Here is a 57,490-nt window from a genome sequence, read left to right as displayed (position 1 = left end):
GAGGCGCCGCGCTCGGAGATCTCGTCGAGCAGGCTCTTCTCCAGCACGTCGTTCTCGGCGACGAACCCCCACTTGCCGCGCTTGGCGCGGTAGTCGTCCATCCGGTGCTGCATCACCGGCCAGAGCTCGACCGGCATGAACGCCTGGACATGGGCCCAGTACTCCACGATCCGCCGTGGTCGGCGCTCGGCGGCCCGGCGCAGCAGTTCGACGTCGTAGGGACCCATCCGGGAGTAGAGCGGCATGTAGTGGGCCCGCTGGAGCACGTTGACCGAGTCGACCTGGAGCACGCCGGTGCGCTCCAGGGTGCGCTGGAGGGTGCGCATGGTCGGCGCCGCGTGCGGCCGGTCGAGGAAGCCCTGGGCGGCCAGCGCGATCCGGCGCGCCTGGGCGACGCTCAGCGAGTCCATGCCGTGAGGCTAGAGGAGCGCGCCGACAGTGGTGGCCGGTGCTTCTCGGCTCACCGGGTTTCGAGGCTCAGGCCTGGCGGCCTTCGCACCTCAACCAGCGACACGGTGGTTGAGGTGCGAGGCGCCCCAGCGCCGAGCCTCGAAACCACCACACCCGACAGCAGTGACGGCTGCTTCTCGGCTCACCGCGTTTCGAGGCTCAGGCCTGGCGGCCTTCGCACCTCAACCAGCGACACGGTGGTTGAGGTGCGAGGCGCCCCAGCGCCGAGCCTCGAAACCACCTGCAGGGTTGGATCGCCCGCGAGATCGACTGGGTTTCGAGACGTGTCACGCCGCCCCGAGCAAGCTCGGGTCCGCGTCGACACCCTCAACCTGATTCACTTTCGTAGAGCCAGCTCGTTCCTCGCTGCCTCTACGGCAAATCAAGCAGCTTCTCCTTGACGGCGTACATGACCGCCTCCATCCGCGAGTGGAGCTGGAGCTTCTCGAGGATGTTGCGCACGTGGTTCTTCACCGTGTTGTCGCTGATGTAGAGCTCCTTGGCGATCTCACGGTTGTTCATCCCGCGCGCCACGAGGCGGAGCACCTCGAGCTCGCGGTCGGTGAGCCGCAGCCCGGCGGTGTGATCGCGCTCGGGGCGCGACATCTGCTTGAACTCGTCGATGAGCTTGACCGCCATCGAGGGGCTGATCAGCGACTGCCCGTCGGCCACGACCCGGACGGCCTGGGCGACCTCCTCGATCGAGGAGTCCTTCAGCAGGTAGCCGGCGGCACCGCTCTTGACCGCCTCGTAGAGGTCGGCCTCCTCGTCGGAGACCGTCAGCATCACGATCTTGGCCGACGGCACCGCCTCCTTGATCGCCAGGCATGCCTCGATGCCGGACCGCTTGGGCATCCGGATGTCGAGGAGCACCACGTCGGGCGCGGTGCGCTCGGCGAGGGTCGTCCCCTCGACGCCGTCGCCGGCCTCACCGACCACCTCGACCCCCGGCTCCGCGCCGAGCAGCATCGTCAGGCCGCGCCGGAAGAGCTCCTGGTCGTCGACCACGAGCACCCGGATCGGCTCGCGCTCGCGCTCCTTCGTCAGCTCTGCCACGCGGGCATCATGGCACGCCTGGGCCGTGGGCGCCCCACATCGGGGTGATCCGACGCGCCGACGCCGGTGGCCCGTCCGGGCCACCGGCGTCTTCCGATCGGACCCCGAGTCGTCTCAGACGGTCCCGCCGATGTCGAGCGAGATCACGCCGTAGTCGTAGCCGCGGCGGCGGTAGACGACCGCCGGACGCTCACTCTCCTTGTCGACGTAGAGGTAGAAGTCGTGTCCGACCAGCTCCATCTCGTAGAGCGCCTGGTCGAGCGTCATCGGGGCGGCGGCGTGGGTCTTCTCACGGACGACCAGCGGCCCGTCCCCGGTCACGGCGATCGGCCCGACCTGACGCTCCTGGGTGACGACGTCGTCCGGCGTCATCTCCGTGGGCGGCGCGCCGTTGGCGAGCGCCTGCCCGACGGAAACCGGGGTCTTCCCGCCCCGATGGACACGTCGACGGTCGGACGCACGCCGCATCTGGGCGGCCATCTTGTCCAGGGCGAGGTCGAGCGCCGCCATCTTGTCGGCGGCTCCGGCCTCGGCCCTGATCACCGGGCCCTTGGAGAGCGCCGTCAACTGGACTCGTACGGCGCGATCCGCTTGCCGCGGGTTGCGTTCGCATTCCACCTCGACCTTCACCCGGATGATCCGGTGATCGTGCTTCTCGAGCTTGGACAGCTTCTCCTCTACGTGACTGCGAAACCGCTCAGACAGCTCGCAGTGCCGACCCGTGACCACAACTTCCATGTGAACCTCCCGATTGCACACTTGCTTCTCGGCGTTTCGGCGGCCAGCTCCGGTCGCACCCTCGTGGGGGGGTACGCCGAAGCACCGGTACCCGCATGGGCCCGGCGTCGGGGAGGAGTCCGTCCGGCCGACCTGGTCTTCGACCCCACAACCGCCTGCTGAGGTGCTCGCAGCTTCTCTGCCACTACTGACCTTCTCCCGGTCACCGCCGCATCTGGCGACGGTGCCGAGGCAGGACTTACCACTAAGCCGCACCGTGATCGACGGTCCGCCCCGCATCGCGGCGCTGACCGTCTTACGTGGACCGTTTCGCCTGCGACTGGCATCGGCTAGCCGACCCTGCGCCCGGCTCGGCCGAGGCACCTGGACGACGCAACCACGGACCCGGACGGACTCCATGCAGAGACGTTAGTCCGAAGGTCAAGGAGACGAAAGGGCCCAAGGTCCCCCGCCTCGACCCCGTCGGCGTGTCGCGGCCACCGCAGCCACGGCGACCACCTCGAGACCCACCGCCTCGAGGGCTCGCTGGGCCTCGCGAAGCGTCGATCCGGTCGTGACCACGTCGTCGCAGACGACCACCCGAGCCTGGGTACGCCGCGCCGCCAGCGCCCGGAGCCGGTCGGAGGGGCAGTGCATGGAGCCGGCCAGGTTCACCGCCCGATCGTCGGCCCCGAGGCCCGCCTGGTCCACGACCCCCGGACGACTGCGCAGCAGGGACGCCGCCACCACGTCGGCGCCGGACCCGCGCAGCAGGCGCGCCGCCCTGGTGGTGATGCGCAGGGTCGGGTCGTGGCCGCGCGTCCGTGCGGTGCCCGGGCGCGACGGCACCGGCACCAGCACCACCGGGCCGGCCGGATGGTCGGCGAGCGCCGCACGGACCGCGTCCGCGAGCAGCCGGGCCAACGGATCGCGCAGCCCGAGCATCCGGCGCTCCTTGTGGCCCAGCAGCAGCGCCCGGACCACCCCGGCGTACTCCCCCGCCGCGAAGGGCGGCGCCAGCCCGGGCGGCACCGGGTCGGGCCGGGCCGGTGCCGCCCCGTCGGGCAGCCCGTCCGCGCAGTCCCCGCAGAGCACCCGCCCGGCACGGCCGCAGCCCGCGCAGCGTCGCCCCAGGAGCAGGTCGGCGGCCGCGTCGGCGAGCTCGGCCCAGGTCTCGCGGGGCATGTGCCGATGCCACCACCCTGCGGGGACCCGCTCAAGGCCACGGTCCGCGGCTGTGGACAAGGCTCAGCCGACGTAGGTCACGCCGGTGGTGCCGCTCGCGAGCGGCACGGTCGGCCGGTCGGCGGCCGACAGGTTGACCATGGAGCGGCGACCCACGCCGAAGAGCGGGTCGCCCGCCGCCGGGGAGCCGGCCAGCGACCGCAGCGGTCCCGGCACGGTGGTCGAGGTGCCGTCGGCCGCCGGCGCGCCGTCGACCGAGGCCAGGTAGAGCTGGACCAGCTTGTTCGTCGCGGCGAACGGGCTGAGGATCGCCAGGCTCGTGGGTGTCCGCCAGGCGATCGCACGCATCGGCAGGTCGCTGTCCGGCTCGCCGGAGATCGGTCGGGCCGGCGTCGCCCAGAGGATCCGGCCGCTGCGGTCGCGGGCGATCCGGCTGAGGACCAGCTCGTCGCCGGCGGGCCGGCGTACGACGGCGACCAGGCGGGTGCCGTCGCGCGAGACCACGAAGCTGCGCACCTGCCGCCCGGTGATGCCGGGCACCTCGAGCTCGTGCCGGCCCCGCTCGCCGACGTACGACACCGCGGCGCCGCCCGCGGTGCGGTCGACCAGCCACATCCGGTCGGAGAAGTCCCAGGCGGGCTCGAGCAGATCGGTGCCGCCGGTGACCACGGTGCGGGCCTGGCCGGCATCCCGACCGCTGACCGGGGCGGCCACCACCGAGCGGCCGTCCTCGGTCACGCCGGCCGCCCGGGTCGCGGTCAGGCTCACGCCCACGCTCCGCACGCCCAGCGCGTCGGCGCCCATCGGGCCGCTGACCGGCTCCAGGGTGCCGCCGGCACCGGAGGCGAGCCGTCCCTCACGCAGGCCGTAGAGCAGCGGGCTGGCCTGCCAGCCGGCCGGGTCGTACTCGCTGCCGCCGTCGACGCGGTAGGCGCTCACCCCGCCCGGCAGCGGGACCGACTGGCCGTTGATCGAGACGCGCAGCGCCTCGATCTCGTCCTCCTGGCGCAGCGTCCAGGCGAGCTGGGCCATCATCAGCTCGATCGACTGCGGCGTCAGGTCGCCGCCGTCGCCCTTGAGCCCGATGTCGGCGATGCCCTCGTCGGAGATCGGCACCGACAGGTTCACGGTCAGTCCCGGCGGGATGAAGCTGCGCACCACCCGGTCGAGGCCCGCGCTCGGACCGAGCAGCAGCGCCTGGGTCAGCGTGCTCGCGAGCTGCTTGCCCTTCGGCACGAAGACCGGCTCCGGCGCCAGGATCGAGGCGGTGGGATCGAAGTAGTAGAGCGACACCTGGCGGTAGCGGCGGGCGAACCACGACTCCGGCACGATCAGCGCGTCCGGCGCCCGGTCGATGCGCCACTCGCCCTCCTCGAAGGCCATCGGCAGCTGCACGATCCGCCGGGCCCGGGGCAGCGGGCCCTGCCAGGCGCCCTGGGCGTCGAGATGGTCCGGATCACGCAGGGTGACCGAGACCCCGACGCCGCTCTCGGCGATGCGGGGGTTGCCGGCGTAGGTGATCGTCTCGTCCTCGGGCGTCCACGACGCGGCGGCGTCCTGGGTGAGGAACTCGCGGGCGGTGTTGGTCTGGATCGGCGTCGCCGTCATCGCGGCCAGGAAGCCCTGGACGATCTCGGCCCGGGTCGCGCCCTCCTGGGGCGGCCGCGGGTCGATGTAGACGCCGGGCTGACCGGCGACGCCGCCTCCGGACTGCGTCTCGACGACCGGGCCGCTCTCCGGCATGCCCACGCAGCCGCTCAGCACCAGCGCCGCGGCGACGGCGGCCACGACGACGAGGAGGGTACGGCGGCGGGTCATGTCACCGGCTCCGTCACGTCGGAGGGCACCAGCGCGAGCGGGCTGTGGCGCAGCACCGCGCCCGCGCGACGGGGCAGCGTCAGCCGGAACTGGGCGCCCTCCCCCGGCCGGCCCCAGGCCTGCAGCCAGCCGCCGTGGAGGTGGGTGTCCTCGAGCGAGATCGACAGGCCGAGGCCGGTGCCGCCACTGGTGCGGGCCCGGGCCGGGTCGGCGCGCCAGAACCGGTTGAACACCATGGCCGCCTCGCCCGGCGCCAGGCCGACGCCGTAGTCGCGCACCGTGATCGCGGCCGCGTGGTCGTCGCCGGCCACGGCCACCACGATGTCGCCTCCGGCGCGGTCGGTGCCGGTGTGGTCGATCGCATTGGTGACCAGGTTGCGCACGACGCGCTCGATGCGGCGTACGTCGGCCTCCGCCAGACACGGGTGGTCCGGTGCCTCGACCACGATCTCGACCCCCCGCTGGGCGGCCAGCGGCCGGGTCGCGTCGACCACCCGGTGGGCGACGTCGACGAGGTTGAGGTCGTCGAGCTCGAGCACGGCGGCGCCGGCGTCGAACCGGCTGATCTCGAGCAGGTCCGCGAGCAGGGTCTCGAAGCGGTCGAGCTCGGTCTGCAGCAGCTCGGCGGCGCGGGCGGTGGCCGGGTCGAAGTCGCGCCGGGCGTCGTGCAGGACGTCGCCGGCCATCCGGACCGTCGTGAGCGGCGTACGAAGCTCATGGGACACGTCGGAGACGAAGCGGCGTTGGACCCGGCTGAGCTCCTCGAGCTGGCGGATCTGCCGCTGCAGGTTGCTGGCCATCTGGTTGAACGACGTGGCCAGCCGGGCCAGGTCGTCCTCGCCCGAGACCCGCAGCCGCTCCTGGAGCTGGCCGGCCGCCAGCCGCTCCGCGACCTGGCGCGCCATCCGGATCGGCGTGACGACCTGCCGGGTCACCAGCCAGGTCATGCCGGCCACCAGCACGACGAGGAGGACCGCGGCGGTCAGCAGCGCCCGGGTCACCAGCGCCATGGTCTCCTCCTGCTCGTCGAGCGGGAAGAGGTAGTAGAGCGTGTAGGTCTGGGCGTCGGCGGGCAGCAGCACCTGCGAGCCGACGACGATGCCCGGACGCTCGGTCGTCACGCCGGCCGCGTCGGTGCTCCGGATCGTGGTGTAGGTCCAGGCGGTCGGCGCCTCCCGGTCGAAGTGCTTCTCGAGGTCGAGCGGGACGCTGCTGGTGTCGAGGCCCTGGGTGAAGTTCGCGCCCCCGTCGGAGATCCGGCCGCCCCCGCCGGTCGGGCCGGCCAGGACCACCGCGAAGCCGCGGGTGTCACCGGCCTGGATGATCGGCTCGACCAGGTCGCGCTGCTGGCTGGCGACGTCGGCGTCGGTGCCGGGAGCGGCCTCGAGGCGGACCCGCGCCTCGGCGGTCTCGTCGTTCGCCTCGGCCACGACCGCGTCGACCCGGTGGTCGAGCAGGCCGTCACGGGTCTGCTGGAGCAGGTACCAGCCGACGATGCCGATCACCGCCATCGACAGCAGGACGGTGCTGGCGACCACCCGCGCCTGGATGGAGCGACGCCAGAAGGTCAGCGCACGGCGTACCGGATCAGGGAGCCAGTGCGACCCGCGGGGGCGCAGGTGCAGCATGTCGGTGCCTCACACAGTTCCGGCCTTGTAGCCGACGCCCCGGACCGTCACCACGATCTCGGGGTTCTCGGGGTCGTGCTCGACCTTGGAGCGCAGCCGCTGCACGTGCACGTTGACCAGCCGCGTGTCGGCGGCGTGCCGATAGCCCCAGACCTGCTCGAGCAGCACCTCACGGGTGAACACCTGCCAGGGCTTGCGGGCCAGGCAGACCAGCAGGTCGAACTCCAGCGGGGTCAGGTTGATCGGCGAGCCCGCCCGGGCGACCGCATGGCCGGCGACGTCGATGGTGAGGTCGCCGATCGACAGCGCCTCCGACGTCGGGGCGTCGAAGCGGCGCATCCGGGCGCGGATCCGGGCGACCAGCTCCTTGGGCTTGAAGGGCTTGACGACGTAGTCGTCGGCGCCGGACTCCAGGCCGACGACGACGTCGATGGTGTCGCCCTTCGCGGTGAGCATCACGATCGGGACGCCGGACTCCGCCCGGATCTCCTTGCACACGTCGATGCCGTCCTTGCCGGGCAGCATCAGGTCGAGCAGCACCAGGTCGGGCCGGTAGGCGCGGAACGCCTCCAGCGCCTCGTCGCCGCGGGCGACCATCCGGCTCCCGAAGCCCTCCTGCCGGAGCACGATCGTGAGCATCTCCGCCAGCGACGCGTCGTCGTCGACCACGAGGATCCGCCCCTTGGTGTGGGGGTCGGACGGGGCGCCCGATGGCGCCGCGGCGGGCTCGCTCATGGCATCCATCATGACAGTTGCTCGGTGGTCGCGTTGCCCTCGCGAGGAACGCGCTCGGCTCACCGTGATCTCGAGACGCCGGTCGGCTCCTCGACCTCGTGCGTGTCTCCTGGCCCGCGCAGGGCTCGGGCCAGGCGCTCTAGTACCGGTACTGCTCCGGCTTGAACGGACCCGCGACGTCGATGCCGAGGTACGCCGCCTGCTCGCCGGTGAGGGTCGTCAGCCGCACCCCGAGGGCGTCGAGGTGCAGGCGGGCCACCTCCTCGTCGAGGTGCTTGGGCAGCACGTAGACGCCGGTGGGGTACTCCTCGGTCTTGGTGAAGAGCTCGATCTGGGCCAGCACCTGGTTGGTGAAGGAGTTCGACATCACGAACGACGGGTGACCGGTCGCGTTGCCGAGGTTCATCAGGCGGCCCTCGGAGAGCACGATGATCGAGCGACCGGTCGGGAAGGTCCAGACGTCGACCTGCGGCTTGACGTTCTTGCGCTCCGCGACGCCCGGCGCCTCGAGGCCGGCCATGTCGATCTCGTTGTCGAAGTGGCCGATGTTGCCGACGATCGCCTGGTGCTTCATCGCCCGCATGTGGTCGACGGTGACGACGTCCTTGTTGCCGGTGGCGGTGATGATGATGTCGGCGATCGGGAGCACGTCCTCGAGCGTCGAGACCTGGTAGCCGTCCATGGCCGCCTGGAGGGCGCAGATCGGGTCGATCTCGGTGACGATGACGCGCGCGCCCTGGCCACGCAGCGACTCGGCGCAGCCCTTGCCGACGTCGCCGTACCCGCAGACGACCGCGACCTTGCCGCCGATGAGGACGTCGGTGGCGCGGTTGATGCCGTCGACCAGCGAGTGGCGGCAGCCGTACTTGTTGTCGAACTTCGACTTGGTGACCGAGTCGTTGACGTTGATCGCGGGGAAGAGCAGCGTGCCCTCGCGCATCATCTCGTAGAGGCGGTGGACACCGGTGGTGGTCTCCTCGGTGACGCCCTTGATGGAGTTCGCGATCGGGGTCCAGTGGTTGGGGTTCTCCGCGAGGACCCGGGTGAGGACCTCGAAGATGATCCGCTGCTCGGTGCTGGTCGCCGTGGCCGGGTCGGGCGCCTGGCCGGTCTTCTCGGCCTGGACGCCGAGGTGCACGAGCAGCGTGGCGTCGCCGCCGTCGTCGAGGATCATGTTCGGCAGCTGGCTGCCGGGCCAGTCGAGGATCTGCTGGGTGCACCACCAGTACTCCTCCAGCGTCTCGCCCTTCCAGGCGAAGACCGGCACTCCCTGGGGGTCCTCGACGGTGCCGTTCGGCCCGACCGCGATCGCGGCGGCGGCGTGGTCCTGGGTCGAGAAGATGTTGCAGGAGGCCCACCGGACCTCGGCGCCCAGCGCCACCAGCGTCTCGATGAGCACCGCGGTCTGGATGGTCATGTGCAGCGAGCCGGCGATCCGCGCGCCCCGGAGGGGCTGCTCGGCGGCGTACCGCTCGCGCATGGCCATCAGGCCGGGCATCTCGTGTTCGGCGAGCTGGATCTCGGTACGGCCGAAGTCGGCCAGGCTGAGGTCGGCGACCTTGAAGTCCATCGGTGCTCCCTAGGGACGTGTGGCGGGGCTCTCCCTGCCGACGAGGTTAGAACGGCACCAGGGCATCGGAAGAATCCTCGACGCCTGCGGTCGGGATCGGATCAGGTCGCGCCAGGAGCATGCGGCTTCGTCAAGGCATGCAGGCCGAACCCTTGATGAGGCGCCGCTCGGCCGGCTCAGTGCCCCGCGGTCGACCTGCGCCGCGGGACCAGGTGCAGCACCCCGAGGATGAGCGCGCCGACGATCAGGCCGAAGACCGCGGAGAGCAAGGTGTTCGTGAGCCAGCCCGCGATGCTGCCGAGAGTTCCGTGGAGGGCGTCGTGGACGGCGTGCTCGATGTCGTGGACGAGCTCGTAGGGCGCGTGCCAGCCGAGCTCGTCGAGGCCGACGAGCTCGATGTGGCCGCCGACCCAGAGCATCGCGGCGACGCCGACGACCGAGATGACCGCGAGCAGCCGCGGGGTGCCGACGAGCAGGGCGTGGCCGATCCTGCCGGGCAGGCCGGTGGAGCGCTGGGAGAGCGCCAGGCCGATGTCGTCGAGCTTCACGATGACCGCGACCACGCCGTACACCGCGAGGGTGATGGCGATCGCGACGACGACGAGGATGCCGAGGCGGTTGAGGAAGGGCTCCTCGGCGACCTCGTTGAGCGCGATCACCATGATCTCGGCGGAGAGGATGAGGTCCGTGCGGATCGCGCCCGAGACCATCGCCTTCTCCGCCTCGGCCCCCTCGGCGGCCACCGGCACCGGGTGATGGTCGTGACCGCGCAGTCGCGCCCAGACCTTCTCGGCGCCCTCGTAGCACAGGTACCCGCCGCCGACCATCAGGATCGGCGTGAGCAGACCGGGCAGGAACTGGCTGAGCAGCAGCGCCACCGGCAGGATGACGAGGAGCTTGTTGCGCAGCGAGCCGATCGTGATCCGCTTGATCATCGGGAGCTCGCGGTCGGCGGTCACGCCGTGGACGTACTGCGGGGTGACCGCGGTGTCGTCGACGACCACGCCCGCCGCCTTCGTGGTCGCCCGGCCCGCGGCCGCACCGATGTCGTCGACGGACGCGGCGGCCATCTTGGCGAGGGCGGCCACGTCGTCGAGCAGTGCGAACAGTCCGCCAGCCATGGCGAAATGCTAGTGGACCCCGGGGGGTCGCGGTGCCGGTTCCCGGCCGGCCCGGCGGGCGTCCGCTCGGGATAGTCCGTCACGTTCCGGTTGTCGTTCGTGCGATCGGGCAGCCAGTTCGTGACGGACTATCCGCTGGGGGCACCCCTCGCGGGGCCGACCCGACCCGGACGACCGAACTCACACCTGAACGACGTAGCTCCCGGACCGTCGCCGAGCCCGGGAGATCGCTAGCGGACCGTCTGGTGGGCGCGGCCCGCGTCGACGCCGGCCTCGATCTCGGCCTGCACCTCGGGCTGTACCTGGTCCTTGGCCGCGGTCAGCGCGACGGCGCGCGTCAGGTGCCGCTCGGCGTAGCCGAGCGGGTCGACCAGCTCGGTCAGCCGGGCGGAGATCGGGCGCCAGGCGAGTAGGAGCGAGAGCAACACGGCACCGACGGTGGTGACCCCGAACGCGATCACCGGGTGCTGGTCGGCCCAGCCGCCGAAGCCCGCGTAGCCGGCACCCTTCACGAAGAACCCGTGGAAGAGGTAGACGACCAGCGTCGCCGCGCCCATCCGGGCGAACCAGCCGTCGATCCGCGGCACCAGGGCGAAGAACGCCCACGCGCCGAGCGTGCCGATCGCGAGCACCAGGGCCCGCGTCAGCAGCGCCTGGACGTCGTCGCCGTACCCCATCTCGTCGTACCGCGAGCGGTAGTAGAGCCACTCCGTGCTCGCCCAGGCGTCGGTCCAGGTGGTCAGCACCCAGATGCCCACGAACACCGCCACGGCGGCGGCCTGGGCGGGCTTCTTGCGCAGCCACTCGAGCCGCTCGGGGGTGGCCTTGAGGCCCATCACGAAGAACGGCAGCAGCCCGAGCACGCGCGCGATGTCGAGGGTGTCGCCCGCGTACATCCCGGCCACCAGGCTGACGCCCACCGCGACCGCGAGCCCGCCCCACATCGGCCGGAGGATCGGGGTGAGGAGTCGCCAGAGGAAGAGGGCCGCGAGGTACCACATCGGCCAGTGCGGATCGCGGAACAGGTCGTCGAGCTCCTCGCCGCCGACGTAGATGCGGAAGATCGCCAGCGCGGTCTCGAAGAGCAGGTACGGCACCACCACGGTGCGGAAGAGCTGCCACATCCGCACCTTGCTGTAGACGAAGCCGCGGGAGAGATAGCCGGTGACGAACACGAACGCCGGCACGTGCCACGCGTAGAGGAAGTCATAGAAGTGCCCGACGACATCGGTGTCGGGCAGCAGCACCCAGGAGTGCCCGACGACGACCAGCGTCACCAGCATCATCTTGGCGTTGTCGAACCACGGGTCGCGGACGGCAGCGGTCGGAGCGGGCATGCTTCCCGCCTACCCGGCAGCGCCGGGGATCAGTCCTCCACGAGGCCGATTCTCAGGTACTCCGCAGCGTAGGTTCCGCTCAGCAGAAGCGAGGCGTACCGGGCCACCTCGGTGGGCGCCTCGGTCGTGACCGTCTCGACCCGGACGCCGCGCTCGGCGGCCGCGGCCCGCAGGCGACCGCGCTGCTCGCGGACCACGGGGTCGTCGACGCCGTCGTCGAGCACGACCAGCACCGGACGCCGGTCGCCGGAGTCCTCGGCGAACGGGTCGTCGAAGACGTCCCGCTGGCGAGCCGCCTCGATGACCGGGAGCAGGTGCTCGGCGTCGCCCGCGAGGGCCGAGCGGCCGGTCGCCCGGCGGATCGACTCCGCGACCCGGCGGGCCGCCCGCGCCGCGAGCACCGAGCCGCCCCACACGATCGGGTTGGCGTCGGCGAGGGCGATCGCGAGCATCTTGGCCGGGTTCACGGCCAGGTCGCGGTGCGGCGAGCAGGCGATCGCGACCGCGTCGAGCGCCTCCGCGACCTGCTCGGCGTCGGCCCGCGGACCGAGCGAGACCCGGTCGAGGTACTCCAGTACGACGACCGCGGTCGCGAGCTGGTCGCGGGTGGCGGTCGGCAGGATCGCGCTCCAGCGACCCGCGGCGTGCTCGGCGACCAGCGAGTCCGGCGGGCAGGCGACGACCAGCTGGCAGCCGCGGCGTACCGCCTCGGCGACCGCCGACGCGGCGCCGGTGTCCGCGCCGTCGGGGGCCAGCACCACCACGAGGTCGAGGCTGCCCGCCCAGCCCGGAAGGCCCGCGGCCGGCCAGGCCACGAAGGGCACCGGGCACCACGGCTCGAGCACCGCGCGCAGCAGCCGCGAGTCGGGGCCGGCGGCCAGGACGGCCCGCGGGCGGGCGAGCTCCACGGCGCGGGCGACCGCCTCGTCGGTGGCCGCCGCCGCCTCACCGGCGGTACGGCGGACCCGGGCGCCCGACTCGGCCAGCGTGCGCAGCACGTGGTCGCCGGCCTCGAGGGCCGCTCCCGCGTCGAGGCGGGACTCGTCGAACCAGGTCGCCATCGCCCCAGCCTCTCGTCGCAGTCCTCAGGACGGCTTGCGCGCCTCGTCGACCAACAGCACCGGTATGTCGTCGCGGACGGGGTAGGCGAGGCCGCAGCCCTGGCAGACCAGCTCCTCCCCCACGACCGCCAGGTCCGCGCGGCAGGCCGGGCAGACGATGATCTCGAGCAGCGCGGGGTCGATGTTGACGGACGAGCTCATCGGTCACTCCTGATCTGGGCGAGCACGGTGTCGCGCACGCGGGACATGGTCTGCTCGTCGCGGCCCTCGGCGTTGAGGCGCAGCAGCGGCTCGGTGTTGGACGGCCGGACGTTGAAGGTCCAGTCGGCGTGGCTGACGGTGAGACCGTCGAGGCGGTCGGTGGTGACGTCGTCCCGCGCGGCGTACGCCGCCTCGATCTCGGCGGTCACCGCCGCCTGGTCGGCGACCGTGGAGTTGATCTCACCGCTGAGCACGTAGCGGTCGTACGCCGCGAGCAGCGCCGAGAGCGGCTGCTCGGCCTCGGCGAGCGCGGCGAGGGTGTGCAGCGCGGCGAGCATGCCGGAGTCGGCACGCCAGAAGTCGCGGAAGTAGAAGTGTCCGCTGTGCTCGCCGCCGAAGATCGCGCCGGTCTCGGCCATGGTGGCCTTGATGAAGGAGTGGCCGACCCGCGTGCGCACGGGGTTGCCGCCCAGCTCGCTCACGATCTCGGGCACCGAGCGGCTGGTGATCAGGTTGTGGATCACCGTCGCTCCGGGCTCCTTGGCGAGCTCGCGCGCCGCGATCAGCGCCGTGAGCGTCGACGGCGAGACCGCCCGCCCGCGCTCGTCGACAATGAAGCAGCGGTCGGCGTCGCCGTCGAAGGCGAGGCCGATGTCGGCCCCCTCGGCGACGACACGCTGCTGCAGGTCGACGAGGTTGGCCGGCTCGATCGGGTTGGCATCGTGGTTCGGGAAGGAGCCGTCGAGCTCGAAGTACATCGGCACCAGCTCGACCTGGTCGCCGAGCCGATCGAAGACCGCCGGTGCGGTGTGCCCGGCCATGCCGTTCCCCGCGTCGACGACCACTCGGAGCCGGCGGCCGACGACCGGCGCGAGCGTGAGCAGGTGAGCCGCGTACGCCGCGAGCACGTCGTGCTCGGAGATCGACCCGGCGGGTCCGACCACGGGCCGGGGCTCGGCGACCAGGTCGCGGATCTCGGCCAGGCCCGTCTCCATGCCGATCGGCACGGCGTGGGCGCGGCACATCTTGATGCCGTTGTACTGCGCCGGATTGTGGCTCGCGGTGAACATCGCACCCGGGTGCCCGAGGTGGCCGGAGGCGAAGTAGAGCTGGTCGGTCGACGCGAGCCCGATCAGGACGACGTCGGCACCGGCTTCGCTGGCGCCCTGGGCGAACGCGCCGGCCATGCCGGGCGAGCTGGGACGCATGTCGTGGCCCACCACGACCGTCGCCGCCCCGACGACCTGTGCGAACGCGCGGCCGGCGGCCAGCGCGAGCCGCTCGTCGATCTGGTCGGGCACGGTGCCGCGGACGTCGTACGCCTTGAAGACCGCGGCGAGGTTCGTCGGGTCGAGGGTGTCGGCCATGCCTCGGAGCCTATCGAGGACGCGCCAGCGGACTCGATGAAGGTGGTCGAGCGAGCGACCGGCGCGGATCCAGGGACCCGTCAGTCGTTGGTCAGCACCCGCAGGTGCCCGCGCCGGCCGACCTCGCGCCCGGTCTCCTCGGCCGGCGCCACCCGCCGCGGCGCGATCGGCCGAGCGGCCTCGCGGACCGCGTCGGCCAGCGCGAGCAGGTCGTCACTCGTCGGCCCCCGCGCGGTGAGGTCACCCGCGAGCCGCAGCACCTCCCAGCCGCGCGGTGCCGACAGGCGCTCGCTGTGCGCCTCGCACAGGTCGTAGGCGTGCGGCTCGGCGTAGGTGGACAGGGGGCCGAGGACCGCCGTCTGGTCCGCGTAGACATACGTCAGCGTGGCCACCGCGGGACGACCGCAGGCCGTGCGGGAACAGCGGCGGGCAGGACTCACGTCGCAGACGGTACCCCTCGGCACCGACCGCGCCGATTAGGCTCGCGGCATGGAACGACGCCGGCGCACCCGGGACCGTCGGGGGCGCGGGATGCGCGGCCCTGCGGTGCTCCCGGCCGTGCCCGGCCGGCCCGAGCTGCGCACCGCCCGCGAGCGCTTCGACGACATCGCGCTCGGCATCGTCACCGAGGTCGACCGGCGCTGGCAGGACCGGCTCGGCCTCGTCGAGTACGCCGTGGAGGACACCCCCCACCTCCCCGACGACTGGTCCCCGGGCACGGTCCCGCTCTCCTCGCTGGTCCGGGGCACCGGCGCGACGCCGACCCGGCTGGTGCTCTTCCGGCGCCCGATCGAGCACCGCTGCGACAACCGCGCCGAGCTGGAGGGGCTGGTGCTCACCGTCGTGGTCGAGCAGATCGCCGAGCTGCTCGGCATCGACGCCGAGGACGTCGACCCGCGCTACGAGGGCGGGCTGTAGGCCGGCCGACTCGCGTCGAGATCCGTGGACCGGCTGCCGACACGGGGTCCTGACGGCCATCTCGCGGATCTCGACGCCGATGGGGCAGCCGTCAGGGCAGCCCGGGCCGGACGTCGGGCACCAGCCCGTTGCGTACCGGGACGGTCAGCGGCAGCATCGACGCCCCGTTGGCGGAGCTGGTCAGCACCGCTCCGGTCACCGAGGTCCGCTCGGGCAGCACCGAGATCAGCCGGGCGGTGGGCGGCACCTTGACGACCGTGCCGCGGTCGGGCACCACCTCGGCCGTACGGCGGCGCAGCCGGTCGCCGTTCGCGTCGAGGGCCACCACGGTGACGGTGCCGGCCGTCGTGGCGCCGGCGAGCACGACGCGGCGCCGGGCGGCCCCGCGCCCCTCGGCCGGCTGCTTCGGGACGAGCACGGTCGCCTCGGCGTCGAACGAGCTCCCGGCGGTCGCGAAGGAGAGGTCGTTGCCGACGACGGAGCGCAGGGCCGCGCTCACCGGTCCGGAGGAGGTGACCTGGAGGCCGAGGGCGTCCTGACCGACCGCGGCGTTCACGATCGAGGAGACCCGCACCCGCGCCACGCCCCGCGGCGGGACCCGGATCTCCTCGGCGCCGTCGGGGGCGAACACCGACTCGGAGTCGACGACCTTGACCTCGGCCCGGACCTCGTCGTCGCCCGGGTTGGCGATCGCGAGCGTTCGCTGGCCCGTGCCGGGCGCGAGGCCGAGCAGCAGGTTGCTGGTCGCGGGAGCCGGCTGGGCCGGCAGCCAGTCCTGGGTGAGCGGGGCCCGGCCCGGGCGGTCGAAGCGGTCGAGCAGGGCCACCCCGAGCCGGCCGCGGGCGGTGACGACCTCGAGCGCGAGCTCGTCGGTGCGCGGCACCAGGGTGGCCAGGTCGAGCCGCACGGAGCTGCCGCCGGGGACGGAGACGCCGCGCAGCCGGGGCGCCTCCACCACGCCGTTGCGCCCCAGCACGGTGACGTCGGCGACGGCGGTGCCGCCGTCGGGGTTGGTGAGCTCGAGGACCGATCGATGGCTGGCGCCGGCGCCGACGCCGGTGAACCACTGACCCGCCGCCGGCGGCAGGCAGGCGGTCACGGCCGGCTCGTCGCCGCCGCCCCGGCCGGCCACCAGGCCCGGCGCGCTGTCGTCCTCGCCGGTCACCGCGACGGCGTCCGGGGCGCGGGTCGTCGTCACCCGGCCCGAGACCAGGCCGGCGTCCTTCGCGTCCTTCCCGAGCCCGACCCGCACCGAGCCGTCCACGTCGTCGGAGACGGTCGTCAGCGCGAGCTCGGGCGCCCCCGGCAGCCCGGCCGGGCAGACGAGGGTGGCCGTGGTCAGCGTGGTGCGCTCCGGTGGCCGGGTGGTGGCCGCGGGCTCGGCCGGGCGCACCAGCAGCAGTGCCGCGACGCTGAGCAGCGGCAGCACCACGGCGAGCACCATGGTCAGGTTGAGTCGGCCGCGCCGGGTGGCGGTACGCCGGCGGCCGCCGGTCGTGCGGGGCTGGGTCATCGGTCGGACCGCCTCGGGTTCGTGGTCGGCAGGCACAGCACGACGACCACCACGACGGCGATGCCCTGCACCACCAGGAGCACCACTCGCAGCCAGGACACCGGCCCCTCCAGCAGCGAGCCGTCGAGCGGCCCGTCGACCTGCCACGCCCGGGTCGTGCGCTTCTCGGCGCTCGCCTGGACGAGTCCGGTCGTGGCGTCGAGGACGGCGGCGACGTCACCGTCGGCGGGCTCGGGCAGCACGACGTACTCGATCCCGCTGGCGCCGAGCCGGTCGACGACCTCGGGCGTCGGCCGGGAGACCAGCGCCCGGACCTCGGCCGTGAAGTCGGCGTCCTCGGCGGTCAGGTTGGTCACCTCGTCCTCGCCGAGGGTGACGCCGTCGCCGCGCCGGACCGTGTAGGTCAGGCCCTCGTCGACCCCGCCCCGGATCACGAGGATGCCGTGCTCGGGGCCCTCCTCGGAGCTCTGCACCATGTAGACGGGGATGTCGGTCTCGATGCCCTCGCCGATGGCGGGGTCGGAGCCGAGCCACCACACCACGCCGCCGACCGGCACCGCGGCGGCCACCACGACCAGGACGCCGCTGAGCACCCGCCGCCAGGCGATGGTCTCCACCCCGAGCCCGACGGCGCCGATCGACGCCGCGACGACGAAGGTGCCCTGGAGCACCAGCAGCAGCGCGCCCGGTCCGGCGTCGACGGAGGTGGCGGCGAGGTCGAAGGTGACGGCGCCGAGGAGGGCGGCGAGCACCGCCGTCACCAGTGCCACGACCCAGCAGACGAGCACGGGGATCCGGGTCGCGCGCGGGAGCAGCGCCAGCAGCGCGAGCACGGCGAGCACGAGGCCCAGCCACCAGGGGGCGCCGAGCCCGTCGAGCCGGCCGGCGAGGAGATCGAGGGTGTCGGCCGTCGGCGTCGGCAGGCGGCCGGTGTCGAGCAGCAGGCCCTCGGCCGCCGACCGTTGGATGGCCGGCAGCCACCACGGCGCGAGCAGCACCGGCACCAGGCCGAGCGCCGCCGCGGGCGGACCCCACACCGAGCGGTCGCGCACCGCGCCGCGCACGACGAGCGCTGCGGCCCCGATGACGACCAGGCCGAGGGCGGCGGCCAGGACCCACAGCACGGGTGCGAACGCGGACCCGACGGCGAGCAGCAGGCCCACCCGCCAGGCGGCGCGCCACCGGCGCTCGGCCGCGGGCTCGGCGAAGCCCAGCGCGGCGTGCGCCAGCCAGGGCAGCAGCGCGGCGACCACGACCAGGCCGAGCCGGCCGTCGGACCAGGCCCCGCTCGCGACCGCCACCAGACTCCAGGTGGTCGCACCCCACAGCAGCACCCAGCGCGACGCGCCGGTGAAGACCACCAGGCGGCCGACCACCCGCAGGAAGCGCCACGCGCCCCACAGCCCGACCGGCACCGCGGCGACCAGGACCAGCGACACGGCCGCCGAGGGGCTGCCGCCGAGCAGGGTCGCGAGCAGCGCCATCGGCAGCACGTACGCCGGGGCCGGCACGGCCGTGCCGGTGCCGAGCGGGTGCCAGGTCTCGACCTGGAGCCGCCACCAGTCGCCGACCCCCTGCGGCGCCGGCGACAGGCCCCCGCCGGAGACCGAGCCGAACGCCGTCCGCGCCGCGACGAGGGCGACGATCACGACCAGCGCGACCAGCAGCGCGACGGGGTTGGTGAGGAACCGCGCCACGAGCCCGGTGTCCTCGGCGAGGAGGTCGTCGTCCTCCGGTCCCGGCCGGGGCGCGTAGCTGGCCGGTGCGCGCTCGGCAGCGGCGGCGCGCCGCCGCTCGGCGACGTCCTGGGCCTGGTTGGTCGCGGCGGCGACCAGGTCGCCGAGGAAGTCCAGCCCGTGGCGATAGGGCACCCACCACGGCGAGAGCAGCGGCGCCGCCCGTCGCTCGTCGGCGCCGGGCTGCTCGCGGCGGACCCGGCGGGCCTTGCGCACCTCGCCCGGGTGCGAGTAGAGCGAGAGCAGCGCCGCGAGGTCGTCGAGCGCCTCGCCCACCGATCGCACCAGGACGAAGCCGACCATCCGGAGCAGGGTGCCGAGGGCGAGCCGGACCACCAGCCACGGCAGCCGCCGGCCGGGCGCGTTCGCGAGCAGCGTGTAGAGCGCCGCCCGCCGCTCCTGGTAGTGGGTGTGTCGTCCGGTCAGGGGGGTACGACGTACGCCCCGGTGCGCCGCCTCGGCGTGGAAGACCACCGCGTCCGGGACGATAAGCGTGGTGTGGCCCGCGGCCGCGGCGCGCCAGCCGAAGTCGATGTCGTTGCCGAAGATCGGCAACTGCTCGTCGAATCCGCCGAGCGTCTCGAGGACGGTACGCCGCACCAGCATGCCCGCGGTGTTGACCGCGAGCACCCGGTGCACCTCGTCGTGCTGGCCCTGGTCGTACTCGCCACGCTCCAGGCCGGTCTCGCGCCGCCCGGTGCCGCTGATGGTGACGCCGAGCTCGAGCAGCCGCTTGAGCGAGGGCCACTCCCGCAGCTTCGGGCCGAGGATGTCGGCCTCCGGGTGCTCGGCGGCGGCCGCCAGGAGCGCCGCCAGCGCGCCCGCATCGGGGTTGGCGTCGTCGTGCAGGATCCAGACCCACTCGGGCGTCTCGCCGCGCTCCCGCAGCCGCTCGAGGCCGCGCCCGACGGCGGCCGGGAACGAGGTCGCCCCGCTCACCCGGAGCACGTCGCCGAAGGCCCGCTCCAGCAGGTCGGGGCTGTCGTCCTTGCTGCCGGTGTCGACCGCGACGACGGCCGTGAGCGGCGCCCGCTGCGCCCGGACCCCGTCGATCACGGCGGGTAGCCAGCGGCCGCCGTCATGACTGACGAGCAGGGCCGCGACGGAGGGAACCACGATCGTGAACCCTAACGGCCACGCGGTCGCGCCCCACCCCCGCGTGCGGCGGCGCCCCACGCCAGGCGGTCGAAGGTCAGACGGCTCGCTTCTTCAGCTTGCGGCGCTCCCGCTCGGAGAGGCCGCCCCAGATCCCGAAGCGCTCGTCGTTCATCAGTGCGTACTCGAGACAGTCGTCGCGGACCTCACAGGTCAGGCAGACCTTCTTGGCCTCCCTGGTCGAGCCCCCCTTCTCAGGGAAGAAGGCCTCGGGATCGGTCTGCGCGCACAGCGCTCGCTCCTGCCATCCAGCTTCCTCGGCGTCCCCGTCGAGGAGAAATAGTTCTCTCACGGCTTTCGCCCTTTCGACCCGGTCTTGCTCCCACATCCCCGAATCACGTGCGGCTCCCGGTAGACCACCGGACCCGGATCACCGCGCCGAGACTCGCGAACGACATTGTGGGAATTACATGCCTGTCGTACCCGCAAAGTCAACCCCGCATCTGCTATGGACCAGCCCGGGAGCCCCGACCGTCGGGCCGCGACCGGGCGTGCGGCAAGGTATCCGCATGCAGAACATCACGGTGCTCTCGGGGGGCATGGGCGGCGCCCGCTTCCTCCAGGGGCTGCTCCACGGGATCGCCACCGGGCGGCTGCCGGGCGTCGCTCCCGATGCGACGGTAACGGTGGTCGCCAACACCGCCGACGACCTGTGGGTCCACGGCCTCAAGGTCTGCCCCGACCTCGACACGGTCATGTACACCCTCGGCGACGGCATCGACACCGGGCGCGGATGGGGCCGCCGCGCCGAGACGTGGAGCGTGAAGGAGGAGCTCGCGATCTACGGCGTGGAGCCGACCTGGTTCGGACTCGGCGACCGCGACATCGCGACCCATCTGGTGCGCACCCAGATGCTCGAAGCCGGCTACCCGCTCTCCGAGGTCACCACCGCGCTGTGCCGGCGCTGGCTGGACCCGGTGTACGGCGACCGGGTGCGACTGCTGCCGATGACCGACGACCGGGTCGAGACCCACGTCGCGATCGCCGACCCCGACTCCCCCAGCGGCCGCCGGGTCGTGCACTTCCAGGAGTACTGGGTGCGACTGCGCGCCTCGGTGCCCGCCGAGGTGCTGGTCTTCGTCGGCCTCGACGAGGCCAGCCCAGGACCGGGCGTCGTCGACGCGATCACCGACGCGGACCTGGTCGTGCTGCCGCCCTCCAACCCGGTCGTGTCGGTGGGCACGATCCTCGGCGTCCCGCGGATGCGCGAGGCGCTCGCCGCGACCCGTGCCCCGGTGGTCGGGCTGTCCCCCATCGTCGGGGGCACCCACGTGCGCGGCATGGCCGAGCAGATGCTGACCTCGATCGGCGTCGAGGTCAGCGCCTCCGGTGTCGGCCTCCACTACGGCGCGCGCTCCGCCGGCGGGGTGCTCGACGGCTGGCTCGTCGACGAGGTCGACGCCGACCAGGCGGACCGGGTCGAGGCCGCGGGGCTCCCCTGCCGCGCCGTACCGCTGATGATGACCGACCCGGATGCCACGGCCGCGATGGCCGCGGCCGCGATCGACCTGGTCGCTCGATGAGTGCAGCGACCCGGCTCGAGATCTTCGCCCCCGACGGGGTCCCGGAGGTGGTGGCCGGCGACGACCTGGTCGCCCTTGCGCTCGCGGCCGCCGAGCTCGCGGACGGCGACGTGCTGGTGGTGACCAGCAAGATCGTGAGCAAGGCCGAGGGCCGGCTACGGCGCGGCAGCCGCGAGGAGGCCCTGGCCGGCGAGACCGTGCGGGTCGTGGCCCGTCGCGGCGAGACCGCGATCGTGCGCAACCGCCTCGGCCTCACGATGGCGGCCGCGGGCATCGACAACTCCAACGTGCCGCTCGGCCAGATCGTGCTGCTGCCCGAGGACCCCGACGGCTCGGCCCGCACGATCCGCGAGGGCATCCACGAGCACGGGGGCGCCAACGTCGCGGTCGTCGTCAGCGACACCGCGGGCCGGGCCTGGCGCGAGGGTCAGACCGACATCGCGATCGGCGCCGCCGGGCTGGTCGTGGCCGAGGACTTCGCCGGCCGCACCGACGCGCACGGCAACGAGCTGGCGGTGACCCTGCCCGCCGTCGCCGACGAGCTCGCCGGCGCCGCCGAGCTGGCGACCGGCAAGCTCGGCGGCCGCCCGTTCTCCGTCGTCCGCGGACGCGCCGACCTCGTGCTGCCCGCCGGCGAGCACGGCCCGGGCGCCGCGTCCCTGGTGCGGCCCGACGGCGCAGACCTGTTCGGGTACGGCGCCCGCGAGGCCGTCCTCCGCGCGCTGCGGGCGCACGACGACGACCGCCGGCCCTTCGGCGCCCCGGCTCCGGCCACCGAGCTGGCCGCCGCGATCCGCGAGATCGTCGGGCTGGCGCCGTCGCACACCGGTGCCGCCGACGGCGCCCTCGTGGTGACCTATCCGCGGGGCACGAGCCGCGCGCTGAGGGCGCTGGTGTTCGCGCACGGATGGACGATGAACGCCACCGACCACCCCCATGAGGCGCGATTGCGCCCTGCGGACGTGTGATCCCCCCGTAGACTCTGCCGACGACCGTCCCACGAGCGCCCGAACCGCTCCAGCACGACCGAGGAACACGACGTGGCCAAGCCCGCCAAGACCGACCGCAAGGCGGTCATCGACCAGATGCGCAAGCAGCAGAAGAGTGCCGACCGACGTCGTGGCGCCGTCATCGTCACGGTCTGCATCCTCGTCGCCGTCGGCATCGTCGCCGCGGCCGTCGTGCCGATCCTCGTGGACAAGTGGGACGACCGCGAGCTCGACAACACCGCCCTGGCCGACATCGGCCAGCCCGTCTCGGCGTGCCAGGACATCGAGACCAAGAAGGCCGACGGCAACCAGAACCACGTGCCGGTCGACACCCCCGTCGACTACACGACCGCGCCGCCGGCGTTCGGGCCGCACTGGAACCAGGCGGGCGTCGCGCCGGCGTCCTTCGCCCGCAAGTTCTACACCCCCGACGACCGCCCCGCGCTCGAGGCGCTCGTGCACAACCTCGAGCACGGCTACGCGATCCTCTGGTACGACGAGACCATCGCCGACGACCAGGCCGCGATGGCCGACATCGAGGCGATCTCGCGCAAGTTCGGCGACGACAACTTCCGCGACAAGTTCGTTGCGGCGCCGTGGCTCTCGACCGACGAGAACGGCAAGAAGTTCCCCGACGGCCAGCACATCGCGATCACGCACTGGTCGGCCGGCGGCAACGGCGTCACCGACCCGGCCAAGCAGGTCGGCGTCTTCCAGTACTGCTCCGGCGTCAGCGGCGCGGCGGTCGAGTCGTTCATGAAGAAGTACCCCTACACCGACTCGCCCGAGCCCAACGCGATGTGAGCGCCCGGCGTCCGAGCTTGCTCGGACGCCAGGTTGAGGAGCGTCGGTCCGGACCGCGCGCCAGCGCGGGACGGGCGACGCGTCTCGAAACCCAATCGGCCCGGGCGACCTCACGTGAGTTCGCCGCGCCCCGACTCCTTCAGCGCCGCGACCACCTGCTTGACCTCCTGGGCGCGCGAGCGCGTCGTGACCAGCAGCGCGTCGGGGGTGTCGACGACGACCACGTCCTCGAGGCCGACGACCGCCACCACCCGCTTGCCGCCGGGCACCACCAGGCCGGTGCTGTCCACGGCGAGCACGTCCGAGGCGTCGCCGAGGACGGACGTCGCGGCGCCGGCCCCCTCGAGCAGCGTGGCCAGGGCGTCGAAGTCGCCGATGTCCTCCCAGTGGAAGGACGACGGCACCACCGCGACCCGGCCGGCGTCCGCCGCCGGCTCGGCGACGGCGTGGTCGAGCGCGATCTTCGGCAGGCCCGGCCACAGCTCGGGCAGCCGGTCACGGTCCGCGGCGATCGCGCGCAGGTCTGCGGCGAACTCGGGGTGCCACTTCCCCAGCAGGTCGAGCAGCACCCGCGGACGGACGACGAACATGCCGGCGTTCCAGCGGTAGCGGCCGGTCGCGAGGTAGCCCTCGGCGGTCGCGACCGACGGCTTCTCCACGAACTCCTGCACCACGGCCGCGCCGTCGTGGCCGGCGACCGGGTCACCGACATGGACGTAGCCGAACGCCGAGGACGGGAACGTCGGCTCGATGCCGAGCGTGACCAGCCAGTCGTCGCGGGCGACCTGGACGGCCCGACGTACCGCCTCCGCGAACGCGTCCGGATCGGCGATCACGTGGTCGGCGGCGAACGACCCCATCACCGCGTCGGGGTCGGACCGCTCGAGCAGCGCGGCGGCCAGGCCGATCGCCGCCATCGAGTCGCGCGGCGACGGCTCGGCGATCACCGAGTCGGCCGCCACCTCCGGCAGCTGGGCGGCGACGGCCTCGCGATGGGGCAGGCCGGTGACCACGAGCAGCCGGTCGTCGACCAGCGGCGCGAGTCGGTCGCGGGTCTCCTGGAGCAGCGTCCGGCCCTCACCACGCAGGTCGTGGAGGAACTTGGGCGCCGAGGAGCGCGACAGCGGCCAGAGGCGGGTGCCGGCTCCGCCGGCCGGGATCACCGCCCAGAAGTGGTCGATCGAAGGCATGGTGAGAGCCTAGGGCGGTGACCACCTTCGGCGACGTACTGGCGCGCCAGCTGCGACAGGATCCCGGCCGTCCCCTGGTGACGTTCTACGACGACGCGACCGGCGAACGGGTCGAGCTGTCGGTCACGACGTACGCCAACTGGGTGGCCAAGGCCGCCTCGCTGCTGGCCGAGGAGCACGACCTCGAGCGCGGCCAGCGGCTGTGCCTGGACCTGCCACCCCACTGGCTGGGTCCGGTGTTCCTGGGTGCGGCCTGGACCGTCGGCCTGACGGTCGTCGGCCCGGACGACGTGCCCGAGGACGCCCCTGGAGGCGGCGCCGACGCCGTCGTGTGCGGGCCCGGGTCGCTGGAGCGCTGGGCCGCCCGGGCCGGCGAACTGCCGGTGCTGGCCTGCTCGCTGCTCCCGCTCGGCGTTCGCTTCGCCGACCCGGTGCCGGCGGGCGTGCACGACGTCGGCATCGAGGTCTGGTCGCAACCCGACGCCTTCGCACCCTGGGACCCCCCGACGGGCGACGACCTCGCCACCGCGGGCGGCTACGACGACCGCACCCAGGCCGAGATCTGGGCGGCGGCCGCCGCCGGGAGCATCGTCACCGACGGCGGCCGCCTCCTCTCGGAGGCGAACCCGGCTTCCCCACCGGGACTCGCCACCTTCACCGAGCCGCTCAGCAAGGGCGGCTCGCTGGTGCTGGTCGTCCACTCCGGACCGGAGCGGCTCAGCGCGACGTACGCCGCGGAGCGCGCCACGGCCCGCTTCCCTTGAGGGTCGGGCAGCACCACGTTCGGGGGTTCTGAGAGCCGGTGTCACCCGGCCAGGTCCGGGCCCTTCCCACTCCCCTGGCCCAGCGCTCGGTGCTGGCCCGCCCAGCCCGTGCCGAACCGGTCGACGAGCACCCGGTAGCCGGGGTCGGACCAGCCGCGCGCCTGGACGTGGCGGGCGCGGCCGGCACCCGGCGTCTCGTCGCGCGTCGCGCGCCGGGCGTCCCGGGTGTGGGACCTCAGGTCCACGGCCCGCTCGGGCGTCACGAAGCCCGTCTCCCGACGATCGTGGACGACGTCGAGGCTGATCACGTTCGCCGCGGGGGTGAGCACGGCGAGCACGGCGGCGAGCGCCAGGACCTGCTGGCAGGCCGTGACGAAGCGGATCTTGTTGGGAGGCATGAAAGCGGCTCTCCGGTGCGGGGGAAGTTCACACGGGACAGCAACTTTCACACGCGTCACAGCGGCGACGGAAGGGATCGTGAGTAACTACAGAGTTGTAATTTCCACTCGACACGCCGATGGAATCGAGATTTGTCAAGAAACTTCACGCCTGTAATTCATCCGCGACGCCGAAACCAGCCCTTCTTCCGGAGACCAGGCGCGGGATCGCCGGTGTGGTTGGGCCGCGGCGACGATTCGCCGGGTCGGGTCCCCCCGGGGGGCGCCCGGGGTTTCATCACGGGATGCAGGCGGAGTCACGGTTCCCTGCCTGGGCTCACCCTGGGAAGCGCGGCCTCACCCTCATCCCGTGATGAAACCGCGCACGGCGACGCCGACGCTGCCGACCGGACGCCCGAGCCGCCGGGCGGTGAGCCAGCAACCGGTTCGGCGCCACCGATGGTTGCCAACACACCTCCGGCGCAAGGTAGCCCGCCACCCGGCGCACGGTGACCCGTTCGGGCAGCCGAGACCGCACCCGCTCAACGCCGACGTACGCCGCCGGGCTGCGGGCCGTGGGTGGGCGCCGAGTCGGCGCTACTTCACCCTCCCCGCTTCGCTCCTCCGGATGAACTGGCGCCGACTCGGCTTACATCTAGCTTCGCTAGATGTCGGCGCCGAGGTCGTCGTCCTCCTGCTCGAGCGCGTCCTCGGTCTCGCCGTCGTACTTCACGTACTTGATGCCCGCGTCGACGTCGCCGTCGAAGCCGAGCTTGCCGTGCTCGAGCACGATCACCCGGTCGCACATCTTGCGCACCGAGCCGGCCGCGTGGCTGACGTAGACCAGGGTCCGGCCGCTGTCGCGGACCTCCTGCATGCGCTGGAGGCACTTCTTCTTGAAGGGCTTGTCCCCCACCGCCAGCACCTCGTCGGCCAGGAAGATGTCGGAGTCGACGTGGATGGCCACGGAGAAGCCGAGCCGGGAGTACATGCCGGAGGAGTAGTGGCCGACCTCGGTGTCGAGGAACTTGCCGACATCGGCGAACTCGACGATCTCGTCGAACTTCCGCTTCGTCTCCGCCTCGCTCATGCCGAGGATCGCGGCGTTGAGGAAGATGTTGTCGCGCCCGGTCAGCTGCGGGTGGAAGCCGGCGCCGGTCGCGATCAGGCCCGCGATCCGACCGCGCGTCAGGACCCTGCCGTCGTCGGGCCGCATGATGCCGTTGATCAGCTTGAGCAGCGTGCTCTTGCCGGAGCCGTTGAGGCCCATCAGGCCGATGGACTCCCCCTGCTCGACGGTGAAGGACACGTCGTCGACGGCGGTGAAGGTATTGCTGACCTCCTGCCGCTTGAGCCGCGCCATCGTCATCTGCTTGAAGGTGCGGTGATAGCGCAGCGTGAACGTCTTGGTCGCGTGATCGACGACGATCGACTCGGCCATCAGAGGCGCTCCGGGATCTTGTTCTCGAGCCGGGAGAAGACCAGCTGGCCGAAGCCCAGGACCACCAGGGAGAGCAGCAGCGCCATGACGCCCCGGGTGAACAGGTAGTCGGGCAGGTCGGTGCTGGCGGTCGCCGTGGGCGAGTCCGTGGTGCCCACCCAGAACGCGCGCTGCATGAGCAGCACCGCGTTGGCCAGGGGGTTGGCCAGGAAGAGCTCGGTCTGACCGTGGAAGCGCTCGGCGACCATGGTGTAGGGGTAGATCATCGGCACGCCGAAGCGGACCAGGTTGTTGACGATCTGCACGACGTTGGAGACGTCGCGGAAGAACACGTTCGCCGCGCTGAACATCAGCGCGCCCGCCATGCCGATGGTGACCGTGACGAGCAGGGCCAGCACCATCGCGGCCATGCCGACCGGGTCGGGCGTCCAGCCCATCCAGAAGCAGGCGATCGCCAGGATCACGATCTCGGGCAGCACGTGGTAGGCCGAGACCAGCACCGCCGCCACGGGGAACATCTCCCGGGGCAGCGCCATCTTCTGCACCAGGCCCTTGTTGCGCACCACCGAGCGGGTGCCCGAGCCCAGACACTCGGTGAAGATGCCGGTGATGATGATCCCGCAGAACATGTGGATCGCGAAGTTCTCCACGTTGTCGTGCAGGTTGAAGATGAACCCCATCACGAAGTAGTAGATGAGGAACTGCGACAGCGGGTTGATGTAGGACCAGAGCATGCCCAGCACGGAGCCCTGGTAGCGCGCGGCGATCTCGCGGCTGACCATCAGCCGCAGCAGGTAGCGGCGCCGGAAGACCTCGAACAGCCCCGTCGTGGCCGAGGGAGCCGTGAGCGGAGGCAGCGTGCCGGGGCCGGCGGCCTGACTCACGCGTCGCCCCCGGTCCACGGGCGGAAGGTCTCCTCCCACGCCTCCGGCGAGGTGATCTGCGGCAGCTTGGCGCGGTACTCCGCGGACAGCTCCGGCCAGCGTCGGTAGAGCTCGGCGTGCAGTCGCACGATCCGGCGCAGCTGGTCGCGGAACAGGGCCGGGTCGCGCGTGTAGAGCGCGGCCGCGGTCTGGTCGGGCATCGACACGATGGCGGAGTCGTAGCGCGCCAGGCGGTACCACCGGGCGTCCATCGCGGCGATCTCGGTCTCGGGGAACTCCCGTGAGAGCTGGCGCGGCGGCCGCAGCTGGCGCAGCGGCGCCAGCGCCGCGGTGATGAGCTGGGACCGTCGGGTCGGCACCTCGAGCTCCTGGTGCGACCGGCGCGAGGCCTTGCGGCGTACCGCCGGGAAGGCGTCGGGGTCGGACTCGAGCTGCGCGTCGGCGTACTGCTTGCGGAACGCGTTCACCTCGGCGAGCCGGGTCGGCAGCACCTCGTGCAGCCGGTCCGGGCCGGCGAGCACCTCCTCGAGCGCCTGCTGCCGCAGCTCGACGGTGGAGTACTGCATCGAGACCAGGTGGGCGATCGAGTGGTTGAGGCTCTCGCGGACGACGCGGCCACCGTGCGGGTACGGCGAGTGCAGCAGCGCGGAGATCAGCCGGTTGCGCTGGTGGAAGAACGCCTGCCAGTCGAGCGCGTCGTTCTTGTCGGTCCACGGCACGTGCCAGACCGCGGCGCCGGGGAAGGTCACGGTCGGGAAGCCGGCCGCCTTGGCCCGGACGCCGAACTCGCTGTCGTCCCACTTGATGAAGATCGGCAGCGACAGCCCGACCTCCTCGAGGACGGCCCGCGGGATCAGGCACATGAACCAGCCGTTGAAGTCGACGTCGACGCGCCGGTGCAGCCAGCGGGTCGAGCGCAGGTTGCGCGCCCCGAAGTCCCACTCGGGCAGCACGTGCTCGGGCGACATCCACCACCAGCGCCAGGTCTGGATGATCTCGCCGAAGCTGTGCAGCCGGGAGCGCGAGTAGAGGCTGAACATGTGGCCGCCGACGATCGTCGGCCGGCGGGCCAGGTCGCCGAAGGTCACCGCGCGCAGCAGGCTCTCGGGCTCGCAGACGACGTCGTCGTCCATCATCAGCGCGTACGTCGAGACGCCGGCGCGCACCGTCTCGAGCTGGCCCCGGGCGTAGCCGCCGGAGCCGCCGAGGTTGCCCTGCTCGAGGACCCGCAGCTTGCCGTCCAGCGCCTTCTCGGCCGCCGGGAACCGCGAAGCGTCGACGACCTTCCGGCTGCCCTGCTCCATGACGAGCACCTCGTCGAGGATCGCGAGCACGTCGTCGTCGGAGCCGAGCTGGGCGAGCAGGTCGGCGCAGAAGTCCGGGCGGTTCATCGTGGTGATCGCGACGGTGACCGTGCCCGACGCGGCCCGGTCGGCCGGCACCTCGGCGTCCCAGGTCGCGGTGACCACGGAGTCCTGCTCGCCGGCCGCGACGTCGTACCAGTACCAGCCGCCGTCGGCGAACGGCCCGAGCGGGAGCTCGAAGACGAACGTGCCGGTGTCGCCGTCCTCGACCTGGCGGGCCTCGACCCGCTGCGAGCGGCCGTTGGCCATCGACTTGTAGACGGTGACGCCGGCGCCACGGCCCTCCAGCTCGACGGTCAGCCGCACCGTGTCGACGATCGTCCAGCGCCGCCAGTACGACGCCGGGAACGCGTTGAAGTAGGTGCCGAACGACAGGCGCGCGCCGCGCCGGACGCGCACCGCGTGGCGGTCGACGATCTGGTCGGGGTGGATCGTCTCGCCGGAGCTGACGGCCTGGCGCAGCGAGGCCCAGTTGAGCTCCTTGGCGGCCTTGTTGCCGCCGACGGCGTACTTGTCGGCGTCGAGGACCGCGGGGTCGGGGTCGACGTACAGCGGCAGGACGTCGAGGTCGCGATCGACCGGCATGATCTGGCGCTGCAGGACACGGCGCACGGTCTCCGTCACTCAGTACCCCCTCGTGATCCTGGGGAGATCATTCGTCGACTCCTCCGCTGGTGAGCGGCGCTCCCTCGGCGAAGTGCGGCCGCAGCTTGTTCTCGAACATCGACAGGGCCGAGCCGATCGCCATGTGCATATCAAGGTACTTGTAGGTACCGAGGCGACCGCCGAAGAGGACCATCGGCTCCTGCTGCGCCAGCTCGCGGTACCGCAGCAGCGTCCGCCGGTCCTCGGCGGTGTTGATCGGGTAGTAGGGCTCGTCGCCCTCCTCCGCGAACCGGCTGTACTCGTGGACGATCACGGTCCGGCCCGGCAGGTGGGTCTTCACCCGCTCGGGGTGGAAGTGCTTGAACTCGATGATCCGGGTGTACGGCACGTCGTAATCGTTGTAGTTGACGACGCCGGTGCCCTGGAAGTCGTCGACCTCCTCGACCGACTCCTCCAGGTCGACGGTGCGCCACGACAGGCGGCCCTCGGAGTGCCCGAAGTACTCGTCGACGGGGCCGGTGTAGACGATCGGGACCTTGCCCTTGAACTCCTCGGCGACGTCGAAGAAGTCGGTCTCGAGCCGCACCTCGATCTTGGGGTGGTCGGCCATCCTCGTCAGCCAGGCGGTGTAGCCGTCGACCGGGAGCCCCTCGTAGGTGTCGCTGAACCAGCCGTTCTCGAAGGTGTAGCGGACCGGCAGCCGGGTGATGATGTCCGCGCTGAGCTCGGTGGGGTCGGTCTGCCACTGCTTGGCGGTGTAGCCCTTGATGAACGCCTCGTAGAGCGGCCGCCCGATCAGGCTGATCGCCTTCTCCTCGAGGTTGGTGACGTCCTCGCTCTTGATCTCGCTGGCCTGGCTCGCGATCAGCTCGCGCGCCTCCTGCGGCGTGTGGCTCTTGCCGAAGAACTGGTTGATCAGGCCGAGGTTCATCGGCAGCGAGTAGACCTGGCCCTGGTACTTGCCGAACACCCGGTGCTTGTAGTCGGTGAACGCCGTGAACCGGTTGACGTAGCTCCACACCTTCTCGTTGGAGGTGTGGAACAGGTGGGCGCCGTACTTGTGGACCTCGACGCCGGTCGCCGGGTCAACCTCCGAGTAGGCGTTGCCGCCGAGGTGGTGACGGCGCTCGAGCACCAGCACCTTCAGCCCCAGCTCGGAGGCGCAGCGCTCCGCGACGGTGAGCCCGAAGAATCCGGAGCCGACGACGACCAGGTCCGGACCGGACGCTGCCACCGCTGAGGCCTGTGCTGAGGGGGTCGACACGGTTGGTCAGTCTACGGATCCGGTGGGCACGAACCGCATTCCCCGCGCGTCGCGCATGGCCCGGATCACATTGGCGGCCTCGGCCCGGCCGCCCCGCAGCGGGCTGAGCAGCACCACCGCGGCCGCGATCAGCCACGGCTTGCCCCGGACCAGGGCGTTCTCGCCGTAGCGCAGGTGCACCACGAAGAGGTTGCGGTACATGAAGTAGCCCTTCCAGCCGCTCAGGTCGTGCTGCTGGTCGAAGGAGAGCTGGCGGACCAGCACGGCGTCGCGGACCGCCCAGATCCGGAACCCGGCGCGGCGGGCGCGCAGGGCGTAGTCGACGTCGTCGTAGAAGATGAAGTACGACGGGTCGGGCAGCCCGATCGCGTCGACGACCGCGCGGCGGACCATGAACCCCTCGAAGGCGACGTTCTCGAGCTCCACCCGCTCCGGCATCCGGGCGCGCTCGCCGTACTCGGTCTCGACCATGCCGGTCTTGGGGCGGATCGCGAGGGGGTTGCGCAGGTCGAAGCGGGTGGCGGCCTTCTCGACCAGGTGCCCGGCGGTGTCCTCGCGGACCGCCATCAGGCAGTCCTCGTCCTGCGCGAGGAGCACCGTGAGGCAGTCGGGCGAGGGGACGACGTCGTCGTCCATCAGCCAGATCCGGTCGAAGCCGCGGGCGTAGGCCTCGCGCACGCCGTGATGGAAGCCGCCGGCGCCACCGAGGTTCTCCGCCGGGCGGAGCACCTCCAGGCCGGCCAGCGCCGCCGTCTCCTGGGCCGTCGCGAGCACCTCCGGCGTGTGGTCGGTGCTGGCGTTGTCGACCACGATGACCGCGTCGGGCCGGCGCTCGAGCGCCGCCAGGCCCTCGAGCATCCGGGCCAGCAGGTCGGCGCGGTTGTAGGTCACCACGACGATCGCCACGGTCTCGGGTTTCGAGGCTCGCTCCGCTCGCACCTCAACCACCGAGTCCCAGATAGGCCTCGTGGCCGGTGAAGTCGCCGCGCAGACCGGCGTACATGGCCCGGGCGCTCAGCGCCAGGCGCCGAGCAGAGGGCCGGGTGAAGGCGTAGAACCAGGCCGTCTTGACGACGAACGCGAGCGCGTGCGGCCAGCCCTTGTAGTCGCGCAGGTTGACCAGGTTGTTGCGGGCCATGCAGTAGTGCTTCAGCTCGCTCGGGCTGTGGTTGTACGTCGTGCGGCCGAACATCATCGGCGTCCCGAGATCGCCGACGGCCGGGTGCCGCACCTCGGCGTCGACGACGGTGGCGATGCGCGCCCCGGCCGCCTCGGCGCGCAGGCGGTACTCGTGGTCGTCGCCCCAGATGAAGAACTCCGCGCGCGGCAGCCCGATCCGCTCGACCAGGGCGCGGGTGACCAGCACCCCGTTGAACGGGATCACGATGCCGTCGATGCGGCCGCCCGTCGCGGCCCGGCGTACGTCGTCGAGCCGGTGCACCACCCGGGTGCCGCCCGGCAGCCGGATCGGGAAGACCAACCGGGCGGGGTCCGCCTGGTCCACGACCAGCGGCCCCCAGAAGTCGAGATCGGGCTGTGCCAGCAGTCGGCCGAGGCAGTCCGGATCGGGCAGGCCGTCGTCGTCCATCAGCCAGACCAGGTCGGCGTCGCGCTCGAGCGCCCACGCGAGGCCGTCGTGGAAGCCCCCGGCGCCGCCGCCGTTGCGGGCGAGGGTCCGGCCGAGCAACGGGGTGGTGGGGTGCTCGTCGCCGCCGTCACGGTCACCCAGTCCGGCGAGCCACTCCCCCGTGCCGTCGGTCGAGGCGTTGTCGACGACCAGCACCTCGCTCAGCCCGGGCACCTGGTCGAGCCGCTCGACGAGCGCGCGGAGCAGGTCCAGCCGGTTGAAGGTGACCACCACCGCGACGACGCGGGGCCGCTCGTCGGGCGGCGCAGGCTGGTCGGTCACGGCGACCAGACTAGAGTCGCTCAGTCCAGCAGCCGCTCGGGGGTGATGGACACCGGGTACGGCGCGGCCAGCGTCAGGGTCTCGGCGCCGGTGGCGGTGCCGGCCACGACGTACTCGCCGCCGCGCAGCTCCCACGCGGTGACCGACGGGCCCTCGGGGTCGACCACCCAGTACGCCGGGCAGCGGGCCGCCTCGTACGCCGACCGCTTCAGCCCCAGATCGATGTGGCGGGTGCTCGGCGAGAGCACCTCGACCGCCAGCAGCGGCGCACCCGGCAGGTTCGCCTCCCCGAACGCCGTCCTCGGCGCCACCAGCAGGTCGGGCTGGAGCACGGTCAGCTCGGAGATTCGCACGTCGAACGGCGCGAACAGGACGACCGGCCCGGCCGGACACGTCGAGTCCAGATGGGAGTAGAGGCGCCCGAGCAGGCGCTGGTGCCGGAACCGCGGCGACGGCGTCACGATCAGCGCGCCGTCGACGAGCTCGTAGCGGTTGCCGTCATCGGGCATCGCCGCGAGATCGGCGGCGGTGAACTGCCGGCCGCGCGGCAGAGTGGTCATGCTCGCCATGGTGCCTCCTGTCGGTCATGGGCACCAGCGTGGAGCGGATCCGCACGTCGTGCGGCACCTCTCCACAGGCCCGGCAGGCGGCAGTGCCTCAGCAGGCGGCGGTCAGGTCGTCGGCCTCGTTGGCGGCGTACCCGGTGCTGAGCGAGCCGATCGAGCCACCGGTGACCGAGGTGGGCCGCTTCTTCCGCTTGGCCTCCCCGGTCGGCGCGGCGTCGCCCTCGGCGCGGTCGATCGACTCGGCGACCTTCGCCTTGATCTCCTTGATGTCCGGGTTCGCGGTGTTGATCATCGGCGGCACCAGGGAGAGCGTGGAGACCTTCTGACCGCGCGCCTTGAGCGCGAGCTGGGCGAAGGAGTCGAACTCGCCGGCCGGGATGTTGGTAGAGACCATCGCGGAGCTCGCCGCCGCGATCCGCGCGAAGTTCGTGACCGCGGTCTGGGGGCTGACCTGCTGGAGCATCGCGCCCATCACGCACTTCTGGCGCGCCATCCGCGAGTAGTCGTCGGAGCCGTCGCGGGCCCGGGCGAACCAGAGGGTGTCGTGGCCGTTCAGCTTGCGGGTGCCGGGCTTGATGTAGCCGGTCACGTCGGAGCCCAGGCCGCCGACCGGGATCGGCTGCCGGACGTCGAGCGTCACGCCCCCGACGGCGTCGACGAGGTCCTTGAATCCCTCGAGGTTGACCATCGCCCAGTAGTTGATCCGCAGGCCGGTGATGCCCTCGATCGCCATCACGGTGGCGTCCACCCCCGGGTGCTTGGAGCCCGGGAACAGCTCGGTGTTGTCCCCCGCCCACGTGCTCACGCCGTTGAGGTAGTCGGCGTCGAAGCCGTCGGGGAACTGCTGGTGCATCACCGACCCCTTGACGAAGGGGAAGTTCTTCATGTTGCGCGGCAGCGAGATCAGGACCGTGCGGCCGGTGTCGGCGTCGATGCTCGCGACCGTCATCGAGTCCGGGCGCAGACCCCAGCGTCCGGCTCCCGAGTCGCCGCCGAGCAGCAGCACGTTGTAGCGGCCGTCGTTCGCGCCGGTCACCCCGCCGTCGCCGGACATCGCGAGCACGAAGGAGCGCTGCACCCCGACCAGGTGCGCGCCGAAGAGCAGGGCGGCGGCGATCGAGAGGCACAGCACGCCGTTGACGCCCACCGCGGCGCGGCGCTGGCCCAGGGACAGCGTCAGCGGCTGGCCGAGACGCCAGGCGTCCACGAAGAGATAGGCCCAGCCCACGGCAAGTGCGGTGAGCAGCAGGCGGAGCCACAGCAGCGCCGAGGGGTCGAAGGTCAGCCAGAAGAAGAAGCCGTGCGAGAACGCGCCGACCACGAGGCCGGTGCCCACCGCCAGCACCAGCGCCGCCCAGGTGCGCAGCGCGATCCGGCCCACCCGCTTGTTGCCGTAGACCAGCTGCGCGGACCCCGGGAGCACGAGGGTCATCAGCATCAGCGAGACGGCGCGGCGGAACCGGACGCGCGCGGCCCGCTCGCCCAGGGCGGTGTGCGAGGTGTGCGACCCGGGGGAAGGAACGGGCGGCATCGAGAGACCTCTCTCGGGAGCGACGTACGGGGAAGGGTGCTGCCTCGCAAGTATCACCAGTCACAGCGGCAACAGGGGTCACGACGCGCCGGGTACCGGCCGACGAGGAGCAACCCGGTACGGTCGCCGCATGAAGGAGCGTCCCCGCGGTGACGGCGAGCCCGGCGAGGGCACGCCGGGCTTCCACTGGCTCTACGGCGACGGCGAGCCCGGCCCGAACCCGTCGGCGCCACGCGAGCCGCGGCCCGACGAGACCCGGGTGATGCCCACGATGTCCCGGCCCGCCGGACAGCCGCCCGTCGACCAGCGGCCGGCGGCCCGGTCCGGGCGTCCGGACCGCTCCGGTACACCGCCGACGCCGCCCCCGGTCGCGCCGACCCCCGGCCCCCAGCGGCCGCGGCGCCGCCGCGGCCCGCGGTTCTACCTGCGGATCGTGCTGGTCCTGCTGCTGCTCTGGGCGGTCTACCTGGTGGCCGTGCCGTTCTACGCGTGGACCAAGGTCGACAAGGTCGCGTTCGAGCCGAAGGGCGACCGCCCGGGCGACCAGCCCGGCACGACGTACCTGATGGTCGGCAGCGACTCCCGCGCCGGCCTGACCAAGGAGCAGCGCAAGGAGTACGTCACCGGCGACGTCGCGGGGCAGCGCACCGACACGATCATGCTGCTGCACACCGGGTCCGGCCCGAACGTGCTGATGTCGATCCCCCGCGACTCGCTGGTCGAGGTCCCGGGGCACGGCACCACCAAGATCAACGCCGCCTACGCCTACGGCGGCCCGAAGCTGCTCGTGCAGACGATCGAGCAGAGCACCGGCATCCGCATCGACGAGTACGCCGAGGTCGGACTCGGCGGCGTCGTCGAGATGGTCGATGCGGTGGGCGGCATCGAGATCTGCCCCACCTTCGACATGGTGGACAAGCTCGCCGGGCTGAACATCAAGAAGGGCTGCCAGGAGGCCGACGGCCGCACCGCGCTCGCGTTCGCCCGGTCGCGGCACAGCGACCCGCGCTACGGCGACATCACCCGCGCGAAGCACCAGCGCGAGGTCGTCTCCGCCGTCGGCGACGAGGTGCTGTCGCCGGCGACGTTCATCAACCCCTTCCGCTACTGGGGCGTCTGGATGGCCGTGCCCGCCGCCTTCCAGTTCGGCGACGGCATGTCGCCGATCGGCGCGGCGAAGTGGGCGCTCGCGATGACCCACGTCAACGGCGAGGACGGGATGACCTGCGGCGTCCCGATCTCCGACCTGGCGGTGCACTGGGACCCCGAGCGGTCGCAGCAGCTGTTCGACTACATCAAGGACGACAAGACCGACGACATCCCGAAGGGTCTGTGCACCCCGACCGGGCTGCCCAAGAGCGTGACCGGATGAGCTTCGAGACCCTCCGCTGGGAGGTCGACGACGACGGCGTCGGCACGCTCTTCCTGCACCGGCCCGACCAGCTCAACGCGTTCGACCTGACGATGGCGGGCGAGCTCGAGCGCTTCTTCCGCGAGGACGCGTGGGACGACGCGGTGCGCGCCGTCGTCGTCACCGGGTCCGGCCGGGCCTTCTGCGCGGGCATGGACCTGTCGGCGCAGGGCAACGTGTTCGGGCTCGACGAGTCGCTGCGGCCCACGGTGGCCGACTTCCGGGCGGCGTACGACCGGGCGCCGTACGACCGGGGCGTGCGCGACACCGGCGGCAAGGTGACGCTGGCGATCCATGCGCTCCCCAAGCCGGTGCTCGCCGCGATCAACGGTCCCGCCGTCGGCATCGGCGCGACGATGACCCTGGCGATGGACCTGCGACTGGCGTCGACGAAGGCCCGGATCGGCTTCGTGTTCGGCCGGCTCGGGATCGTGCCGGAGGCGGCGTCGTCGTGGTTCCTGCCACGCATCGTCGGGATCCAGCAGGCGCTCGAGTGGGTCTACTCCGCCGACATCCTCGACGCCGACACCGCGCTCGCGGGCCGGCTCGTGCGCAGCGTGCACGATCCCGACGACCTGCTGCCCGCGGCACAGGAGCTGGCCCGGTCGTTCGTGGTCGACCGCTCCCCCGCGGCGCTCGGCCTCGCGAAGCGACTGCTCTATCGCAACAGCGCGGTCGCCGACCCGCTCGAGGCCCACCTCTCCGACTCGCTCGCGATGTACTGGCAGTCGATCGGCGACGGCAAGGAGGGCGTGGCGGCGTTCCTGGAGAAGCGCACGCCGAACTTCACCGACCGGGCCTCCCAGCTGCCCGAGGTCTTCTAGCGCTCCCCCGCCTGGTGGTTTCGAGGCTCAGGCGCAGAGCGCCTTCGCACCTCAACCACCGACACCGGTGGTTGAGGTGCGAGGGCCGCCAGGCCCGAGCCTCGAAACCACCACCCCGCGGGTCAGCGCGCCCGCTCGTCGCTGATCCGCCTCGCCTTGCCGAGCGAGCGCTCCAGGGCGTACGGCGCCACCACCTCGACCCGCGCGGTCACGCCGATCCGCTGCTTGATGCGGTCCTCGAGCCGGGCGGCCAGCGCGTCGTCGTACGCCTCGGCGACGGCCTCGACGCGCACGGTGAGCTCGTCGAGGCTGCCCGGCCGGGTCAGCACGCACAGGTAGTGGGGCGCGAGCCCGTCGATCGCCAGGATCTGCTCCTCGACCTGGCTGGGGAAGACGTTCACGCCGCGCACGATCATCAGGTCGTCGGTGCGGCCGGTGACCTTCTCCATCCGGCGGAAGGCGGGGTACGCCGTTCCGGGCAGCAGTCGACTCAGGTCGCGGGTGCGGTAGCGCACCACCGGCATCGCCTGCTTGGTCAGCGAGGTGAACACCAGCTCGCCGCGCTCGCCGTCGGGCACCGGCTCCAACGTGACCGGGTCGACGATCTCGGGCAGGAAGTGGTCCTCCCACACGTGCAGGCCGTCCTGGGTCCGGCCCGACTCCTGGGAGATGCCGGGGCCCATCACCTCGGACAGCCCGTAGATGTCGACCGCGCGGATGCCCGAGCGCGCCTCGACCGCACGGCGCATCTCGTCGGTCCACGGCTCGGCGCCGAAGATGCCGACCTCGAGGGCGGTCGAGCGCGGGTCGACGCCCTGGCGCTCCATCTCGTCGAGGATCGCGAGGAAGTACGACGGGGTCACCATGATCACGCGTGGCGCGAAGTCCGCGATCAGCTGCACCTGTCGCTCGGTCATCCCGCCGCTGACCGGCACCACCGTGCAGCCGAGCCGCTCCGCGCCGTAGTGGGCGCCGAGTCCGCCGGTGAACAGGCCGTACCCGTAGGCGACGTGCACGACGTCGCCGGGCCGGCCGCCCGCCGCCCGGATCGAGCGCGCCATCAGCTCGGCCCAGGTGTCGAGGTCGGCCGACGTGTAGCCGACGACCGTCGGCCGGCCGGTCGTGCCGCTGCTGGCGTGCACGCGCGCGACCTGCTCGCGCGGCACCGCGAACATGCCGAACGGGTAGTTGTCCCGCAGGTCGGCCTTCGTCGTGAACGGGAACCGGGCCAGGTCCCCGAGCGTCCCGAGGTCGTCGGGGCGCACCCCGGCCGCGTCGAAGGACCGACGGTAGTGCGGCACCGCGTCGTACGCCGTGCGCAGCGTCGCCCTCAGCCGCTCAAGCTGGAGCGCCTCCAGCTCGGCCCGGTCCAGGGTTGGGATCTCACCGCTCACCAGAACGCACCCCCGATCTCGCGCGACCGACCCACGAACGTCGCGACCACGGTGTCGCCGGCGGTCACCGTCACGTCGTAGGTCCCGTCGCGCTCGTCGCGGTCGCGCTCGACCGCGGCCGCCACCAGCTCGTCGCCGGACCGGGTCGGCGCACGGAAGCGGATCTCGGCACCCGCGGCGACCGTGCGCCGGTTGTAGGAGTTGCAGGCGAAGGCGAACGCCGAGTCGGCCAGCGCGAAGGTGAGCCCGCCGTGCCCGATGCCGTGGCCGTTGACCATGTCGTCGCGGACGGTCATCCGCAGCGTGGCCGTGCCCGGCCCGACCGACTCCAGCCGCATCCCGAGCGCCCGGCTGGCGTGGTCGTCGGACCACATCGCCTCGGCGCTGCGCTCCGCCGTCTGCTGGGCCACCCGCTGGGCGGCCTGCTCGGGACTCACCCGGTCAGGCTAGGCCGCTCCCAGCGTCCGGTCGAGGAGCGCGCGAAGCATCCGGAAGTGCCGCTCGCCGGCCGCCTCGTCGTAGACGGACGTGTCGGCCATCGTGTAGCCGTGCGCCGCGCCCGCGTAGACCTCGTTGACGTGCGGACGGCCGGCGGCGACGAGCGCGGCCTCCAGCGCCTCGACGGCTTCGAGCGGCATCGAGCGGTCCTGGTCGGCGTGGCCGAAGACGTACTCCGCCGTCGAGTCGGCGATGGCCAGGTGCGGGCTGTCGTCGGCGTCGGTCACCAGACCGCCGCCGTGGAAGCCGCCGACCGCGGCGACGGTCCCGGGGAGCTGCCCGGCGGTGCGCACGGCCAGTCGCGCACCCATGCAGTAGCCGGTGACGCCGATCGGGCCAGCGCCGGCGTGCTGCTCGAGCGCCGCGACCCAGGCCGCGGCGTCCGGGCCGGACCGGTCCGGGGTCAGCTCGCGCACCCGGTCCATGACGCCGGTCCCGAAGAACGCCGCGCGCTCACCCGGGTCGCGCAGGTCGGCCTTCGGCGCCAGGTCGGCGGCGCGGCCGTCGCGGTAGAAGACGTTCGGCGCGAGCACGACGTACCCCCACGACGCGATGCGGTCCGCCATCGCCTCGATCTGCGGACGCAGCCCGATCGCGTCCACGTAGAGCAGCACCCCCGGCCGTCCCCGGGTGCCCGACAAGTAGGCCTCGGCGGGCCCCGCGGCGGCCCGCACCTCGATCGTCTGTCCCATGGGGACGACCGTAGGCGCCCGCCCAACCGCCCGGCGGATTCGGGACGGCTGCCCCTTCCGGCCAGGACGGGCGTGACGAGAACGTCGACCTTCGACCGTTCCCTCGAAGGAGATCCATGTCCTTGACGTCCTCGACCACTCCGCGCCGGAGCGCCGGCGCCCTGATCGCCGCGGCGACCGTGCTCGCGCTGTCCGCTGGCCCGGCGGACATCGCCGCCGCGGACTCCCGGGACCGGGCGCGGGCGACCTCGCTGGCCGCGGCGCCCGGGTCCATCGTCTTCATCCGCAACCACAACGTGTGGCTGTCCCGCCCCGACGGCAGCGACCTGCACCAGGTGACGCGCGACGGGGTGGCCGACAAGCCCTACCAGTCACCGTCCCAGTCCGACACCGGCGTGATCGCGGTGAGCTTCGGCAACGAGATCGTGCTGATGCAGCAGAACGGCACCGTCATGAAGCGGCTGGACCCCGGCCCGCTGACGAGCGGCGTGAGCAAGCCCCTCGACGGGCCGCCCGTGTCGGTCTCGATCTCGCCCGACGCCACCAAGGTCGCCTACACCTTCGCCGCCTACCAGTGCGCCCACGGCGCGCCCTGCGGCGACCAGCGCGCCACCGCGATCACGCACACCGACAGCCTCACTGCTCCCAGCGTCTACGGCCAGACCCACTACTGGAACCCGTCGTGGGTCGGCAACGGCCGCACCATCCAGAGCGGCGGCTACCTGCACCAGATCACGCTCAACGACCTCGGGCAGCCGGCTCAGCACTGGTTCGACGACATCGACGTGCCGCAGGTGCCGTACGGCGAGGGCACCGACCTCGACGACGCCGAGCTGTCCCCGGACGGGCGGTGGCTCGGCGCCGTACGCGGCTACGACGCCACGACTCAGATCGTGTGGCACCGGGTGACCGGCAACGCGCAGAGCGGCCCCGCGCCGGCGGTGCCGAACCGGGTGTGCGAGACCAGCAAGATGGCCGGCCTGGCCGGCCCGACCTGGTCGCCGGACAGCAGCACGATGATGTGGACCGAGCCGGACGGCCTGTGGGCCACCACCGGCCTCGACGAGCCCTGCCCCAACCCGATGCTGGTGATCCCCAACGCCTCCCAGCCCGACTGGTCGGCAGCGGCGGTGAACCCCGGTCCACTGCCGGACAAGCCGGACAAGCCGGGGAAGCCGGGGAAGCCGGGCACGACCTTCTCGGTGACCAAGAAGGTGACCGTCAAGGGGGTCGCCAAGGTGGGCAAGAAGCTGCGGGTGACCGGCTCCTGGAAGCCGAAGGCCTCCCAGGTGCGCTACCGCTGGCTGCGCGGCGGCAAGCCGATCAAGCGCGCGAAGGCGGCGGCCTACCGGCTGCGCAAGGCCGACGCCGGGAAGCGGATCTCGGCCCGGGTAACGCTGCGCGCCCCGGGCGTGAAGACGTACACCGTCACCACCAAGCGCACCGCGAAGGTCCGTCGCTGAGCGATCGACCCGGGTGACCGGGACTCCTGTCCCTGTCACCCGGGTCGCCCGTCCGTCCACACTGTCGGGCGTGGACGGGCGGGCGGCTGGGCACCCCGTCGGCGCGACGATCGCCGGCGGGCTCTGCGTGACCCTCTGCGCGACCGCGCTCCTGCTCCTGGCTCGCGCCGACCACCCCTTCGACGTGGGCTGGTACGCCGAGCCCGTGCTCTTCGTGTTCTACCTGATCGTCGGCCTGATGTCCGGGCCGGTCGCGGCCCTGATCCTGCATCGCGGCCGGCACCCGCTCGGGTGGTCGACCGGGGCGATCGCCCTGTCGTTCGCCACCGCGGCCTGCGTCCTCGCGTACGCCTTCGTCGCGACCGAGCGGGGCTGGCCGGCGGCCGGGCTCGCCGTCCAGGCCTTCGTCGCGGTCGAGGCGTTCGGCCGGACGCTGCCGGTGGCCGTGCTGCCGTGGGTGCTGCGCACCGGGCCGATGACCCGGACCGCGCAGCGGTGCGTCACGGCCGGCATCGCGCTGAGCACCGTGACGGGGCTGCTCGCCCTGACCGGCCACCAGGCCGGCGCACCGGCCAACCCGCTCTCGCTGGCCGACACGCGGGTCCACTCCGTGCTGCTGCCGCTGACCGTGGCGGCACTGACACTCTCCGGCCTGCTGGGTCTGGTCGGCGTCGCCGGTCTCGTGCGGCGCTGGCGCCGGGAGCCATCCGCCGGTCGCCGCGCCTTCGGCGTGCTCGCCGGCGGCATGGTGCTGCTCTTCGCAACGATGACGGCGCTGCTGGTCTGGTCGCCGACCTCGCACACCCTGGTCGCTGCGGTGACGCTGCCGCTGCTCTTCGCGGCCTACCTGCTGGTCTGCCTCTCGAGCGTGGTGCTGGTCCTGCGGACCTGGGAGCTGCCGATCGGGTCCGCCGTGCCCCGAGCCGCCGTCTGGGGCCTGCTGACCGCCAGCGTGCTCGTCATCTACGTCGTGGTCGTCGCGGTCGCGACCCGGCTGCTGCCGATCGGCAACGAGTCGGCGGGCGTCGTCGCCGCGGGCCTGCTCGCGGTGCTGGTCCATCCGCTCCGCCAGGCCCTCCAGGACAGGGTCGACCAGCTGGTCCACGGCGGTGCCGCCAATCCGGTCGTGCTGCTCGCGCAGCTCGGCGCCCGACTGCCCGGGACGCCGCGCCAGGAGGCGCTGCCCGCCCTCGTCGACGGGCTGCGGCAGGGGCTCCGACTGGGTGCGGTCGACGTCACCGGCGTCGACCCGCCGGTGCAGGTGGCCTCCGGCGTACGCCGCCCGGCGGGCGACCGGCTGACCCTCCCCCTCGTCGTCGACCACCGCCGCATCGGTCAGATCGAGGTCGAGGCCGAGGCGGGCCAGCGCCTCGATCCACGCACGATGCGCGCGGTGACGAACTTCGTCGGCCTGGTCGCGCTGAGCCTCGACCTGGTGCAGACCAACCAGCGGCTGCGCGAGGCGTCCCGCCGGCTCGGCGACGTGCGGCACGAGGAGCGCCGGATGCTGCGCCGCGAGCTGCACGACCACATGGGTCCGGCCCTGGCCGGGGTCGGCCTCGGCCTGGCCGCCGCCCAGCGCCGGCTCCGCCACGATCCGGGTGGGGCGGTCCGGCTGCTGGCGGATCTGGAGGCGGAGGTCGAGCGGCGTACCGAGGACGTGCGCCTGCTCGCGCGCTCGCTGCTGCCGGCTCAGCTCGATGACGGCGACCTCGCTGCGGCACTGACCGTGCTGACCGGGCGGTTCCGCAGCGCCGGGCTGCAGGTGCGCGCGGACTGCACCGGCACCGAAGCCCTCGACGCCCGCCGGCAGATCGCGGTCTACCACGTCGCTGCCGAGGCGCTGGTCAACGCCTACCGGCACGGCCGCGCCAGCTGCGTCGACGTGCGCGTGCGCTGTGGACGCACGGGCGGGGTGACGCTGGAGGTCGTCGACGACGGCGTCGGCATCTCGCCCCAGCACGGGCGCGGCGTGGGCCTGAAGTCCATGCGCGAGCGGGCCGACGAGCTCTCCGGCCACCTGTCGATCGAGCCCGGGGACGCCGGATCGGGCACGCGCGTCAGGATGGTGCTGCCGTGAGCGGGCCGATCCGGGTCGTCGTCGTGGACGACCATCCCGTGTTCCGCATCGGCATGATCGCGCTCCTGGAGGAGATCCCCGGCGTCGAGGTCGTCGGCCAGGCGGCCAGCGAGGACGAGGCGGTCGATGCCGCCCGTGCCCTCGGCCCCGACGTGATGCTCATGGACCTCGACCTCGACGGCGGCTCGGGCGCGGAGGCGACCCGCCGACTGCTGCGGGAGCGGCCCGGCGTCGGCGTCCTGGTCGTCACCATGTTCGGCGACGACGACGCCCTCTTCGCCGCGGTGCGCGCGGGAGCGCGCGGCTACCTGCTCAAGGGCGCCGGTCCCGACGAGGTCGAGGGTGCCGTGCGCGCGGTGGCGCGCGGCGCGTTCCTGCTCGGGCCCCAGGTCGCCGAGCGCGGCGTCGGCTACCTCACCGGTGCCCGCAACGCCCGGAGCGGACCGTTCGCCGAGCTCACCGAACGGGAGCGCGACGTCCTCGAGCTCGTCGCCCGCGGCCACGACAACGCCTCGATCGCCCGGATGCTGGTGCTCACCAACAAGACGGTGCGCAACTACGTCTACGCGATCTTCACCAAGCTGCGCGTCACCGACCGGGCCGCCCTGGTCGTCAAGGCCCGGGAGGCGGGCATCGGCGTGGACCAGCCCGAGCCCAGCGGTCCCGACCAGCCGGGATCCGGCGGCCCGGACGATCGAGGACAGCGGCCCCTGGGGCCGGGGTCGCCGGGATCGCGACGGTAGGTCTGTCACGGCACGGTGCCGTGACCGGCCTGCGCCGTGAGCGGAAGCGAGACCATGTCCCGACCCATCACCGAGGCGCCACCGGCACCCCGGATGCCGGCGGCGAAGCGGTTCCACTGCTGGCCGCTGTGGGCCGTCGGCTGTGGTCTGCTCGGCCTGATCGCCACGGTCGTCACCGACACCCGCGCCGGAGACGGCCCCTCGGCCACCGTCGGCGTCGCCGACATGGCGGCCCTCGACCACGAGATGTTCCGGCTGGGCGGGTTCGTGGGCTATCTGTGCGTCGCGGCGCTGCTCGTCTTCGCCGCCGTGTGGCAGCGCCGGGTCACCCACACCTTCGTGTGGTCCCTCGGCGCCCGGATCGTCACCTTCGGCCTGGTCGCGAGCGCGGCGGCGCTGTCGCTCGCCTACGGCTGGAAGGGCGCGCTGGGGAACTACCTCCACGGCGCGGTCGAGGACGACTACTACGACGACAGCGGCCTGTACGTCTACTACGTGATGAACGACTTCAGCCCGTACGTCGGCTGGCTGCCGGTCACCGTCGCACTCGGCGGGATCGCCTGGATGGCGTTCGCCGAAGGTCTGGTGTCCCGCCCCCTGGGCGCGGTCGCCGGCGCACTCACCGCACTCATCACCGCTGCCGTCGCCGTCACCGGCGTACCCGGTCTGCCGTTCCTCTCGATGTTCGGACTCATCGTCGTCGGGAGCTGGCTGACGGTCGGCCGCAGCCCCATCCTGCAAGGAGGACTCGCATGACCCACCGACTCGTTCCGGGCGGCCTCGCCGCCCTGGCGCTCCTGCTCGCCGCACCGACCGCGGCGACCGGCGCCACCCACCCCGCCATCGATCCGGGTGGCGGCGACCCAACGCCCGACGACACCTCGCCCCCGGTGATCGCGGTCGACCGGCCGGCCGGGGACGTCGACGGGTGGCACCGCGATCCGGTCGACCTCGGCATCCGGGTCGCCGACAACCACACCGGCGACCTCGGGGTTCGCGAGGTCAGCTACACGATGTCCGGTGCGACCGTCGGGACGAACACCCAGACCTACACGAACGCCCGCGAGGTCACCGTCCCGCTCCGGATCGCGGCCGAGGGCTCCACCAAGATCGAGATCCGGGCCGAGGACCGCACGGGCCTCGTCACCACCCGCACCGAGTGGGTCGGCGTGGACACCACGAGCCCGTCGGTGTCCATCGACTCGCCGATCGACGGCAGCACCGTGCGCGTCGGCGAGCGCGTGCCGGTGACCTTCTCCTGCGGCGACGCCACGTCCTGGATCACCGACTGCGCGGGCAGCACCGCGGTCGGCGGCCTGCTCGACACCAGCTCCGCCGGGCAGCGGATGGTCTCGGTCGTCGCGAAGGACGTGGTCGGACGCACCACCATGCGCGACGCCACGGTCAACGTGGTCACGGACGCGCCGACGATCGGAATCTCCTCGCAGCCGGTCATCGTGGGCACGCCCCGCATCGGCGAGCGGCTGGAGGCGCGGCACGGCGAGTTCACCCCGCTGTCCTCGGTCATCTACCGCTGGTACCGCGACGGCGTGCTGATCCCCGGCGGTGCCGGCAGCTACTACACGGTCTCGGCCGCCGACGCCGGGGCGATGCTCCACGTCGTCGTGACGGCCACCGCCGCCGGCTACGAGGACGGTGTGTTCGCCGCGCCGGCGGTCGGGCCGATCCCGGCACAGGAGCCCGGCGGGGGCTCGGGTGGACCGGGCGGCGTCGGCGACCAGGCGGTCCGGGCCACCAGCACCGGAGCCGTGACCGGCGTCGCGCGGATCGGGCGGACCCTCACGGCCACCGCGCCCACGTGGTCGGTCGCAGGTGCGACGACCAGCCGGCAGTGGCTGCGCAGCGGCACGCCGATCCCGGGCGCGACGGGTACGACGTACCGGCTGGGCTCGCTCGACCGCGGCGCGCGGATCTCCGTCCGCTTCACCGGGCAGGTCTCGGGCCGCCCCAGCGGCACGGTCGACACCGCGGCCACCAAGCCGGTCGGCAAGGCCGCGGCCAAGCTCCGCGCCCGGCTGGTCGGGGGCAAGGTCAAGGTCCGGGTCACCGCGCCCGGGGTCATCGCTCAGGGCAAGATCACCGTGCGTGCCGCGGACCAGCGGGTCACGGCGAAGCTGAAGAAGGGCCGGGCGACGCTCCGGCTCCGTCCGGTGCCCCGCACCGCCAAGGTCACCGTCGTCTACCGCGGATCCTCCCTGGTCGCCAAGGCCAAGGCCCCGGTGCGTCGCTGACGGCTCATCCGACGTGCTCCTGCCCCGCCCGGGCAGGGGCACGTCGTCGTTCATCCATGGAGCAGCCGGGTGATCCGGCCCAGCACCACGGGCGAGGTCGCGGCCAGGAGCGTCACCGTCGCGACGCCCGCCTCGAGATGGTGGCCGATCCCGACCACCACCAGCACGCACGCGGCCGCGCGCAGCGCCCCGGCGGCGTACCGACGGGTGGGCGAGCCGGCCGCCCACGGACCGGTGCCGAGCAGCAGGCCGCCCACGGCGCCGAGGCTCAGCACCAGCAGCGCCAGCGGGAGGCGCGGACTCTGGAGGACCGCGACCCCGGCCCAGCCGGCCGCGGTGACGCGCACGGCCGTCATCCAGGCGCGGCCGTAGCGCGAGTCGACGGCCGCCCAGGAAGGCCGCTCCGGACCGCCCGACGTCATGGTCGCCGCCGGAGCCCGGGGTCCTTCCCCGCGACCGCCGTCGTCGGGACGGTGGTGCCGGGCACGGGACCGTTCACGGCGCGACCGTAGGCACGACTCCATGAAGGGGGCGTGAAGCCGGCCACGTTCCTTCATCGTCGCTTCATGCGCGCCCACCTACGGTCGGGTTCCCGGCCGCAGGGCCGGGAGTGAGCGGAGGGGGGCGTGATGACCGGGCTGCTGGAGCACCTGCTGTCCACGCCGGCCTGGTTGGTGCTGTCGATCGTCTTCGCGCTGCCGGCCCTGGAGTCCTCGGCCTTCCTGGGCTTCGTGTTCCCGGGCGAGACCGCCGTGCAGCTCGGCGGCGGCTCCCCCGGTGCCGTCGACCGGGTCGCCGAGCTCACCTAGGTGGTGCCGTGACTCTCGACGCTCCCGGCGTTCCCGAAGCTCTCGGACGCACGCGGCGGTCCGCCCCGCCCCGGTCGCGGGAGGCACGCGGCAACGACCTCCGCGGCCTGACCGGTGTCCTCGCCGCAACCATCCTCGCGGTGGTCGCCTGGCTCCCGTTCCTCGACCGGCCCCTCTCACCCGACGAGGGCGGCTTCCTGCTGATCGCCCAGCAGTGGCACCCGGGGACGTCGCTCTACGGCAGCTACTGGGTCGACCGACCGCCCCTTCTCCTGTGGCTGTTCTCGCTCGCGGCACACCTCGGACCGATCGGCCACGCAGCGACCGGCGTGACCGCGCCGACCGTGAAGCTCCTGGGCGCGGTCGCGAGCGGACTCACCGTCCTGCTCGCCGGCCTGGTCGCGCAGGTGGTCTCCCCAGGGGTCCACTGGACACGGACGGCCACGGTCGTCGCCGCGGTGGCACTCCTGTCGAACCCGCTGCTCGGCATGCCCGAGGCCAACGGCGAGGTCTTGGCGCTCCCCTTCGTACTGACCGGGGTCGGCTGTCTCATCGCCGCGACCCGGCGCCCGTGGGGCCGCGACGCCCTGCTCCTGACCGCCGCGGCCGGCGCCTCCGGCATGGCGGCCGCGCTGGTCAAGCAGAACGTCGTCGACGTCTACGTTTTCGCGCTGATCCTGTTCCTCGCCTCCCGGCCCCGACTGCCCGGCCTGGGACACCGGGTGTGCGTCTTCCTGGCATCGGGCGCCGCGCTCCTCGGCGCCGCCCTCGCGGCCGCCGCCGTCCAGGGCACGACGCCGACGGGACTGTGGGACGCGACCGTCCGGTTCCGGCTCCAGGCCTCCGCGACCATCCGCTCCTCGGCGTCGGCGGCCACCCCGGAGCGGCTGCTCCATCTCGGGCTCGCGGCGCTCGCCAGCGGCGTGGCCGTGCTCCTGGCCATCGCCTGCCTCGGTGCGCTGCGACGCTCCCGCGGCGCACGGGGGGCACGAAGCCCGCTGGTGTGGGCGGCGCTCGGCCTCGCGGCCTGGGAGCTCTGCGCCGTCGCGCTCGGCGGCAGCTACTGGCTCCACTACCTCACCGGGCTCGTCCCGGGCGCCCTGCTCCTGGTCATGCTCGCGCCGGCCGCCGGACGCAGCCGGGCACTGCTCACCGGGTGCCTGGCCTACGTCGTGCTGGCGAGCGCGGTGGTCTGGGGTCAGCACGCCGCAGCGCCGGACACGGTCTCCGACGACGGGCAGGTCGCCACCTACCTGCGGGAGCACTCCGACCCCGCCGACGGCGTGGTGGTCGCCTTCGGACATCCCGACATCGTGGCCGCGAGCGGACTGCACAGCCCCTACGAGCAGCTGTGGAGCCTGCCCGTCCGGGTCCGCGACCCACGGCTGACCGAGCTCGGCACCGTGCTCACCGGACCGGCCGCACCGCGCTGGGTCGTGGTGGCCGGGGGCAGCCTCGACTCGTGGGGCCTGCAGGCCACCGCGACCCAGCAGGTGCTGGAGGAGCACTACGTCGAGCGCACGGCGTACGGCGACTGGCACGTGTGGCAGCACCGACCGGACGGGAGCGACCCGTGAGAGTCCTGGTGGCCGAGGACGACGTCCGGCTGGCCGACCTGCTCGACGAGTCCCTCACCGAGGCCGGCTGGCGGGCCGACGTGGTCCACGACGGCCGCGCCGCCTACGACCGGCTGCGCACCGACACCGGCTACGACGTGGTCCTCCTGGACTGGATGCTGCCCGGCATGGACGGTGTCACCGTCACGCGCCGGCTGCGCGACCTCGGGCTGTCGACGCCGATCCTGATGCTCACCGCCCGACGCGACCGACGGGACCGGATCGCCGGCCTCGAGGCCGGCGCCGACGACTACCTCACCAAGCCGTTCGACCTCGACGAGCTGATCGCTCGGTTGGGTGCGCTCCACCGCCGTGGCGGCCACCCCGGCGACCCGCCGGTGTAGGGCGGCGTCGGTCCAGGGAGTGCCGTCCTTCACGCTCGCTTCATCCTCCGCCACCTAGGTTCCCGCTGTGACGGATCCGAGGACCACCGCCACCCGGAGGCCCGACGCCGGGGTCGGGCAGATCCGGGAGCCGGCACGGACCGCCTGGTGGCGCGCCGCCCGCCTCTGGGCCGTGGTCGTGTGCTTTATCGGGGTCGGGATCGCCCGGTCGGCCCGGCTCGGCATTCCCTTCCGCGACCCGCACGGCGCCTACCTGGTCGGTCGCGTGGCGCTGACGTCGGCGATCTTCCTCGGGCTGGTCGCGCTGGACGGGCTCGTCCGCACCGACCACCCACGGTCGGTGCGGCGCGGGTGGTCGACCGTCCGCGCCCGGTGGACCTGGGGGCGGGTGGCCCTCGCGTGGACGGCGCTGCTGGCCTACCACGCGACGTACTTCACCTATCACAACCTGAAGAGCTGGGACGTCTTCAACGCCCCGCGCGACGCGATGCTCACCGCATGGGACCACTGGCTCTTCCTCGGACACAGCCCGGCGGTCCTCCTGCACGACCTGCTCGGCCAGCAGGCCGCCGCCTGGGTGCTGATGGTCTGGTACGAGGCCTTCGCGACGCTCGTCGTCGTCGCGTTCCCGGCCGCCGTCGTGCTGGCCCCACGGATGCGGGACGCGTACGCCGGGATCGCGGCGTTCGTCTGGGTATGGATCCTCGGCACCGCGACCTACTACGCGATCCCGTCGTTGGGACCGTTCCACGCCGAACCCGGTGACTTCTCGGGCCTGCCGCACCTCCCGGTCCAGGACACCCAGGCCGACTACCTGGCGCAGCGAGACCACCTGCTCGCGCACCCGCACGCCCCAGACGCGTTCGCGCAGGTGTCGGCGTTCGCCAGCCTCCACGTCGCCGTCACCGCCACGATCCTCGGGCTCGCGTGGTGGCACCGGATGCGCCGCACCACCGTCGTGCTGGCGGTCTTCCTCGCCGGAACCATGGTCGCGACGGTCTATCTCGGCTGGCACTTCGCCGTCGATCTCCCCGCGGGCCTGGCCATCGCGGCACTCGCCTGGGTGCTCGGTCCGCTGACCGTCGGCGTACGCCGGCGACCCCCGCGAGCGGCGGGACGGCGGTCGGCACGAGCCGGCGACGACGCCCGCTGACGGCTTCATGCTCCCTTCATCGACACCGACCTACCTTCCGACCATGCGCTGCGTGATCGTCGTCCCGACGTACAACGAGGCCGACACCATCGGGGATCTCCTCGAGTCTCTCCGGGCCGTCCGCCCCCACGCGCCCGGCGTCTCCCTCGAGGTCCTGGTCGTCGACGACGACAGCCCGGACGGCACACAGCGGATCGTCCGCGCGCACCCGGGGTTCGACCAGTGGGTCCACCTGCTCGCACGACCGGCGAAGGACGGCCTCGGCGCCGCCTACCGCGCCGGGTTCGCGGCCGCCGTCGACGCCGGGTACGACGCGATCGTGCAGATGGACGCGGACGGCTCGCACCCGGCGTCCGTCGTGCCGGCGATGCTCGAGCTGCTGCGCTCGAGCGACGTCGTGGTCGGCTCGCGCTACGTGGCCGGTGGCCGCACCGAGGGCTGGCCGGCCCGGCGCCGGGCGCTGTCCTGGGCGGCCAACTCCTACGCCCGCGGCGTGCTGCGACTGCGCACACGCGACACGACGTCCGGGTTCCGCGCCTGGCGGACCGACGCCGTCACCGCGGCCGGCGTGCTGACGACGGCATCGACCGGATACGGCTTCCAGGTCGAGAACACCTGGCACGCCGAACGCCACGGACTGCGGCTGACGGAGCTCCCCATCACCTTCACCGAGCGCACCGCCGGGCACTCCAAGATGACCGGCGCCGTTGCGAGCGAGGCGGCCTCGCTCGTCCTGCGCTGGCGGATCGGCGAGCTGGTCCGCGCCGCGACCACCCTCCGGCCGCCGGCGGCCGCACCGAAGGACGTGGCGCAGGCATGAGGGCCGGGACCCGTTCCCGCACCGATCCGCTGGCGCGGCTCCGGTTCCTCCTCTCCTGGGCGGTGGCGCTGGCCCTGGTCGTCGCGGTCCTGCCCCGGACCGTCGACGTCTCCTGGCACGGCCTCCTGCCGGTGCTGGGATCCCTCCACTGGCCGGCGGCGCTCGCGCTGGCGGGCCTGTGGTTCCTGGGCCTCTACGTCCACTCCTTCGTGCTGACCGCGGCCGCGCCCAGCCTGACGCATCGTCGCGCCCTCACCCTGAACCTGACCGGCAGCGCGCTCGCGAACGTGGTGCCGCTCGGGGGTGCCGCCGGCGTCGAGCTCAACCGCCGGATGATGCGCACCTGGGGGATCGACGGCCGCGCGTTCACCGGCTACACCTTCCTCACGAACCTCTGGGACGTCGGCTCCAAGCTGCTGCTGCCCGTGATCGCCGTGGTCGCGCTCGCGCAGGCCGGGGAGCGGCTCACACCGCCGGTGCAGGCCGCGGCGGCCCTCACCGGCGCGGGCTTCGTCGCCATGGTGGCCGGCGCGGCGTACGTGCTGGTCGGCCCGCGCGGTGCCGACGTGGTCGGTCGCGCGCTGGAGGCCGCCGTACGCCGGGTGCTGCGACTGGTCCGTCGGGAGCGGGAGCTGGGGCTGGCCGCGGCTCTGCTCGACGTCCGGGCCCAGTGCGCCGCGCTGGTCGCCCAGGGCTGGCTGCGCATGTCCGTCGGGATCGCCGGCTACGTGGCCCTGCAGGGGCTGCTGCTCGGGCTCTGCCTGCATCTGACCGGCGGCGGGAACACCTGGCCCGAGATCCTCGCCGCGTTCGCGGTCGAGCGGGCGCTGACGATCGTGCCGCTGACCCCCGGCGGCATCGGCATCGCCGACCTCGGCCTGGTCGGCGTGCTGATCGCGCTCGGGGGCGACCCGGCGAGCGCGGCCGGCGCCGCCGTCCTCTATCGCGCGTTCATCTTCGCCGTCGAGATCCCCGTCGGCAGCGGTGCCCTCGGCGTGTGGCTCCTCGGTCAGCGCTGGTCGGCCCGGCGATCGACCGTAGCGGCCGCGCTCGTCGGCACCGGCCGGGCGCGCCGGATCGCCCACGTCACCGACGTCTTCCTCCCGCGGCTGGGTGGGATCGAGACCCACGTCGACGACCTCGTGCGCCACCAGCGAGCGCTCGGTCTCGAGGCGGAGGTGCTGACTCCCACGATGCCCGACGGCGCCGATCCCTCCTGGGTGCGTCGGCTCTCGGCGGCGCAGGCACGCGTCGCGGTCGGCCGCTACGACGTCGCGCACGTGCACCTGTCGATGTTCTCGCCGTACGGCGTCGGCGTGGCCCGCGCCGCGGCTCGGGCCGGCGTCCCGGTCCTGGTCACCGTGCATTCGATGTGGAGCGGCCCCGGCGCGATCCTCCGACTCGCCGCGCTGGCCGGGCTCCGGCACCGGCCGGTGGCCTGGTCGGCCGTGAGCGGCGCGGCGGCGGAGACGTTCGGCCGGTCGTTCAACCGGTCGTTCGGCCACCAGCGGGTCGCGGTGCTGCCGAACGCGATCGACGTCGCGTCGTGGCGCCCGCCGGGCCCGGGTGCCGGACCGGGGCGCCCCGGCACCCCGCTCACCATCGTCAGCGTGATGCGGCTGATGCCGCGCAAGCGCCCGGTGCAGCTGGTGCGGATGTTCGCCCGGGTGCGCCGGCTGACCGGTCGCGACGACCTCCGGCTGGTGCTCGTCGGCGACGGCCCGCTGCGGGCCCGGGTGGAGCGCGCCGTGCGCCGCCACGGTCTCGACGAGCAGGTCCGGATCACCGGCCGCCTGACCCGCGACCAGGTCCGGGACGAGCTGGCCGGCGCCTCGATCTACGTCGCTCCGGCGCCGAGGGAGTCGTTCGGGATCGCCGCCCTGGAGGCGCGCTGCGCCGGTCTGCCCGTGGTCGCGAGCCGCCGGGGCGGGGTCGGGGAGTTCGTCCGCGACCGGCTCGACGGGATCCTCGTGGACGACGACGCCGAGTTGGCCGTCGCGCTGGCCGACCTGGTGCGCGACCGGGACCTGCGCGAGCGGATCGCGGCCCACAACCGCGCGGTCGCCCCCGGCTGCGACTGGTCGGACTCCCTCGACCGGACCGCCGAGCTGTACGAGCTGGCGAGGAGCCGGACGCGTGCGGCACAGCCCGCTCTCGGCGCCCTGCCGCCGCTCGTGGCGATGGAGGCCTGACCGCGGTGGCCACCATCGTCTCCCTGCACGCGCATCCCGACGACGAGGCGCTGCTGACCGGCGGCTGGCTCGCCCAGCGAGCGGCGGCAGGCGACCGGGTGGTGCTCGTGTTCGCGACCGACGGCGGCGCCGGACTGGCCGCGCCCCGCCCCGGATCCGCCTCGCTGGCACAGGCACGGCGGGTCGAGGCGGCGGCGTCCGCGGCGGCGATCGGCGCGGCCCGGCTGGTGTGGCTCGGCCACGCCGACTCCGGCATGGCCGGGCGACCCACCCATGACGTCCGTCGCTTCGCCGACGTCCCCGTCGACGACGCCGCCCGTGCCGTCGCCGCCGTCCTCGACGCCGAGGCCGCCGACGTGCTCACCGGGTACGACGCCAACGGCGGCTACGGCCACCCCGACCACGTCCAGGTCCATCGGGTGGCCCGACGGGCGCAGGATCTCGCCGCCACCCGGCCACTGCTGCTGGAGGCCACGGTCGACCGCACCTGGCTGGTCCGGCTGCTCCGGCTCGTCCGCCCGTTCGCGTCGCTGCTGCGCGGTATCACGCTCCCCGGTGACGAGATCTTCTCCGAGCGGTCAGCGATCGGCCTCGCCGTGGACGTGCGCCCCGACCTCGCCGCCAAGCGCGCCTCCCTCGCCGCTCACGCCTCGCAGCGCACCGGCGGCCTGCGCACCGTCACCCTGCTGCTCGCGCTGCCCCGGCCGCTGTCCGGACGCGTGCTCGGGACCGAGTGGTTCGTCGAGGTCGCCTGACCTCCCGGCGGACCGGAGCAGCCGCTCCAGGACCACCGCGGCCAGCAGCGCCAGGCCCATCGTGGTGCTGCCCAGCACGTCGGTGGGCCAGTGGACGCCCAGGTAGACCCGGCTGAGGCTGACCAGGATCGCGATCACGACCGCGAGGGCCACCGCACCGATGGTCACCGCGGTGCCGAGCCGGCGCCGTTCGCGGCCGAGCCCGGGTCCGGCGTACCCGACCACGACGAGGGCGAGCATGCCCCAGCCCACCCAGGCCTGGGCGGTGTGGCCCGAGGGGTAGGACCAGCCCGACGCGGGTGCGATCCAGTCGGTCGCCGGCGGTCGCGGTCGCTGCAGCCACGCTCCGACGACGACGTGGAGCACGGCGGCGACGCCGTACACGAGCGCCGTGGTGACGATCGGCCGCCACGTCCGCAGCCGCCACCCGACGGTGCCCATGACGATGACCAGCAGCGGCACCAGGACCGCGTTCGAGCCCAGGTGCGTGACGAGTCGGAAGAAGGCGTCGAGCGCGGGCACGCGATGGGCCACGACCCAGTCGTGGATGCCGGGATCATCGGCGGCGAGCTCGTCGTGCCCGGCGACGTCCTGGGTGATCGCGAGGAAGGACCAAGTCAGCACCGCGAGCACCACCCCGGCCGCGGTCGCGGCGAGCCCGCGACCCGTCCCGCCGTCCAGCCGGCGACCGATCCAGCCGGCGGTGCGGGGGAAGCGAGCACCCGCCCATCGGACCGGGTCGCCGTCCCGCAGCCGCACGAGCACGGCGGCGCCGGACGTACGCCGGGCCCGGCGCCAGGCCACCCCCGCGGAGAGGAGGACCACGAGCAGCACCAGCGCACCGAGGCCGACCCGGGAGGCGACGTGCTCTACGCGCTGCCAGCTGCGGCCACCCAGGTAGCCGAGCAGCACCGACAGCACGACCCAGCCCGCGGCGCCGGCGACGTTGTAGACGGCGAAGGTGCGGTACCGCATCCCCACCATCCCCGCGGCTCCCGGGATCATCACCCGCAGCGCCGCGGTGAACCTGCCGAGGAAGACCGCGCGACCGCCCCGGGCGGCCAGGTAGCGCTCCGCCCGGTCGAGGCGGTCGCGCTCGACGAACCGGCCGAGGGTGCCGCCGAGGACGCGGTGACCGTAGCGACGGCCGACGGCGTACCCCACGCTGTCGCCGACGACCGCCCCCGCGAACCCCGCGGCCAGCACGGCGACCAGGGCCACCCGGCCCTGCTGGGCCAGCAGCCCGCCGAGGATCAGCGCGATCTCGCCCGGGAAGACGAACCCGACAAAGGCGGAGGACTCCAGCGCGGGGAGCGCGAACACGGCGACGAGAGCGGCCCAGGCCGGGAACCCCAGCAGCAGCGCGGCGACACGGTCGGTCATGGCCTCACTCCCCCGGCTCACGAGATCCGGCCCGGAGGCGAGGTCGGGAAGGCCGCCGGGCGAGCCGGCCTCCAGGCGTGCCGACCCGGAACCGTGGCGACGAGCCCGACGACCTTCACGCCTCGAAGGTAGGAACCCGCGGATGAAGGCAGCATGAAGAGCCGGGCCGAGGCGCCACCCGCGGCTCGGCCTCGACCCCGATCTCCGGCGACGACATGCTTGCGCCATATACCCCTCCGGGGTATGTTCTCGATCCGTCAGAGATTCATACCCCCATGGGGTACCCGAAGCACGGGGCCCGGCGGGGACACGCCACCACCCCAGGAGACCGAAAATGTCCGACACGAGCACCGCTCCGTCGCCACCGCAACGCCGATGGCTCGGCCTGGCCGTCATCGCCGCGGCCCAGTTCATGGTCATCATGGACACCTCCATCATCGGCGTCGCGCTCCCGCAGATGCAGGACGACCTCGGGTTCTCTCCGGAGAACCTGACCTGGGTCTTCAACGCCTACGTCATCGCGTTCGGCGGGCTCCTCCTCGCCGGCGGCAAGCTCGCCGACCTCTACGGCGCCCGCCGCGTCTTCACTGCCGGGTGGGTCGTCCTGGCCGCCGGCTCGCTGGTCGCCGGCCTGGCCGGCAACGTCGCCGTCGAGCTCACCGGCCGCGCTCTCCAGGGCGCCGGCTCAGCGCTGATCGCGCCCGCCGCTCTGACCATGCTGATGATGCTGTTCGGCCGAGAGCCCCGCGAACTGACCAAGGCCCTCGCGGTCTACGGCGCCGCGGCGCCGGCCGGTGGCACCGCCGGGGTGTTCCTCGGTGGCGTGCTGACCGAGTACGCCTCGTGGCCGTGGGTGTTCCTCATCAACCTGCCCATCGCGGCCGTCATCCTGGCCGTCACGCCCTCGCTCCTCCCCGCGGGACGCATCGGCTCCCAGGTCAGGGTCGACGTGTTCGGCGCGGTCACCGTGACCGGCGGCCTCGCGGCGGCGGTGTACGGCATCGTCTCCGCACCCGAGGTCGGCTGGAGCTCCTGGCGTACCTGGGCCACTCTGGGCCTCGCCGCCGTCCTGCTGGTCGCGTTCGTGGTCCGCCAGGCCAGGGCCGCCCAGCCGCTGGTCCGGCTCGGCATCTTCGCCGCGCCCAACCTGGGTGCCGCCAACCTCGCCCAAGCGCTGCTCGGCGCCGCCTGGGTCCCGATGTGGTTCTTCCTCAACCTCTACCTGCAGCAGGTCCTCGGCTACTCGGCCTTCCCCTCCGGCGCGGCGCTGCTGCCCATGACCGCACTCATCATGGTTGGCATGGCACTGATCGCTCCGCGCGTCATCGCGACGATCGGGCCCAAGCGCACCACGGTCGCAGGCCTGGCCATCCTCGCCGTGGGCCTCGGCTGGCTCTCCCGGGTCGATCCCGACGGCAGCTTCCTGGTCGACGTCCTGCCCGCCTCCCTGGTGGCCGCACTCGGCATGGCGTTGGCGTTCATCCCGTCCCTCGGCACCGCCATCACCTCCGCCGCCCCCGACGAGGGCGGTCTCGCCTCCGGCATCGTGAACACCAGCTACCAGGTCGGCTCCGCCCTGGGCCTGGCCGTCATCACCGCCGTCGCAGCCGCCGCCGGCGCGAGCGCGGCGACGGACCCGGTGGCCCGGACCGACGGCTACTCCGCGGCGTTCCTCGCCGCCGCCGTCGTCGCGCTCGCCGGCGCCGTCACCTCGGCCGCGCTCCTCCGGCCAGGGCCGACGGCACCCACTGACCAGGCGTCGCCAGCAGCCGCGTCACGGGTCTGACGCGGCATTGCCGACTGCCGCCGGACTCACGGGTCCGGCGGCAGTCGCGGTCCCGCGCTCAGATCTTGCTCTGCACTCCGGCGAGCAGCTGGCGGGCCATCACGATGCGCTGCACCTGGTTGGTGCCCTCATAGATCTGGGTGGTAGCCGATCCCGGGGCATTCCGGCGCCTGACCTGCGGTTTTACCTCCGGGCGGCACACCGGTGTCACACCGGCACGCCCGCTGTGTGCGGTCCGGCGTGGTGTCGGTCGGGACTTGCGCGAACGCTTCGCTGCTTCGGTTTTCGTGGGTTCAGAACCCGGCTTCTGCTTCGATCTCGATCTCAACGAGCGGTTCAAGTTCGGCGCGAAGTTCGGCGTAGATGCTCGGGTGCCCTGTGTCCCGCTGGAGCATCACGGCCAGGGAGTATCGCTGCTCCGCGTTGTCGACGTCCCAGCGGTTCTGGTTGCGGACAGCGATCACGAGCTCATCCGGCCGGTCGTCGGCGACCTTC

At 72.9% G+C, this 57,490-nt stretch carries 52 protein-coding genes and 1 pseudogene (2 of these 53 cut by a window edge); 20 read left to right on the top strand and 33 right to left on the bottom strand.

The window, feature by feature from the left end; genetic code table 11:
• The 14 genes from KM427_RS08450 to KM427_RS08385 all read right to left on the bottom strand — a co-directional run.
• On the bottom strand, positions 1-410 hold the 5' end (the start) of the coding sequence (locus KM427_RS08450; protein ID WP_215526921.1) for a winged helix-turn-helix domain-containing protein. 811 nt of this gene lie to the left of the window's left edge; the window shows 410 of its 1,221 coding nt (coding positions 1-410); it begins with the start codon at positions 408-410; its stop codon lies beyond the left edge, outside the window.
• Between the two features lie 412 nt (positions 411-822).
• Complete coding sequence (locus KM427_RS08445; protein WP_252275194.1) at positions 823-1,506, bottom strand: response regulator; 684 nt, start codon at positions 1,504-1,506, stop codon at positions 823-825.
• Positions 1,507-1,620: 114 nt separating this feature from the next.
• Positions 1,621-2,244, bottom strand: coding sequence for a ribosome hibernation-promoting factor, HPF/YfiA family (hpf, locus tag KM427_RS08440; RefSeq protein WP_183590852.1), 624 nt, complete (start codon positions 2,242-2,244; stop codon positions 1,621-1,623).
• 420 nt (positions 2,245-2,664) lie between these two features.
• Entirely contained in the window at positions 2,665-3,408 is a 744-nt protein-coding gene (locus tag KM427_RS08435) for a ComF family protein (protein ID WP_215526920.1), read from the bottom strand.
• Between the two features lie 63 nt (positions 3,409-3,471).
• Positions 3,472-5,226: an LpqB family beta-propeller domain-containing protein gene (locus KM427_RS08430; RefSeq protein ID WP_215526919.1), complete on the bottom strand. Its 1,755-nt coding sequence runs from the start codon at positions 5,224-5,226 to the stop codon at positions 3,472-3,474.
• Positions 5,223-6,854: an MtrAB system histidine kinase MtrB gene (gene mtrB, locus KM427_RS08425; RefSeq protein ID WP_215526918.1), complete on the bottom strand. Its 1,632-nt coding sequence runs from the start codon at positions 6,852-6,854 to the stop codon at positions 5,223-5,225. Before mtrB ends, KM427_RS08430 begins: the two co-directional genes overlap by 4 nt.
• A 9-nt stretch (positions 6,855-6,863) precedes the next feature.
• The gene (mtrA, locus tag KM427_RS08420; protein ID WP_183590856.1) at positions 6,864-7,589 is read right to left on the bottom strand and encodes an MtrAB system response regulator MtrA; all 726 of its coding nucleotides are present in this window, start codon (positions 7,587-7,589) and stop codon (positions 6,864-6,866) included.
• Positions 7,590-7,728: 139 nt separating this feature from the next.
• A complete protein-coding gene (gene ahcY / locus KM427_RS08415; RefSeq protein WP_215526917.1) occupies positions 7,729-9,159 on the bottom strand; it encodes an adenosylhomocysteinase in 1,431 nt (476 codons plus the stop codon).
• Positions 9,160-9,335: 176 nt separating this feature from the next.
• Positions 9,336-10,280 (bottom strand): DUF808 domain-containing protein, encoded by a 945-nt coding sequence (locus KM427_RS08410; RefSeq protein ID WP_215526916.1) that lies wholly within the window; start codon positions 10,278-10,280, stop codon positions 9,336-9,338.
• A gap of 230 nt (positions 10,281-10,510) precedes the next feature.
• Positions 10,511-11,617: an acyltransferase family protein gene (locus KM427_RS08405; protein WP_215526915.1), complete on the bottom strand. Its 1,107-nt coding sequence runs from the start codon at positions 11,615-11,617 to the stop codon at positions 10,511-10,513.
• A 29-nt stretch (positions 11,618-11,646) separates the two neighbouring features.
• Positions 11,647-12,678, bottom strand: coding sequence for an SIS domain-containing protein (locus tag KM427_RS08400; RefSeq protein ID WP_183590860.1), 1,032 nt, complete (start codon positions 12,676-12,678; stop codon positions 11,647-11,649).
• Between the two features lie 24 nt (positions 12,679-12,702).
• A complete protein-coding gene (locus KM427_RS08395; protein ID WP_183590861.1) occupies positions 12,703-12,879 on the bottom strand; it encodes a Trm112 family protein in 177 nt (58 codons plus the stop codon).
• A complete protein-coding gene (locus tag KM427_RS08390) occupies positions 12,876-14,246 on the bottom strand; it encodes a phosphomannomutase/phosphoglucomutase (RefSeq protein ID WP_215526914.1) in 1,371 nt (456 codons plus the stop codon). Before KM427_RS08390 ends, KM427_RS08395 begins: the two co-directional genes overlap by 4 nt.
• Before the next feature lie 80 nt (positions 14,247-14,326).
• Entirely contained in the window at positions 14,327-14,686 is a 360-nt protein-coding gene (locus tag KM427_RS08385) for a DUF3499 domain-containing protein (RefSeq protein ID WP_215526913.1), read from the bottom strand.
• Between the two features lie 49 nt (positions 14,687-14,735).
• Between KM427_RS08385 and KM427_RS08380 the strand changes: the two genes are divergently transcribed.
• The gene (locus KM427_RS08380; protein ID WP_246389925.1) at positions 14,736-15,164 is read left to right on the top strand and encodes a metallopeptidase family protein; all 429 of its coding nucleotides are present in this window, start codon (positions 14,736-14,738) and stop codon (positions 15,162-15,164) included.
• Positions 15,165-15,255: 91 nt separating this feature from the next.
• Here the strand turns inward: KM427_RS08380 and KM427_RS08375 are convergent, their stop codons facing one another.
• The 3 genes from KM427_RS08375 to KM427_RS08365 form a co-directional block, all read right to left on the bottom strand.
• On the bottom strand, positions 15,256-16,677 hold the full coding sequence (locus KM427_RS08375; RefSeq protein ID WP_215526912.1) for a DUF5719 family protein: 1,422 nt from the start codon (positions 16,675-16,677) through the stop codon (positions 15,256-15,258).
• A complete protein-coding gene (locus tag KM427_RS08370) occupies positions 16,674-19,529 on the bottom strand; it encodes a glycosyltransferase family 2 protein (protein WP_215526911.1) in 2,856 nt (951 codons plus the stop codon). Before KM427_RS08370 ends, KM427_RS08375 begins: the two co-directional genes overlap by 4 nt.
• 76 nt (positions 19,530-19,605) lie before the next feature.
• On the bottom strand, positions 19,606-19,896 hold the full coding sequence (locus KM427_RS08365) for a WhiB family transcriptional regulator (RefSeq protein WP_221199490.1): 291 nt from the start codon (positions 19,894-19,896) through the stop codon (positions 19,606-19,608).
• A 181-nt stretch (positions 19,897-20,077) separates the two neighbouring features.
• Between KM427_RS08365 and cofD the strand changes: the two genes are divergently transcribed.
• The 3 genes from cofD (at position 20,078) to KM427_RS08350 (ending at position 22,884) form a co-directional block, all read left to right on the top strand.
• The gene (gene cofD / locus KM427_RS08360) at positions 20,078-21,091 is read left to right on the top strand and encodes a 2-phospho-L-lactate transferase (protein WP_215526910.1); all 1,014 of its coding nucleotides are present in this window, start codon (positions 20,078-20,080) and stop codon (positions 21,089-21,091) included.
• The gene (locus KM427_RS08355; RefSeq protein WP_215526909.1) at positions 21,088-22,059 is read left to right on the top strand and encodes a coenzyme F420-0:L-glutamate ligase; all 972 of its coding nucleotides are present in this window, start codon (positions 21,088-21,090) and stop codon (positions 22,057-22,059) included. The genes cofD and KM427_RS08355 overlap by 4 nt, the downstream gene beginning before the upstream one ends.
• A gap of 72 nt (positions 22,060-22,131) precedes the next feature.
• Positions 22,132-22,884, top strand: a complete 753-nt coding sequence (locus KM427_RS08350) for a DUF3105 domain-containing protein (protein WP_215526908.1) — start codon at positions 22,132-22,134, stop codon at positions 22,882-22,884.
• A gap of 110 nt (positions 22,885-22,994) precedes the next feature.
• On the opposite strand, the gene KM427_RS08345 is transcribed toward KM427_RS08350, so the two are convergent.
• Positions 22,995-24,074 carry a mannose-1-phosphate guanylyltransferase gene (locus KM427_RS08345; RefSeq protein WP_215526907.1) on the bottom strand — a complete coding sequence of 360 codons (1,080 nt, stop codon included), beginning with the start codon at positions 24,072-24,074 and terminating at the stop codon, positions 22,995-22,997.
• A gap of 17 nt (positions 24,075-24,091) precedes the next feature.
• Between KM427_RS08345 and KM427_RS08340 the strand changes: the two genes are divergently transcribed.
• Positions 24,092-24,838 carry a TIGR03089 family protein gene (locus tag KM427_RS08340; protein WP_215526906.1) on the top strand — a complete coding sequence of 249 codons (747 nt, stop codon included), beginning with the start codon at positions 24,092-24,094 and terminating at the stop codon, positions 24,836-24,838.
• Between the two features lie 41 nt (positions 24,839-24,879).
• Here KM427_RS08340 and KM427_RS08335 read toward each other — a convergent pair whose 3' ends face one another.
• The 9 genes from KM427_RS08335 to KM427_RS08295 all read right to left on the bottom strand — a co-directional run bounded on the left by KM427_RS08335 (position 24,880) and on the right by KM427_RS08295 (position 34,780).
• Positions 24,880-25,236 carry a hypothetical protein gene (locus KM427_RS08335; protein WP_215526905.1) on the bottom strand — a complete coding sequence of 119 codons (357 nt, stop codon included), beginning with the start codon at positions 25,234-25,236 and terminating at the stop codon, positions 24,880-24,882.
• Between the two features lie 643 nt (positions 25,237-25,879).
• Positions 25,880-26,656 (bottom strand): ABC transporter ATP-binding protein, encoded by a 777-nt coding sequence (locus tag KM427_RS08330; RefSeq protein WP_183590872.1) that lies wholly within the window; start codon positions 26,654-26,656, stop codon positions 25,880-25,882.
• Positions 26,656-27,540, bottom strand: a complete 885-nt coding sequence (locus KM427_RS08325) for an ABC transporter permease (RefSeq protein WP_252275191.1) — start codon at positions 27,538-27,540, stop codon at positions 26,656-26,658. Before KM427_RS08325 ends, KM427_RS08330 begins: the two co-directional genes overlap by 1 nt.
• A complete protein-coding gene (locus KM427_RS08320) occupies positions 27,537-29,528 on the bottom strand; it encodes a glycosyltransferase (RefSeq protein WP_252275189.1) in 1,992 nt (663 codons plus the stop codon). The genes KM427_RS08325 and KM427_RS08320 overlap by 4 nt, the downstream gene beginning before the upstream one ends.
• Positions 29,529-29,556: 28 nt before the next feature.
• Positions 29,557-30,744, bottom strand: coding sequence for a UDP-galactopyranose mutase (gene glf / locus KM427_RS08315; protein WP_183590873.1), 1,188 nt, complete (start codon positions 30,742-30,744; stop codon positions 29,557-29,559).
• A gap of 36 nt (positions 30,745-30,780) precedes the next feature.
• Positions 30,781-31,713 (bottom strand): glycosyltransferase family 2 protein, encoded by a 933-nt coding sequence (locus KM427_RS08310; RefSeq protein ID WP_215526904.1) that lies wholly within the window; start codon positions 31,711-31,713, stop codon positions 30,781-30,783.
• Position 31,714: 1 nt separating this feature from the next.
• On the bottom strand, positions 31,715-32,683 hold the full coding sequence (locus KM427_RS08305; protein WP_183590875.1) for a glycosyltransferase family 2 protein: 969 nt from the start codon (positions 32,681-32,683) through the stop codon (positions 31,715-31,717).
• A gap of 20 nt (positions 32,684-32,703) precedes the next feature.
• A complete protein-coding gene (locus tag KM427_RS08300; RefSeq protein WP_252275187.1) occupies positions 32,704-33,243 on the bottom strand; it encodes a Uma2 family endonuclease in 540 nt (179 codons plus the stop codon).
• Between the two features lie 97 nt (positions 33,244-33,340).
• Positions 33,341-34,780 carry an LCP family protein gene (locus KM427_RS08295; protein WP_215526902.1) on the bottom strand — a complete coding sequence of 480 codons (1,440 nt, stop codon included), beginning with the start codon at positions 34,778-34,780 and terminating at the stop codon, positions 33,341-33,343.
• A gap of 130 nt (positions 34,781-34,910) precedes the next feature.
• Here KM427_RS08295 and KM427_RS08290 point away from each other — a divergent pair, with 130 nt between their 5' ends.
• Together KM427_RS08290 and KM427_RS08285 are read left to right on the top strand one after the other, a co-directional pair.
• Positions 34,911-36,152 carry an LCP family protein gene (locus tag KM427_RS08290; RefSeq protein ID WP_215526901.1) on the top strand — a complete coding sequence of 414 codons (1,242 nt, stop codon included), beginning with the start codon at positions 34,911-34,913 and terminating at the stop codon, positions 36,150-36,152.
• Positions 36,149-37,015 carry a crotonase/enoyl-CoA hydratase family protein gene (locus KM427_RS08285; protein WP_215526900.1) on the top strand — a complete coding sequence of 289 codons (867 nt, stop codon included), beginning with the start codon at positions 36,149-36,151 and terminating at the stop codon, positions 37,013-37,015. Before KM427_RS08290 ends, KM427_RS08285 begins: the two co-directional genes overlap by 4 nt.
• A gap of 122 nt (positions 37,016-37,137) precedes the next feature.
• On the opposite strand, the gene paaK is transcribed toward KM427_RS08285, so the two are convergent.
• Genes paaK through KM427_RS08270 form a run of 3 tightly spaced genes read right to left on the bottom strand, consistent with a single transcriptional unit; the run spans position 37,138 to position 39,599 of the window.
• Complete coding sequence (gene paaK, locus KM427_RS08280; protein ID WP_252275185.1) at positions 37,138-38,409, bottom strand: phenylacetate--CoA ligase PaaK; 1,272 nt, start codon at positions 38,407-38,409, stop codon at positions 37,138-37,140.
• Positions 38,406-38,846 (bottom strand): hydroxyphenylacetyl-CoA thioesterase PaaI, encoded by a 441-nt coding sequence (paaI, locus tag KM427_RS08275; protein ID WP_252275183.1) that lies wholly within the window; start codon positions 38,844-38,846, stop codon positions 38,406-38,408. The genes paaK and paaI overlap by 4 nt, the downstream gene beginning before the upstream one ends.
• A gap of 9 nt (positions 38,847-38,855) precedes the next feature.
• Positions 38,856-39,599 (bottom strand): dienelactone hydrolase family protein, encoded by a 744-nt coding sequence (locus KM427_RS08270; protein ID WP_215526899.1) that lies wholly within the window; start codon positions 39,597-39,599, stop codon positions 38,856-38,858.
• A 116-nt stretch (positions 39,600-39,715) separates the two neighbouring features.
• On the opposite strand from KM427_RS08270, the gene KM427_RS08265 reads away from it, so the two are divergent.
• From KM427_RS08265 to KM427_RS08245, 5 genes are all read left to right on the top strand, one after another.
• Positions 39,716-41,062 carry a hypothetical protein gene (locus KM427_RS08265; protein ID WP_215526898.1) on the top strand — a complete coding sequence of 449 codons (1,347 nt, stop codon included), beginning with the start codon at positions 39,716-39,718 and terminating at the stop codon, positions 41,060-41,062.
• Positions 41,063-41,132: 70 nt separating this feature from the next.
• Positions 41,133-43,142 (top strand): sensor histidine kinase, encoded by a 2,010-nt coding sequence (locus KM427_RS08260; protein ID WP_215526897.1) that lies wholly within the window; start codon positions 41,133-41,135, stop codon positions 43,140-43,142.
• Positions 43,139-43,885: a response regulator transcription factor gene (locus tag KM427_RS08255; protein ID WP_215526896.1), complete on the top strand. Its 747-nt coding sequence runs from the start codon at positions 43,139-43,141 to the stop codon at positions 43,883-43,885. The genes KM427_RS08260 and KM427_RS08255 overlap by 4 nt, the downstream gene beginning before the upstream one ends.
• Positions 43,886-43,939: 54 nt before the next feature.
• Complete coding sequence (locus KM427_RS08250) at positions 43,940-44,641, top strand: hypothetical protein (protein WP_215526895.1); 702 nt, start codon at positions 43,940-43,942, stop codon at positions 44,639-44,641.
• Positions 44,638-46,137: a hypothetical protein gene (locus KM427_RS08245; RefSeq protein ID WP_215526894.1), complete on the top strand. Its 1,500-nt coding sequence runs from the start codon at positions 44,638-44,640 to the stop codon at positions 46,135-46,137. Before KM427_RS08250 ends, KM427_RS08245 begins: the two co-directional genes overlap by 4 nt.
• Before the next feature lie 50 nt (positions 46,138-46,187).
• On the opposite strand, the gene KM427_RS08240 is transcribed toward KM427_RS08245, so the two are convergent.
• Positions 46,188-46,559, bottom strand: a complete 372-nt coding sequence (locus tag KM427_RS08240) for a hypothetical protein (RefSeq protein WP_215526893.1) — start codon at positions 46,557-46,559, stop codon at positions 46,188-46,190.
• Positions 46,560-46,766: 207 nt separating this feature from the next.
• Here KM427_RS08240 and KM427_RS08235 point away from each other — a divergent pair, with 207 nt between their 5' ends.
• The 7 genes from KM427_RS08235 to KM427_RS08205 all read left to right on the top strand — a co-directional run bounded on the left by KM427_RS08235 (position 46,767) and on the right by KM427_RS08205 (position 53,826).
• On the top strand, positions 46,767-46,946 hold the full coding sequence (locus KM427_RS08235; RefSeq protein ID WP_252275180.1) for a hypothetical protein: 180 nt from the start codon (positions 46,767-46,769) through the stop codon (positions 46,944-46,946).
• Positions 46,947-46,954: 8 nt separating this feature from the next.
• Positions 46,955-48,523: a glycosyltransferase family protein gene (locus KM427_RS08230; protein ID WP_252275179.1), complete on the top strand. Its 1,569-nt coding sequence runs from the start codon at positions 46,955-46,957 to the stop codon at positions 48,521-48,523.
• Positions 48,520-48,906, top strand: a complete 387-nt coding sequence (locus KM427_RS08225; RefSeq protein WP_215526892.1) for a response regulator transcription factor — start codon at positions 48,520-48,522, stop codon at positions 48,904-48,906. The genes KM427_RS08230 and KM427_RS08225 overlap by 4 nt, the downstream gene beginning before the upstream one ends.
• Before the next feature lie 172 nt (positions 48,907-49,078).
• The gene (locus KM427_RS08220; RefSeq protein ID WP_252275177.1) at positions 49,079-50,059 is read left to right on the top strand and encodes a phosphatase PAP2 family protein; all 981 of its coding nucleotides are present in this window, start codon (positions 49,079-49,081) and stop codon (positions 50,057-50,059) included.
• Positions 50,060-50,102: 43 nt separating this feature from the next.
• Positions 50,103-50,879, top strand: coding sequence for a polyprenol monophosphomannose synthase (locus KM427_RS08215; RefSeq protein WP_215526891.1), 777 nt, complete (start codon positions 50,103-50,105; stop codon positions 50,877-50,879).
• Positions 50,876-53,071, top strand: coding sequence for a glycosyltransferase (locus KM427_RS08210; protein ID WP_215526890.1), 2,196 nt, complete (start codon positions 50,876-50,878; stop codon positions 53,069-53,071). Before KM427_RS08215 ends, KM427_RS08210 begins: the two co-directional genes overlap by 4 nt.
• 5 nt (positions 53,072-53,076) lie before the next feature.
• Positions 53,077-53,826 (top strand): PIG-L family deacetylase, encoded by a 750-nt coding sequence (locus tag KM427_RS08205; RefSeq protein WP_215526889.1) that lies wholly within the window; start codon positions 53,077-53,079, stop codon positions 53,824-53,826.
• Positions 53,827-53,916: 90 nt separating this feature from the next.
• On the opposite strand, the pseudogene KM427_RS25465 reads toward KM427_RS08205, so the two are convergent.
• Positions 53,917-55,209, bottom strand: a pseudogene (locus tag KM427_RS25465) (bifunctional DedA family/phosphatase PAP2 family protein); the annotation flags it as partial.
• Between the two features lie 334 nt (positions 55,210-55,543).
• Here KM427_RS25465 and KM427_RS08190 point away from each other — a divergent pair.
• Positions 55,544-56,995 (top strand): MFS transporter, encoded by a 1,452-nt coding sequence (locus tag KM427_RS08190; protein ID WP_215526888.1) that lies wholly within the window; start codon positions 55,544-55,546, stop codon positions 56,993-56,995.
• Between the two features lie 293 nt (positions 56,996-57,288).
• Here KM427_RS08190 and KM427_RS08185 read toward each other — a convergent pair whose 3' ends face one another.
• Positions 57,289-57,490, bottom strand: partial view of a S8 family peptidase gene (locus KM427_RS08185; RefSeq protein ID WP_215526887.1) — the final stretch only. 2,237 nt of this gene lie beyond the right edge of the window; the window shows 202 of its 2,439 coding nt (coding positions 2,238-2,439); its start codon lies beyond the right edge, outside the window; it ends in the stop codon at positions 57,289-57,291.

This window comes from Nocardioides sp. LMS-CY, assembly GCF_018732145.1.
Classification (GTDB): domain Bacteria; phylum Actinomycetota; class Actinomycetes; order Propionibacteriales; family Nocardioidaceae; genus Nocardioides; species Nocardioides soli.
Note: the sequence above shows the minus strand (reverse complement) of the source record. Positions and strands in the feature narration are given on the sequence as shown.

Coding starts and splice junctions, on each gene's coding strand:
- hpf (WP_183590852.1), bottom strand. CDS start 2,244: ATGGAAGTTGTGGTCACGGGTCGGCACTGCGAGCTGTCTGAGCGGTTT.
- KM427_RS08435 (WP_215526920.1), bottom strand. CDS start 3,408: ATGCCCCGCGAGACCTGGGCCGAGCTCGCCGACGCGGCCGCCGACCTG.
- KM427_RS08430 (WP_215526919.1), bottom strand. CDS start 5,226: ATGACCCGCCGCCGTACCCTCCTCGTCGTCGTGGCCGCCGTCGCCGCG.
- mtrB (WP_215526918.1), bottom strand. CDS start 6,854: ATGCTGCACCTGCGCCCCCGCGGGTCGCACTGGCTCCCTGATCCGGTA.
- mtrA (WP_183590856.1), bottom strand. CDS start 7,589: ATGAGCGAGCCCGCCGCGGCGCCATCGGGCGCCCCGTCCGACCCCCAC.
- ahcY (WP_215526917.1), bottom strand. CDS start 9,159: ATGGACTTCAAGGTCGCCGACCTCAGCCTGGCCGACTTCGGCCGTACC.
- KM427_RS08410 (WP_215526916.1), bottom strand. CDS start 10,280: ATGGCTGGCGGACTGTTCGCACTGCTCGACGACGTGGCCGCCCTCGCC.
- KM427_RS08405 (WP_215526915.1), bottom strand. CDS start 11,617: ATGCCCGCTCCGACCGCTGCCGTCCGCGACCCGTGGTTCGACAACGCC.
- KM427_RS08400 (WP_183590860.1), bottom strand. CDS start 12,678: ATGGCGACCTGGTTCGACGAGTCCCGCCTCGACGCGGGAGCGGCCCTC.
- KM427_RS08395 (WP_183590861.1), bottom strand. CDS start 12,879: ATGAGCTCGTCCGTCAACATCGACCCCGCGCTGCTCGAGATCATCGTC.
- KM427_RS08390 (WP_215526914.1), bottom strand. CDS start 14,246: ATGGCCGACACCCTCGACCCGACGAACCTCGCCGCGGTCTTCAAGGCG.
- KM427_RS08380 (WP_246389925.1), top strand. CDS start 14,736: ATGGAACGACGCCGGCGCACCCGGGACCGTCGGGGGCGCGGGATGCGC.
- KM427_RS08375 (WP_215526912.1), bottom strand. CDS start 16,677: ATGACCCAGCCCCGCACGACCGGCGGCCGCCGGCGTACCGCCACCCGG.
- KM427_RS08365 (WP_221199490.1), bottom strand. CDS start 19,896: ATGTGGGAGCAAGACCGGGTCGAAAGGGCGAAAGCCGTGAGAGAACTA.
- cofD (WP_215526910.1), top strand. CDS start 20,078: ATGCAGAACATCACGGTGCTCTCGGGGGGCATGGGCGGCGCCCGCTTC.
- KM427_RS08355 (WP_215526909.1), top strand. CDS start 21,088: ATGAGTGCAGCGACCCGGCTCGAGATCTTCGCCCCCGACGGGGTCCCG.
- KM427_RS08345 (WP_215526907.1), bottom strand. CDS start 24,074: ATGCCTTCGATCGACCACTTCTGGGCGGTGATCCCGGCCGGCGGAGCC.
- KM427_RS08335 (WP_215526905.1), bottom strand. CDS start 25,236: ATGCCTCCCAACAAGATCCGCTTCGTCACGGCCTGCCAGCAGGTCCTG.
- KM427_RS08330 (WP_183590872.1), bottom strand. CDS start 26,656: ATGGCCGAGTCGATCGTCGTCGATCACGCGACCAAGACGTTCACGCTG.
- KM427_RS08300 (WP_252275187.1), bottom strand. CDS start 33,243: ATGACCACTCTGCCGCGCGGCCGGCAGTTCACCGCCGCCGATCTCGCG.
- KM427_RS08295 (WP_215526902.1), bottom strand. CDS start 34,780: ATGCCGCCCGTTCCTTCCCCCGGGTCGCACACCTCGCACACCGCCCTG.
- KM427_RS08290 (WP_215526901.1), top strand. CDS start 34,911: ATGAAGGAGCGTCCCCGCGGTGACGGCGAGCCCGGCGAGGGCACGCCG.
- KM427_RS08285 (WP_215526900.1), top strand. CDS start 36,149: ATGAGCTTCGAGACCCTCCGCTGGGAGGTCGACGACGACGGCGTCGGC.
- KM427_RS08270 (WP_215526899.1), bottom strand. CDS start 39,599: ATGGGACAGACGATCGAGGTGCGGGCCGCCGCGGGGCCCGCCGAGGCC.
- KM427_RS08265 (WP_215526898.1), top strand. CDS start 39,716: ATGTCCTTGACGTCCTCGACCACTCCGCGCCGGAGCGCCGGCGCCCTG.
- KM427_RS08250 (WP_215526895.1), top strand. CDS start 43,940: ATGTCCCGACCCATCACCGAGGCGCCACCGGCACCCCGGATGCCGGCG.
- KM427_RS08245 (WP_215526894.1), top strand. CDS start 44,638: ATGACCCACCGACTCGTTCCGGGCGGCCTCGCCGCCCTGGCGCTCCTG.
- KM427_RS08240 (WP_215526893.1), bottom strand. CDS start 46,559: ATGACGTCGGGCGGTCCGGAGCGGCCTTCCTGGGCGGCCGTCGACTCG.
- KM427_RS08235 (WP_252275180.1), top strand. CDS start 46,767: ATGACCGGGCTGCTGGAGCACCTGCTGTCCACGCCGGCCTGGTTGGTG.
- KM427_RS08215 (WP_215526891.1), top strand. CDS start 50,103: ATGCGCTGCGTGATCGTCGTCCCGACGTACAACGAGGCCGACACCATC.
- KM427_RS08210 (WP_215526890.1), top strand. CDS start 50,876: ATGAGGGCCGGGACCCGTTCCCGCACCGATCCGCTGGCGCGGCTCCGG.
- KM427_RS08190 (WP_215526888.1), top strand. CDS start 55,544: ATGTCCGACACGAGCACCGCTCCGTCGCCACCGCAACGCCGATGGCTC.